At 46.7% G+C, this 56,836-nt stretch carries 64 protein-coding genes, 3 pseudogenes and 2 riboswitches (2 of these 69 cut by a window edge); of the genes and pseudogenes, 49 read left to right on the top strand and 18 right to left on the bottom strand.

The genetic code is table 11. The features are described from left to right. The 4 genes from F384_RS27085 to F384_RS27070 all read left to right on the top strand — a co-directional run. A protein-coding gene (locus F384_RS27085; protein ID WP_046499188.1) for a hypothetical protein crosses the window boundary here: on the top strand, positions 1 to 58 show its end. It extends 242 nt beyond the left edge of the window; the window shows 58 of its 300 coding nt (coding positions 243-300); the start codon falls outside the window, past its left edge; its stop codon occupies positions 56 to 58. A gap of 66 nt (positions 59 to 124) precedes the next feature. Next, complete coding sequence (locus F384_RS27080; RefSeq protein WP_046499184.1) at positions 125 to 361, top strand: hypothetical protein; 237 nt, start codon at positions 125 to 127, stop codon at positions 359 to 361. A gap of 33 nt (positions 362 to 394) precedes the next feature. Continuing rightward, positions 395 to 952, top strand: coding sequence for a hypothetical protein (locus F384_RS27075; protein WP_046499181.1), 558 nt, complete (start codon positions 395 to 397; stop codon positions 950 to 952). Positions 953 to 1,272: 320 nt separating this feature from the next. Then, on the top strand, positions 1,273 to 1,677 hold the full coding sequence (locus tag F384_RS27070; protein WP_046499177.1) for a hypothetical protein: 405 nt from the start codon (positions 1,273 to 1,275) through the stop codon (positions 1,675 to 1,677). Positions 1,678 to 1,703: 26 nt separating this feature from the next. Here F384_RS27070 and F384_RS27065 read toward each other — a convergent pair whose 3' ends face one another. Further along, entirely contained in the window at positions 1,704 to 2,693 is a 990-nt protein-coding gene (locus tag F384_RS27065) for a hypothetical protein (RefSeq protein ID WP_046499173.1), read from the bottom strand. Positions 2,694 to 2,816: 123 nt separating this feature from the next. Between F384_RS27065 and F384_RS27060 the strand changes: the two genes are divergently transcribed. From F384_RS27060 to F384_RS30100, 15 genes are all read left to right on the top strand, one after another. Continuing rightward, positions 2,817 to 3,140, top strand: a complete 324-nt coding sequence (locus F384_RS27060) for a hypothetical protein (RefSeq protein ID WP_046499167.1) — start codon at positions 2,817 to 2,819, stop codon at positions 3,138 to 3,140. Further along, the gene (locus tag F384_RS27055) at positions 3,133 to 4,203 is read left to right on the top strand and encodes a phosphoadenosine phosphosulfate reductase family protein (RefSeq protein WP_046499163.1); all 1,071 of its coding nucleotides are present in this window, start codon (positions 3,133 to 3,135) and stop codon (positions 4,201 to 4,203) included. Before F384_RS27060 ends, F384_RS27055 begins: the two co-directional genes overlap by 8 nt. A gap of 109 nt (positions 4,204 to 4,312) precedes the next feature. Next, positions 4,313 to 4,630 (top strand): hypothetical protein, encoded by a 318-nt coding sequence (locus F384_RS27050; protein ID WP_226991678.1) that lies wholly within the window; start codon positions 4,313 to 4,315, stop codon positions 4,628 to 4,630. An 8-nt stretch (positions 4,631 to 4,638) separates the two neighbouring features. Beyond that, the gene (locus tag F384_RS27045; RefSeq protein WP_046499160.1) at positions 4,639 to 4,974 is read left to right on the top strand and encodes a PerC family transcriptional regulator; all 336 of its coding nucleotides are present in this window, start codon (positions 4,639 to 4,641) and stop codon (positions 4,972 to 4,974) included. A 425-nt stretch (positions 4,975 to 5,399) separates the two neighbouring features. Then, a complete protein-coding gene (locus F384_RS27040) occupies positions 5,400 to 5,801 on the top strand; it encodes a hypothetical protein (protein WP_046499155.1) in 402 nt (133 codons plus the stop codon). Between the two features lie 199 nt (positions 5,802 to 6,000). Then, positions 6,001 to 6,894, top strand: coding sequence for a hypothetical protein (locus F384_RS27035; protein ID WP_046499150.1), 894 nt, complete (start codon positions 6,001 to 6,003; stop codon positions 6,892 to 6,894). A 92-nt stretch (positions 6,895 to 6,986) separates the two neighbouring features. Then, positions 6,987 to 7,664 (top strand): hypothetical protein, encoded by a 678-nt coding sequence (locus F384_RS27030; RefSeq protein ID WP_155404064.1) that lies wholly within the window; start codon positions 6,987 to 6,989, stop codon positions 7,662 to 7,664. An 11-nt stretch (positions 7,665 to 7,675) separates the two neighbouring features. Then, on the top strand, positions 7,676 to 8,203 hold the full coding sequence (locus F384_RS27025) for a hypothetical protein (protein ID WP_226991677.1): 528 nt from the start codon (positions 7,676 to 7,678) through the stop codon (positions 8,201 to 8,203). 5 nt (positions 8,204 to 8,208) lie between these two features. Next, positions 8,209 to 8,514 carry a hypothetical protein gene (locus F384_RS27020; protein WP_046499138.1) on the top strand — a complete coding sequence of 102 codons (306 nt, stop codon included), beginning with the start codon at positions 8,209 to 8,211 and terminating at the stop codon, positions 8,512 to 8,514. 12 nt (positions 8,515 to 8,526) lie between these two features. Beyond that, positions 8,527 to 8,988 carry a hypothetical protein gene (locus F384_RS27015; protein ID WP_046499136.1) on the top strand — a complete coding sequence of 154 codons (462 nt, stop codon included), beginning with the start codon at positions 8,527 to 8,529 and terminating at the stop codon, positions 8,986 to 8,988. A 153-nt stretch (positions 8,989 to 9,141) separates the two neighbouring features. Further along, a complete protein-coding gene (locus tag F384_RS27010; protein WP_226991676.1) occupies positions 9,142 to 9,594 on the top strand; it encodes a hypothetical protein in 453 nt (150 codons plus the stop codon). Positions 9,595 to 9,914: 320 nt separating this feature from the next. Beyond that, on the top strand, positions 9,915 to 10,472 hold the full coding sequence (gene ssb / locus F384_RS28175; protein ID WP_052747018.1) for a single-stranded DNA-binding protein: 558 nt from the start codon (positions 9,915 to 9,917) through the stop codon (positions 10,470 to 10,472). Positions 10,473 to 10,539: 67 nt separating this feature from the next. Further along, positions 10,540 to 10,893, top strand: a complete 354-nt coding sequence (locus F384_RS30105) for a hypothetical protein (RefSeq protein ID WP_046499132.1) — start codon at positions 10,540 to 10,542, stop codon at positions 10,891 to 10,893. 277 nt (positions 10,894 to 11,170) lie between these two features. Then, positions 11,171 to 11,851 (top strand): hypothetical protein, encoded by a 681-nt coding sequence (locus F384_RS26995; protein WP_008786807.1) that lies wholly within the window; start codon positions 11,171 to 11,173, stop codon positions 11,849 to 11,851. A 27-nt stretch (positions 11,852 to 11,878) separates the two neighbouring features. Continuing rightward, positions 11,879 to 12,193 carry a hypothetical protein gene (locus tag F384_RS30100; protein ID WP_128697086.1) on the top strand — a complete coding sequence of 105 codons (315 nt, stop codon included), beginning with the start codon at positions 11,879 to 11,881 and terminating at the stop codon, positions 12,191 to 12,193. Positions 12,194 to 12,209: 16 nt separating this feature from the next. Here F384_RS30100 and F384_RS26990 read toward each other — a convergent pair whose 3' ends face one another. Then, complete coding sequence (locus tag F384_RS26990; protein ID WP_020996137.1) at positions 12,210 to 12,557, bottom strand: hypothetical protein; 348 nt, start codon at positions 12,555 to 12,557, stop codon at positions 12,210 to 12,212. 133 nt (positions 12,558 to 12,690) lie between these two features. On the opposite strand from F384_RS26990, the gene F384_RS26985 reads away from it, so the two are divergent. From F384_RS26985 to F384_RS26900, 18 genes are all read left to right on the top strand, one after another. Further along, positions 12,691 to 13,104, top strand: a complete 414-nt coding sequence (locus F384_RS26985) for a hypothetical protein (RefSeq protein ID WP_008786808.1) — start codon at positions 12,691 to 12,693, stop codon at positions 13,102 to 13,104. Between the two features lie 103 nt (positions 13,105 to 13,207). Beyond that, on the top strand, positions 13,208 to 13,492 hold the full coding sequence (locus F384_RS26980; protein ID WP_020996138.1) for a hypothetical protein: 285 nt from the start codon (positions 13,208 to 13,210) through the stop codon (positions 13,490 to 13,492). Continuing rightward, positions 13,482 to 13,826: a hypothetical protein gene (locus F384_RS26975; RefSeq protein ID WP_020996139.1), complete on the top strand. Its 345-nt coding sequence runs from the start codon at positions 13,482 to 13,484 to the stop codon at positions 13,824 to 13,826. Before F384_RS26980 ends, F384_RS26975 begins: the two co-directional genes overlap by 11 nt. Positions 13,827 to 13,839: 13 nt before the next feature. Beyond that, positions 13,840 to 14,139 (top strand): hypothetical protein, encoded by a 300-nt coding sequence (locus F384_RS26970; RefSeq protein WP_032941605.1) that lies wholly within the window; start codon positions 13,840 to 13,842, stop codon positions 14,137 to 14,139. A gap of 72 nt (positions 14,140 to 14,211) precedes the next feature. Next, positions 14,212 to 15,495 (top strand): DNA polymerase III subunit beta, encoded by a 1,284-nt coding sequence (gene dnaN / locus F384_RS26965; RefSeq protein ID WP_226991675.1) that lies wholly within the window; start codon positions 14,212 to 14,214, stop codon positions 15,493 to 15,495. Between the two features lie 150 nt (positions 15,496 to 15,645). Beyond that, positions 15,646 to 16,467 (top strand): DNA adenine methylase, encoded by an 822-nt coding sequence (locus F384_RS26960; protein WP_008786812.1) that lies wholly within the window; start codon positions 15,646 to 15,648, stop codon positions 16,465 to 16,467. Then, complete coding sequence (locus F384_RS26955; RefSeq protein WP_008786813.1) at positions 16,464 to 16,694, top strand: hypothetical protein; 231 nt, start codon at positions 16,464 to 16,466, stop codon at positions 16,692 to 16,694. The genes F384_RS26960 and F384_RS26955 overlap by 4 nt, the downstream gene beginning before the upstream one ends. After that, complete coding sequence (gene rdgC, locus F384_RS26950; RefSeq protein WP_008786814.1) at positions 16,681 to 17,664, top strand: recombination-associated protein RdgC; 984 nt, start codon at positions 16,681 to 16,683, stop codon at positions 17,662 to 17,664. Before F384_RS26955 ends, rdgC begins: the two co-directional genes overlap by 14 nt. Before the next feature lie 11 nt (positions 17,665 to 17,675). After that, a complete protein-coding gene (locus F384_RS26945; protein ID WP_008786815.1) occupies positions 17,676 to 18,554 on the top strand; it encodes a hypothetical protein in 879 nt (292 codons plus the stop codon). Continuing rightward, positions 18,551 to 19,153, top strand: coding sequence for a DUF2726 domain-containing protein (locus F384_RS26940; RefSeq protein WP_008786816.1), 603 nt, complete (start codon positions 18,551 to 18,553; stop codon positions 19,151 to 19,153). The genes F384_RS26945 and F384_RS26940 overlap by 4 nt, the downstream gene beginning before the upstream one ends. Positions 19,154 to 19,171: 18 nt before the next feature. Beyond that, positions 19,172 to 19,600, top strand: a complete 429-nt coding sequence (locus F384_RS26935; protein ID WP_008786817.1) for an HNH endonuclease — start codon at positions 19,172 to 19,174, stop codon at positions 19,598 to 19,600. A gap of 97 nt (positions 19,601 to 19,697) precedes the next feature. Continuing rightward, positions 19,698 to 20,180: a hypothetical protein gene (locus F384_RS26930; protein WP_008786818.1), complete on the top strand. Its 483-nt coding sequence runs from the start codon at positions 19,698 to 19,700 to the stop codon at positions 20,178 to 20,180. Continuing rightward, complete coding sequence (locus tag F384_RS30575) at positions 20,170 to 20,610, top strand: hypothetical protein (RefSeq protein ID WP_020996142.1); 441 nt, start codon at positions 20,170 to 20,172, stop codon at positions 20,608 to 20,610. The genes F384_RS26930 and F384_RS30575 overlap by 11 nt, the downstream gene beginning before the upstream one ends. Before the next feature lie 50 nt (positions 20,611 to 20,660). Then, the gene (locus F384_RS26920; RefSeq protein WP_020996143.1) at positions 20,661 to 21,245 is read left to right on the top strand and encodes a hypothetical protein; all 585 of its coding nucleotides are present in this window, start codon (positions 20,661 to 20,663) and stop codon (positions 21,243 to 21,245) included. A 191-nt stretch (positions 21,246 to 21,436) separates the two neighbouring features. Next, a complete protein-coding gene (locus F384_RS26915) occupies positions 21,437 to 23,146 on the top strand; it encodes a DUF4942 domain-containing protein (RefSeq protein ID WP_020996144.1) in 1,710 nt (569 codons plus the stop codon). 153 nt (positions 23,147 to 23,299) lie between these two features. Further along, positions 23,300 to 24,055 carry a hypothetical protein gene (locus F384_RS26910; RefSeq protein ID WP_008786822.1) on the top strand — a complete coding sequence of 252 codons (756 nt, stop codon included), beginning with the start codon at positions 23,300 to 23,302 and terminating at the stop codon, positions 24,053 to 24,055. A gap of 14 nt (positions 24,056 to 24,069) precedes the next feature. After that, positions 24,070 to 24,492: a hypothetical protein gene (locus F384_RS26905; protein WP_020996145.1), complete on the top strand. Its 423-nt coding sequence runs from the start codon at positions 24,070 to 24,072 to the stop codon at positions 24,490 to 24,492. Between the two features lie 10 nt (positions 24,493 to 24,502). Continuing rightward, on the top strand, positions 24,503 to 25,108 hold the full coding sequence (locus F384_RS26900) for a hypothetical protein (protein ID WP_046499117.1): 606 nt from the start codon (positions 24,503 to 24,505) through the stop codon (positions 25,106 to 25,108). A 394-nt stretch (positions 25,109 to 25,502) separates the two neighbouring features. Here F384_RS26900 and F384_RS30705 read toward each other — a convergent pair whose 3' ends face one another. Then, positions 25,503 to 25,682 carry a hypothetical protein gene (locus F384_RS30705; RefSeq protein WP_313859659.1) on the bottom strand — a complete coding sequence of 60 codons (180 nt, stop codon included), beginning with the start codon at positions 25,680 to 25,682 and terminating at the stop codon, positions 25,503 to 25,505. After that, positions 25,664 to 26,644: an IS5-like element ISKpn26 family transposase gene (locus F384_RS26895; protein WP_046499114.1), complete on the bottom strand. Its 981-nt coding sequence runs from the start codon at positions 26,642 to 26,644 to the stop codon at positions 25,664 to 25,666. The genes F384_RS30705 and F384_RS26895 overlap by 19 nt, the downstream gene beginning before the upstream one ends. A 25-nt stretch (positions 26,645 to 26,669) precedes the next feature. Here F384_RS26895 and F384_RS29665 point away from each other — a divergent pair, with 25 nt between their 5' ends. Next, on the top strand, positions 26,670 to 27,350 hold the full coding sequence (locus tag F384_RS29665) for a GntR family transcriptional regulator (protein WP_162200271.1): 681 nt from the start codon (positions 26,670 to 26,672) through the stop codon (positions 27,348 to 27,350). 26 nt (positions 27,351 to 27,376) lie between these two features. On the opposite strand, the gene F384_RS26885 is transcribed toward F384_RS29665, so the two are convergent. Then, the gene (locus F384_RS26885; RefSeq protein WP_046499110.1) at positions 27,377 to 27,763 is read right to left on the bottom strand and encodes a plasmid partitioning/stability family protein; all 387 of its coding nucleotides are present in this window, start codon (positions 27,761 to 27,763) and stop codon (positions 27,377 to 27,379) included. A 13-nt stretch (positions 27,764 to 27,776) separates the two neighbouring features. Further along, positions 27,777 to 28,739, bottom strand: a complete 963-nt coding sequence (gene parM, locus F384_RS26880; RefSeq protein ID WP_046499539.1) for a plasmid segregation protein ParM domain-containing protein — start codon at positions 28,737 to 28,739, stop codon at positions 27,777 to 27,779. Positions 28,740 to 29,479: 740 nt separating this feature from the next. Between parM and F384_RS30260 the strand changes: the two genes are divergently transcribed. The 3 genes and pseudogenes from F384_RS30260 to F384_RS26865 form a co-directional block, all read left to right on the top strand. Next, positions 29,480 to 30,880, top strand: a complete 1,401-nt coding sequence (locus F384_RS30260; protein WP_023223900.1) for a site-specific integrase — start codon at positions 29,480 to 29,482, stop codon at positions 30,878 to 30,880. Then, positions 30,864 to 32,414: a site-specific integrase gene (locus F384_RS26870; RefSeq protein WP_046499103.1), complete on the top strand. Its 1,551-nt coding sequence runs from the start codon at positions 30,864 to 30,866 to the stop codon at positions 32,412 to 32,414. The genes F384_RS30260 and F384_RS26870 overlap by 17 nt, the downstream gene beginning before the upstream one ends. Further along, positions 32,411 to 33,352: pseudogene (locus F384_RS26865) on the top strand (hypothetical protein); the annotation flags it as partial. The gene F384_RS26870 and the pseudogene F384_RS26865, both read left to right, overlap by 4 nt. Positions 33,353 to 33,501: 149 nt before the next feature. On the opposite strand, the gene F384_RS26860 reads toward F384_RS26865, so the two are convergent. Genes F384_RS26860 through F384_RS26845 form a run of 4 tightly spaced genes read right to left on the bottom strand, consistent with a single transcriptional unit; the run spans position 33,502 to position 41,349 of the window. Beyond that, entirely contained in the window at positions 33,502 to 34,770 is a 1,269-nt protein-coding gene (locus F384_RS26860) for an ISL3-like element ISKpn25 family transposase (protein WP_040217779.1), read from the bottom strand. 4 nt (positions 34,771 to 34,774) lie between these two features. Continuing rightward, a complete protein-coding gene (locus F384_RS26855; RefSeq protein ID WP_046499093.1) occupies positions 34,775 to 38,032 on the bottom strand; it encodes a type I restriction endonuclease subunit R in 3,258 nt (1,085 codons plus the stop codon). Between the two features lie 3 nt (positions 38,033 to 38,035). Beyond that, positions 38,036 to 39,325, bottom strand: a complete 1,290-nt coding sequence (locus F384_RS26850) for a restriction endonuclease subunit S (protein WP_046499086.1) — start codon at positions 39,323 to 39,325, stop codon at positions 38,036 to 38,038. Beyond that, entirely contained in the window at positions 39,322 to 41,349 is a 2,028-nt protein-coding gene (locus tag F384_RS26845; protein WP_045358028.1) for a type I restriction-modification system subunit M, read from the bottom strand. The genes F384_RS26850 and F384_RS26845 overlap by 4 nt, the downstream gene beginning before the upstream one ends. A 51-nt stretch (positions 41,350 to 41,400) precedes the next feature. On the opposite strand from F384_RS26845, the gene F384_RS26840 reads away from it, so the two are divergent. The 4 genes from F384_RS26840 to F384_RS26825 all read left to right on the top strand — a co-directional run bounded on the left by F384_RS26840 (position 41,401) and on the right by F384_RS26825 (position 46,727). Beyond that, positions 41,401 to 42,912 (top strand): hypothetical protein, encoded by a 1,512-nt coding sequence (locus tag F384_RS26840; RefSeq protein WP_226991695.1) that lies wholly within the window; start codon positions 41,401 to 41,403, stop codon positions 42,910 to 42,912. Continuing rightward, entirely contained in the window at positions 42,912 to 43,346 is a 435-nt protein-coding gene (locus tag F384_RS26835) for a hypothetical protein (RefSeq protein ID WP_077259080.1), read from the top strand. Before F384_RS26840 ends, F384_RS26835 begins: the two co-directional genes overlap by 1 nt. A gap of 241 nt (positions 43,347 to 43,587) precedes the next feature. Continuing rightward, positions 43,588 to 45,315: an ATP-dependent nuclease gene (locus F384_RS26830; protein ID WP_046499074.1), complete on the top strand. Its 1,728-nt coding sequence runs from the start codon at positions 43,588 to 43,590 to the stop codon at positions 45,313 to 45,315. Then, entirely contained in the window at positions 45,312 to 46,727 is a 1,416-nt protein-coding gene (locus F384_RS26825; RefSeq protein WP_046499071.1) for a UvrD-helicase domain-containing protein, read from the top strand. Before F384_RS26830 ends, F384_RS26825 begins: the two co-directional genes overlap by 4 nt. A gap of 130 nt (positions 46,728 to 46,857) precedes the next feature. Here F384_RS26825 and F384_RS26820 read toward each other — a convergent pair whose 3' ends face one another. The 7 genes and pseudogenes from F384_RS26820 to F384_RS26790 all read right to left on the bottom strand — a co-directional run bounded on the left by F384_RS26820 (position 46,858) and on the right by F384_RS26790 (position 53,472). Next, positions 46,858 to 47,619: a hypothetical protein gene (locus F384_RS26820; RefSeq protein ID WP_080950113.1), complete on the bottom strand. Its 762-nt coding sequence runs from the start codon at positions 47,617 to 47,619 to the stop codon at positions 46,858 to 46,860. Between the two features lie 592 nt (positions 47,620 to 48,211). After that, positions 48,212 to 48,331 (bottom strand): annotated as a pseudogene (locus tag F384_RS30570) (IS3 family transposase); the annotation flags it as partial. 702 nt (positions 48,332 to 49,033) lie between these two features. After that, positions 49,034 to 49,471 carry a hypothetical protein gene (locus tag F384_RS30565; RefSeq protein WP_226991694.1) on the bottom strand — a complete coding sequence of 146 codons (438 nt, stop codon included), beginning with the start codon at positions 49,469 to 49,471 and terminating at the stop codon, positions 49,034 to 49,036. A 186-nt stretch (positions 49,472 to 49,657) separates the two neighbouring features. After that, positions 49,658 to 50,437, bottom strand: coding sequence for an HAD-IIB family hydrolase (locus tag F384_RS26805; RefSeq protein ID WP_046499061.1), 780 nt, complete (start codon positions 50,435 to 50,437; stop codon positions 49,658 to 49,660). A 338-nt stretch (positions 50,438 to 50,775) separates the two neighbouring features. Further along, positions 50,776 to 51,165, bottom strand: a complete 390-nt coding sequence (locus tag F384_RS26800) for a DUF190 domain-containing protein (RefSeq protein WP_023223701.1) — start codon at positions 51,163 to 51,165, stop codon at positions 50,776 to 50,778. Beyond that, on the bottom strand, positions 51,162 to 52,535 hold the full coding sequence (locus F384_RS26795; RefSeq protein ID WP_046499056.1) for a voltage-gated chloride channel family protein: 1,374 nt from the start codon (positions 52,533 to 52,535) through the stop codon (positions 51,162 to 51,164). The genes F384_RS26800 and F384_RS26795 overlap by 4 nt, the downstream gene beginning before the upstream one ends. A gap of 76 nt (positions 52,536 to 52,611) precedes the next feature. Further along, positions 52,612 to 52,681, bottom strand: a riboswitch (Fluoride riboswitch). Positions 52,682 to 52,893: 212 nt separating this feature from the next. Then, a complete protein-coding gene (locus tag F384_RS26790; RefSeq protein WP_046499050.1) occupies positions 52,894 to 53,472 on the bottom strand; it encodes a phosphatase PAP2 family protein in 579 nt (192 codons plus the stop codon). 215 nt (positions 53,473 to 53,687) lie between these two features. Next, positions 53,688 to 53,764: riboswitch (Fluoride riboswitch) on the top strand. Positions 53,765 to 53,806: 42 nt separating this feature from the next. Here F384_RS26790 and F384_RS26785 point away from each other — a divergent pair. The 3 genes and pseudogenes from F384_RS26785 (at position 53,807) to eno (ending at position 56,502) form a co-directional block, all read left to right on the top strand. Then, positions 53,807 to 54,768, top strand: a pseudogene (locus tag F384_RS26785) (DHHA2 domain-containing protein). Between the two features lie 3 nt (positions 54,769 to 54,771). Further along, entirely contained in the window at positions 54,772 to 55,200 is a 429-nt protein-coding gene (locus F384_RS26780; RefSeq protein WP_023223697.1) for a universal stress protein, read from the top strand. A 15-nt stretch (positions 55,201 to 55,215) separates the two neighbouring features. Next, positions 55,216 to 56,502 (top strand): phosphopyruvate hydratase, encoded by a 1,287-nt coding sequence (gene eno / locus F384_RS26775; protein ID WP_046499043.1) that lies wholly within the window; start codon positions 55,216 to 55,218, stop codon positions 56,500 to 56,502. 75 nt (positions 56,503 to 56,577) lie between these two features. Here the strand turns inward: eno and F384_RS30095 are convergent, their stop codons facing one another. Beyond that, positions 56,578 to 56,715: a hypothetical protein gene (locus F384_RS30095; RefSeq protein WP_155404063.1), complete on the bottom strand. Its 138-nt coding sequence runs from the start codon at positions 56,713 to 56,715 to the stop codon at positions 56,578 to 56,580. A 67-nt stretch (positions 56,716 to 56,782) separates the two neighbouring features. Here F384_RS30095 and F384_RS26770 point away from each other — a divergent pair, with 67 nt between their 5' ends. Further along, positions 56,783 to 56,836: the start of a 2,3-bisphosphoglycerate-dependent phosphoglycerate mutase gene (locus F384_RS26770; protein WP_046499040.1), read on the top strand. 633 nt of this gene lie beyond the right edge of the window; only the first 54 of its 687 coding nucleotides appear in the window; its start codon is at positions 56,783 to 56,785; its stop codon lies off the right edge, out of view.

The raw sequence follows: 56,836 nt of genomic DNA, 5'->3' as shown, positions 1-56,836 counted from the left end.
AAGGGAACGCGTTCTGGCTCGCTGCCTGGCAAGAAAAAGGCCGCATAACTGTGGATAAAACAATTCAGCTATAGCTGAAGACGAACTAATTGGCTATGTTAACAAAACGAACAAGGTGGCGATTATGTACAGTGAATCTATCGATCGTGCTATCAGTATCCTCAAGGACGCGGGCGAGAAAATCGGTATGGAACTGGGAAGTAATGTGACATCTCGGGAATCAGAGCTGCTTGAGGATGCACTGGTGGGCCTGACTAAAGTAAAAGGCCAGCTCTGCGGTGCGCCTTCCTTGACGGACGTGCAAGCGGACGTTGTGCCTTTTAGCCTTTGCTCGACGAACAACGACGATACTCCGCATTAATCAATGAACCACAACCAGCTGGACGGAATGGATATGACTGAAGACAAAGATGACAATGCTTCTGGAGACGTGCAGAACCCGCCAAAAGCTAACGCTCACCTGGAGAGGCTCTTTGCTTTCATTGTGACAGAAATCAAAGAGCAGGGTGCTGCACCGTCTTACGAGCAAATATGTAATTCGCTGGGGTATTCAAAAGGCCTTGTTTCCCGGCGTATCCGCCAGCTGCATGACCAGGGACGGATCATTATTGATGGAGATAGAAAGTCTATGACGCTGCGCATAGCGAAAGGGCAAGGTCATGATGACATTGCCGAACTCCCGGACATGACCAGCGACAGGAAAGCAATCCTCACCTACGTCCAAAAATACATGAACAGAAACGGTGGCCGTGGCCCGTCAGTTCACGCAATAGGGAAAGCACTCGGTTTCTCGAATAACAAGGCTCGCAGACATGTGGACTATCTCGACGAAGCCGAGAAGGTACGTTACAGCCCCCATCTTAATGAAGTGATCGTTATCAATCAGGGTGATTATGTCAAAATTTCCCAGCTTAACGATGAACTACCGCACCCGGCAGAAGATAAGCCATGATTCGCATGTGGAGAGAAGTTGTAAACGTAAAGGTTCAGGATGGGAGCCGTAACGGGCGCATCTGGTTTCTCGAACTCTCGTGTGGCCACCACGCCGTCAGGCGGATACCTCGATTAAGACTGCATAATCTCACTCAGTTCGAGCGACTTGAGCCACCAGCTAAATGCCACTGTACATTATGTGAAATGGATGCCATTGCAGGACACAAATAGCGATAAATACTCCATAAAAGCCCTCGATTTGTCCCCATTGTTTTTAGCCTGCCAGCATTGGTACTGATAGCCTAATCATATTTCAACGCATAACCCTATGGTGGACATATGAAAAAAGCTATTTTTGGCCTTTTAGTACTTTTGCCCTTCATAACCAGCGCGGAGTCGCTCGATCCCAACGATTTCTATGCTCAACAGCCTGCACAAAACCACCAACAGCCAGCTGCCAGCGAGCAACCGGTCGATACTGACAACTCCGGTGACCAGACAGCAGCGATTGTCCTGAACCTGGAAAGCTATAAGCCGCTGGGGAATTTTGTAGTCCCCCAGGGCGTGGAGCGCCCATTTATTGGTCTGATTAACAGCAAAATTTTCATACTGTCCGAACAACCAGATAAACGGCTGGCTGGCCTATGGATAGGTCGTAGTCAGGATGGTCGCGAAGCACTTTGCGGATACCTGAACAACAGTATGCAGGTCAGAAAATGCTATTACATCTTATATCGTGAGTAAAATAACGGGGCAGCAGCCCCGTTATTTTAATGCTTGAATGAGGGAATAAAGGGTATCACTGGATTTGTTCCAAGCGAAGCTAATTCGTTAGGTGCAAGATAACGTCGCAGTTCAGTTATCAATATATCTACGGATTTATCCCAACCATCTCTCACAATATTTAGAATTTGCCGGGCTGGATTATGTGTTAGAAAAGGATGATTGGGGCCAAATTTATTAATGTGCTCAATAGTACCTATTGCATCGAGATAATCTGAAACAAGATGGTGTTCTGACTCAAAAATAGCGACATACTTATACCCATCAGCAGCGTTAACCCACCGGCAAGTACAGTCATTAAACTGAAATTGATTAGAACGTTTTTCTCCCTTGGGTTTAGGATTTACTCCAATACCAAAAGACAAATACAAACCTTTCCTGCCCCAGAAGGCCGGTCTCATCAAGTCCTGACCATTGTTTCCCTCGACTTCTCCAAGAATGCCAAATAAAGTAGCTGATTCTTGGTTAGGATTCGTTCTCATACGGAAAAGAATGCATAGATCTGCAAACTTTACGCTATTATAAACTGAATTATAGAAGACATTTTCATGGCCAAGTAGATAAGGATTATGCTCTACCGAAAAGTTAGTGCCACTTCTAAAGTCACGGCAGCTAATAAATACACCAAACTGGCTCATATTAGCGAGGATATCGACATTGCGGTAATCAGATAAATTAATAAGTATATTGTTTAAAACCTCCCTACCTTCATAACTCATCAGATAGTGGCAGAGCAAATTTTGAAGACCGAAGTTTCTGAACTGGTCTTTAATTAAAGAAAAATACCCTTCACCAGCTAATGAAACTAGGTTTCTCATTGTTGGTGTATGTTTCCCCATGAGAGGAGAATTAAAACGAACCTTCATCCGGTTATTATCATAAAGGGTTTCAATAATTGAGCAAAAGTGCATCGCCCAATACGCGTTGTTGTCACCAATTAAACCGGGTTTTACTACAGTGATTTTAGAAAAATCCATTCTGTCTCCAAAGCAGTAATTAGTCACTTGTAACACGATATTTGCAGTGAAAGTTATATCTGTAAGCAAATTTCGTCAGCTGTTAGCGTCGTATTAGGCTTAGACAAAAAGCCGGAGATAGATATGCCTAAAGACGATGTTGCAACAATCATAATCCAGAACGGGTTATCGCATAAAGTAGTTGTGCTTTGCCAATTCAGTGCTCAAATCAACAATCAGATGTTCTCATTCATCATCCATCGCACATTAAGCGTATGTCGATATGCGCTTGTCTGTAAGGCAACCGGTCAAAGAATCGCTGTTCTTGATACCAGTCGAGTGAAGGCGCTAGGTATGGAAGAAGCCGGTAAACTTGCACTGGCAGACCTGGCTTCATCATTGGGCGAGATTAGGCTTGCTGCAATTCTGACAAATTCACTTCAGAGCAGGAGCGCGGCAAGTGAGTGATTTTATCGATGATACATTTATTGTCCCTGTACTGGGTAGCATGGCAGGTATTACCACTCCACTAGCAGGCAAATCGTACAGGAGTGCTCCTGATATCGATCTGTCTTGCTATGACGCGATAATCATTTGTCTTAGCGGGGGAAAAGACTCCATTGCCTGCCTTCTTCACCTGATTGACATCGGTGTCGATCTGTCCCGGGTGGAACTCTGGCATCACGATGTAGATGGCCGTGAAGGAAGTTCTTTAATGGACTGGCCATTTATGGCCGACTATAACCGCAAAATTGCTTCAGCATTTCAGATACCGTTGATGTTCTCCTGGCTTCAGGGAGGGATGGAAGGTGAAATGCTGAAAGAAAATGGTTACAGTCGCCCTCACTGTATCGAAACCCCAGATGGATTAATAATCGCGGAACGAGATATCCAGCGAAGCACTCCCGCCACCCGACTACGGTTCCCTCAGCAATCTCCAAGCCTTAAAACACGTTGGTGTTCATCAGCACTAAAAATTGATGTTGGTCGGCGAGCACTCACAAATCAGAAACGCTTTGACGGGAAAAAGGTACTTTTTATTACGGGCGAACGAAGATCTGAAAGTTATAATAGATACAATTACTTACAACTTGAACCACATATCAGTAGCTGTAAAAAAAGACAAGTTGATGCCTGGCGGCCAGTGCTTGAATGGTCTGAAGAACAGGTCTGGGAGATTTTAGAAAAACATCGCGTGACAGCCCCTGTTCCGTACAGGCTTGGGTGGGGGCGCAGCTCATGCTTAACGTGCATTTATAACAGTGCCCGCATATGGGCAACTATCAAACATTATTTCCCCGAGCGTATTCACGCAATGGCCAGCTATGAAGACCGCTTTGGGGTCACTATCAGTCGTAAACGAATAAACGTGCTGGATCTAAGCCAGAATATTTCCCCAATTAATATCACGGATGAGGAAGCGCTTCTGCAAGCGGTAAACCCGGTCTATACATTGCCCGTCATTAGCATGACAAAAGAATGGTTGCTTCCAGGTGGGGCGTACAACCGAGAGAAATGTGGGGCGGATTAAATAGCCACCAGCAATTTATAGCTGAAATTTCGTCACCTGAAGATTACGTGGAAAATAGTTAACAGCTAACCACATTGATACAGCATCCACCGGTACTGAAGGAAATACTATGACGATGGTAACGGCCAGAAATTGTAGTGAAACACGGTTCAACCAGTTATGGGACGTTCTGCATGAGAAAAGCCGGGCGGAAAACGAATCCTTGTTTCAGCAGGCATTAAAGCGCTGTCGCAGCAAACGCCAGCGAGACAAACTGGCCGGGCGTTTCGCCGGTGCATGGCAAACCCTATTCGATGCGTTCTGTGAGGGCCGGGTATTCTGCTCGCTTCTGGACTCGGTTATCCAGCAGGAGAGTATCAGCGAATGGCAGGCTGAAGAGTTAATCTCATTCACTTCTGCCCAGATGTTGTCTCTATACAAAGGGTAGAGGTAGATATGGGACAAAGAAAATGTACCGCAGCGTTCCTGCTCGCTGAAGAGATGTATCAGATACCAGCGACCAAATCGGTGCTACTTGCCAGGAGCCTGGAAGAAAAAGGATTGTATCTCCGCGCTGCCAGGCAATGGGGTGAGGTCATGTTTGAACATACTCAGTGTGCTGAGTACATCGTTGAACAACGGGAACGCTGCATTCGGTTATCCAATTCTCACCATGAAGATCGGATCAGACGGCATGAGCAGGCCAGTGATCTTCAATATATTCACAAGCACATTAATGATGTATACACACGGATGGGGCTAAAAGACGATGGCGTCTTTAATACCGCCTGATTTGTCGACCTTTTCCGTTCATTAAAAGATGAAACGGAGGAAAATGAACACACTTTTGACTGCCCTGAACTGGCTCAATATTGATCGAGGATTACGGAAGTGGCTAACCAAAGCTTGTTTGACCTTATAGGAACGACCTCGGGCCCAGAGCGAGACCTGCTGGTCGTAAGTCTTCAGTCTCTACATCGTGAACGAGTAAGCTCATACAATGCATTGTGTACAGCCTGCTCACTCTCAGGAGATAAAGCTCCGCCGATGTCTTTATTCGGCATAGATGAGGTTACTGATGCACTACGCCGGTTAGGTGCATTACCGATCAGATAGTTCTTCCCGCAAGACCGCAGGGAGCCGGTACATGATGCAGAATCCGCAGTCGTTGGGTTCAGTAGATAAACTGATACAGCTTTTACCGTGAGGTGGGATTTATGTCGAACGTCTTGCAGAAAGAAAACATCATCATGTCTCTGCCTCATCGTGACTGGAGTTGTGAAGTCATCGAGTGCCGATTAAAGGTATGCCCCGTACCTGACGAGATGGACAGGGGCAATAATATCTTTTTCATCGTGGAAGACCTTTACCAGCTGCGCGAGAACAGTGAGTCACTTAACGTACTAGGACAAATTCTGGCGAAACGCTTCCCACACATACCGCCAAAAAGAATGCACCTTGTACTGCACCGACGTGATGTGCAGAAAGATCATGGAGTAGCCATCCACCTCTACCGCTTCATGCGTAGCGAGAAAGAAAATAACCGTAGTATTTTTATCAGTCGTAACCCTACTGAAGTTTCCCAGAAGGCGGCATACGCCTCGATGTGTATTTTCTGACCACCAGCAGTTGAATCGCCACGATAGCCGACATAGTCGGCTATTTTTTTACACCAAGCCAAACCATTTATGCCCACAAATTGTGGTTGAAAAAACTATTTATTTTTGGGTGCAAAACGTCCTCATTCTCACTGTAACAATAAATTTCAACATGTGATTATGATGAGAGTCGAAGCTGAAACATGAATGGTGGCCACATATGCATGATCTCCAGAATTCGTTAACTAGCAAAAATACCAACATTATCCGTGCTGAATTTGAAAATATGCTTTCTGCGCGTGGAACATCCATCGGGCGTTATGATACCAACGCAGGGATGAACAGCGGCGAGTATATTGGAAAAGGAATCCAACGTGAATGGGTTGGGTATTTGCTTAACCATACGAGTTCTGGCCATACGGTCACGGCATTTGAACCAGTGTATTCTACACCTTTAAAAATAAGGCCAGACCCTCAATTCAGAAAAATTGCAGGCCACCAGGCCAAAGCGAAAAATGTCTTTGAAAGTTACGATGAAGCGTATCTTACAGCCGCTATAGACTCAGAAGAGTATTGCAAACCATTCTGGGTTTATCAGAATGCAGATGACGGTCATTACTCGATCAGTACTCGCGGTTTTACAAACGCTAATGCACCTGCAAGCATTCCGAGTGATAACCGTATTGATATCGCTCAGATGAAAATGGGATATCCCATGCTCGATTATTGCCATAACATTATGCCTTCCTCAGTCGTGAGATTAGGTTTCAATGGGCGAGTGTTTACGCAGGGTAAGTATTATTACACCAATGAAGAGGTTTTCAGTTGGTTATCCCGGAACCCAGATAGCGCAGTTTTTATTACGTTCCCAAAAGTTAATCAGACTGATAGATCTGAATTGATGTCAACTATGAAACGAGAATTCCTGAATTCATGGGGTTTATTCTCATATTACCGCTGGCTGGGACGCAGCACCGCATTACTGGCATTAAGCCCGGTCAGTTCTAATGCTTCTGTTAAGTTAAGAAGTAGCAATGCACACTTTTTCAAAAATGCGATGCTGGCTGTTAACACGATCATTCCAAAAGTAAACAAAATTTCGTCACCGGAATAATTCCCGTTAAAGTCGTATTAAACACCGAAAAGAATGAGAGAAAAATGTTCATCTCAAATAACCTTAGCTTTAGGCAAATACATGAGTGCCTTGTGTCAGCGGCAAAGTATCCTTTTTTGTCAGTGAGAACACTCGTCGTGTCATTGGTGGTTATCCTTTTCGAATGCATGATCGCGCTAAATATTGCAGTACGGGAAGGGGCTGTATCAGACCTCCACGTTGCACTGATAGCCTCATACATTATGTTTACTACCGGTATTATGCTGTGGTCGCTGAAAACCGCTGAGATGCATAACAAAGCGACCTGGGTATTGATCATCGCAGGGTTAATGTGTGGTTTCCTGTTATCGGGCAACTACAAAATTGCCGCAGATTTTAACAGCACAATAAACGCCGAATTTTGGATCTCATTTCGACAGGCACTGACCACAATAGCATATGCAAGTCTCGCCCTTACCTTGCTGCCATATCCCATCTGGGTAGCGTTTGGATTGCTAATGATAGAGAAGGTGCGTACTGACAAAATTACCCGGAACGTCTACCTGGGCAAAATGATCATTAACACGAGGCTAATATTAATCCTGGCGTTTGTGTCAATTTGCTCCCACGTTCTTCTGGTCATAACCAGCTATATCTCGCCAGTAATACTGGTTTTCACGCCACTCCTGACAATCTGGCTCACTGTATTCATTGTCTTAATTATCTTCCAGGTCACATCAGGAAGAACACCAGGAGCCCTAATCCAGGAAATTGCCCGCATAAAACTTTAATGGGAGTATCTATGACTGCACTACGCCGTATCTCAACAGAACCAAGCTGGACTCCAGTTGGAACTCACGGTGAAGGGTTACCGACTAAGGCTGGAGTGTACCGTTTCAGTGTTCCACGGGAAGCTGATAGCTCAGAACATATTGAGTTTCTGGCGTTAGTGCGCTGGCGCAAACACGGTGTGCATCAACTGCTTTTCCCCACCTTCGAATACATCGTATGCGACGAGAATATTGTGCTTCCCGAAGGCACATGCTGGCGTGAACGCGAACCGTGGGATCCAGATACGCTTGGTGAAACTGAGTTCATCATCGTACCCGAAATGAGCGCGGGTGCTCAATGCTGTCCGTTCTGCAAAGAAATTCCTCGTGTCGTCGGTGATAAATACAACTTTGAGTTTCAGGAAAACTACATCACAAAAATGCCTCACCGGTTTAACCGCCTGTGGTTCAGCTGCTGTAAATGGGTTGCTCCTGTACCGTCTTCCGGCATTCAGTCACTCATCACGGCCTGGAACAAAATGCTCGGGTCATCACGGTAGGAATAATGATGAAATCTGCATATCTGCATAAGTTTCTGATCATTACTTTCATCATCGGCATTAGTGGATGCCATAGTCTCGGATTGGGGTTAAGCCTGGATGAGCGCTACCAGGAGGCTTATCAGAAAGTACTGGCCGACCCTAATGACGATAACATTAAGACCTTCATGAAACTCAGCCAGGAAAAAGGTGAAAGGGACATGCAAGAGGCAAATTCGAAAGCTGTGGCCGACACACGTGAAAGCGATAAGGGGTTTACTGAGTATTTTAAATCATATGGCAACGATGGGTTTAAGCGGGCCAGACAATAAGAAAGAGGTCATATGTCATTACAGCAATCGCATGTAAATCTGGAGTTCCTGAAAGGTGCGGTCTGGTGTGCCGCAAAACTCATCCAGGAAATTGGCGACTCAAAAGGTGCAGCAGTTCTTATCACAAACTTGCCGGTTGAAATTTTCCCTCAATGTAGCGAAAGGGATTTATTTGTTCTGAGGCAATATGTCAGGAAAGACCTCCCACTTGGTATTGATGCTGAATATAGCGATATCAGGCCGGTCTTAATTGATTATCTGGGAGAGCCGGTAGACCTTCCTGAGTGTGAGCTGGATACTTATGAACCAGCTCCAGGCGAAATGCTCCGTTGGGGAGTAACTGGAGCTCTCAGTTCCGGGACTCGATGTGTGCTGGTGGATAATCTTGCTTATCTCGCTGAGGCAGTTGGTATCAGCAACGCACTAAGGCAACAGGTCGCAGAGTCAATCCTGCCCCCCCCTGTGACTGGCTGAGTCGCCCCTAATTTCGTAAGCAGTATCATTGCCCTTAATCTATATCCTACATATTTCAGGTGTTGGGGTTTTACTATGTACAAAGACCATTTTCCACAAGCGTGTCCCTCATCGATAAAAGAGGGCCAGTCATGTTGGCGGGTATTGATTGATATGGACGTAGACAACCCGTCGAAAATAAAAACCAGCGTCGAATTAATAGAAGTCGGCGTGAAAACCATTCGAATGAAAAAGAATGCGGCAGAAGGCAGCGAGAAAACTGCTTTTCTAGTGGATAAAATCCCCGGAACCACATTTATCAAAATTCGGCCTAGCGACAAAAAACCGAGCGTCTGGAATACAAGCATCAGCAGCGTCTATAAGCATGACGTGGAAATCGGGAAAACATTCCCCCTTGGTATCAGAACGACAAAAAGCGCTGCATTTCGAACAGCAACAAAAAAAGTCGAACAGAGTATGCAAGAATACACTGATACTATAGCTAAACTTGAAAACAGCTATGTTAAGAATGAAAAGGAGATTGCTGAGTATAAAAATGAGCTCGCTGCTTACCAGACAATACTCCAAACCCTGAAACGTATGGCCAATAGACATCTCCCGCAGTAATACATTTGCGTTTCTTTTCAGGTAAACAAAAGGAAACACTATGTATTTTAATTACCGGTTTCAAAAAATGTTTCACTCTGGGCCATACATGTTTAGTATAGGGACATAACAAAGAGAACGCTGGCGAGTACGCTGGTATAAAGATCACCTTTCCCGGCCTGGCCGGGATTTTTTTTCCTGTTGTGCCGTCCTTCTCACCACAAACATAATATCCTGACTATTTTATGAATGTGTAGTGCAATTATTTAACGAATTACCATTCGTCACCAGACCAGACGGGCTGATAATAATTTCATCCGATACAGAGCTGGGGAGGGTGTATGACTAATCGTGGCTATAGCAAAGTAATTATTGAAGGTACTGTAGGCCGTGAGCCTGAAATCCGACAACATCCTTCCCACGGCATCTACGCAAAGGTTTATGTCACAACATCTGAATCGTTGGTGGAAGATAAATCAGGCCTTGAGAAAATCACGGAAGAACACTATCAGATAATCTTGCTTGGGCAATTTGCTGATGTGGCCCGCGCTCATCTGCATATCGGGACAGAAGTGTACCTGGAGGCCCAATTGCGCACCCGACTAATCGAGGAAGATGGTAAAGAACGCTTCTTTATGGACGTACTTGTCAACCCCGTGAAGGGGCATGTTCTTCGCAAAGTCAATGTAGGCGATAAGAAACAGGCGAGTAGTCAGCTCCAGCAGAACCGAGGACGGGATCAGCGGCAGAATACAAGTTATAGCCGCAGGCCGCAAAACACGAGCGCGAGACCAGCAACACCGCGCAACTCCCCACCAACAATGGAAAATTATTATTTAGGAAATCGGGATGAAGTTCCAGGAAGCACTGGTGCTTATGGTACAGACATACCTTACTAGCACCAAACATTAATGATTAGCAGCATATCTGTTTTGTTTTCATCATAACTAATGGGGAATTATTGCCGTGAATGAAATCAATAACGCACTCCAGACGATACTGGACAATGGGTCTATGTCATATGGCCAGGCTGCTATTTATGCCGGTGGTGCAATTTGCGTTGCGGCCCTTTTTTCGGTGATACTCAGAAGCGGACTACTGGTAATTTTGGGAATTGTCTCAGGCTTTTATCTGTTCAGTCTCAACACTCCAGACAGTACACTGGCGTACACTGCTGCTGCCTCAGAGCGTCTCATCGAGCAGGTAAAATCTGTCGGTGGATGTGCCACTAGCCACATTGAGGATGCACAAACTCTGGGTATCATCATAAAAAATGGCGATGTTATCGAGATAGCAAAGCAGTGCGGTATTATAAAATAATAACCGTAGCATATTATGATAGATGAATGCCTGAATGGTAATCTGCTCGCGGATTACCATTATTTTTTGAGATGTCTTATAGAACTTATCTAAAATTACATATGACTGTCGTGACAGTATAAGGTCTTTATGAAAAACGTCGTCAAAACTTTACTACCCTCAGTAAACACCGGTGATCAAGACAAAAGCGTAAAATCGGATACGCTGACTGACACAACTAAACCCTGCAACCACGGACTGGTTCATAATCATCTTTTAGGGCTGGAGGCCTGCTACTATGCCAAACACTAACGACTCGCTGACTGGACTCAACGTCGAGCTCGTTGGTGCATCGAAACAAGAGTTTACTCTTCTCACTGAGAACCACCTGATGCGCCGCATCATAGTGGCTTTATCTGAGCTAATGCGTAACGCGGAAGGCGTGATGATTGATTCTCACGTGTACCCGTGGGATCAAGTTCTTCCTGCTGCAATGGACATTCCATCATCCAACGCATCTGATGAAGAGATACAGAACTGGATGATCAGTGCCTGTAAGGAGTGGCAGTGTGAATATAATCGGCTGGTTCAGTCGTTTACCGCATCAGAAGTGAACAGCAAAAGCGACATCGAGAACGATAACCTATTCCTGCTAAATATAACCAACCTGGCCCATATGCTGATTGACCGGTTACTGCCGTTTGTCAGTATCGAGGAGATTAATCATGAGGATCCAGATTTACTCCCCCAGGTTATTGATATCGTGAATTACATGGTTGGTGTCATAAATGGTACAACCAGTACACAACAAGTCCGACAAGAATTGTTTACTGCCGGTGCTGATGACGCGATATTTGCACTCAAACTAAAACACAAAGAGCTAACCAGCCTGGGGGAAGATGCCGGATGGCTTGAAGAGGCAATGAGGATAATCGAAGAAAATAAACGCCAATCCATCAACTTTATGCAGCGCAGCTAATCGTTCCCATAATAAAAGGGTAATGCTATGAGTAAACATCTGTACTGTATTAAGGGTGTTTTAAAGCCCAGGAAATTTTCTGCCCGTCTGATAAGAAATAAACTTAGCTCATTTGGATTAAGGGGTGGTGCTCTTCGTAGTGAAACCGCTCGCATTCTTGCCGGGCCCGTAGATGGTATTAAGGGAACGTATCCCTTCGGCTGGTCAGATCAACATTTTGACCGCAGGATGAAACGCATATTCATTCGCGCCAGTAATGCTTCCAGACTTTCTGATAATCGTCCAATTGCGTTGCGACGACGCAGTGCTTTAACTATCAGTAAAAAGTACCTTTCTGTGTAACCACCAGCAGACGGGTTTACTCGTCTGCCTGGCCCCATGCCTCTAATCTTCGCACCCGAAATGAAGATGCCTGGATTTCTCCAGGTGAAGTTAACTCAAATGAAACTGTAAGATCGTGTTTGTTCCGGTACTTCCATACATAGCCATTTTGCTGCAATGTTTTGAGTGATTTACGAAGGTTAGACTCAGCGACATCCTTGCAGTCAGGAACTGAGTTAATAAACCCCAGCAATCTGGTGAACGGCACTATCGCAGTGCCTTTTTCTTTGCACAAAAGAAGAAGTACCAACGCATCCTTCTGAATACGGGAAAAGCGCTCTAAGCTATGTTCAGTACCATGTGACTGCATATTGGCATTAATCATAATCAACCTAATCATATGGGGTATGATTAAGGTTAAAAAACACCCCCCGTTTTGTCACCCTTTTTTTTTCTTACTCTCCACTTAAAGCAGTAAGCTCAGTTCGATAAATCTGAATTAGATAAGGCGAGGTTATATGAAAAAGAAATTATTGCTGGCGCTTATTGCGGGTTCATCTTTCTGCATCAATATTGCTGAAGCTAATATTCCTCTGAGAGCCGATGGAAGTCCAGCGGCGGGGCAGACACCAACTCAGTTCATTCAGCTTAAAAATGAATGCCCTGAATGTGTCATGGTCGCAACTGATGTTGTTAAGATGCGTAGCGACAGCTGCAAACAGCAGGCATCCATCGATTCTACAATCCTACAGGATCCTGTATACGCATATCTCAACAGCATCCGGCTGGTAGTTGCCGGGGATGGTGGTTATGTAAGCCCAATCTATACATCCGCCCGCCAGGTCGTAGCAGCAAACATCAATTGCAGTGATGCAAATGACTGGGTCGCGAGAAGTAAAACGGTAATGGATAACACCTTCAAAACGCCGTAGACAATCCCTGAATATTTCGTTGCAGTAATGCTATCCCGTAGTATGACATTAAAAGTTGGTACGTAAATCGGGAAAAATAACTACTGCACTTAGAGGTATTTATATGGGTCGTCACTTTACTGGTCTGATTGATAGTTCGCAGCAGAATTTCACAATGCCAATCCGTCCGTATGGACGGAGTCGCATGGCTGCAAAATTAAAAGGAATCTCCCGATTGAAAAAATCTGAAAAGCAGGCCGATGAATATCCTGATGAACTCTGGAAATTTATGAGCCCTTCAGAGAAGGCTAAATTTCTGGTCGCGGATGTTTTTTCACGCAGTAGTAAAGAATCTTCCGCCGTTCAACCGGGAGAACACAAGCAAAAGGATCATGATAATGAGCACTGATAATTTACTAGCAGAACTCACTTCAAAAACAGGCCTGACCGAAACAGAACTTAATCGGCAGGCATTGATTATCGGCTTAATGGCATTGTGCCACCCGGATGCAATTGCCGGGGATCTGGTGAGTGCTGCACTGACGGGGTCATATTCAGACAGTACTGATAAACTACTTACCCGTGGTGATAACGCATCAGACAGTGTATTGATGTCTATGCGTATATTGCTTCACCGGTTAAGCAGATATGAAGGGGCAGATGGCAAAGTAGGTCAGATCAATAAAATGATGCATCGACTCGGCTACTTTAAGGTATCCGATGTGTTGCGCGAGACTCCGTAAAGAAGCTCAATTTATGTACACCATGACGAATTTTGCGCCCAATATTCTTGATATGGTTTTTCTGTCCGAGATGGAAGGGGAACTTATTTATATAAAGGCGCTCAGCTGTGTTACCGGTTACGTTCCCCAGATCCATCTTTTCCGCCTCCAGCTAATCGCATTTGATATAGGTTGGTATTACGAGCGCAGATTGAATTCAGGCAACCACATTATAAATGAAATCGTTGAGGCCATCACATCCCTTGGATATGCGCTAAATGAATATCAATGGCAGTTCGCGTTTGAATTAGGTTATCGCCACCACCACAAATAAACTGCATTTTTACAGAATTTGCTATTCGTCACTTGATTGACCGGGGGTACGATTTATTTATCACGGATAATTATGGGAGACATTAAAATGACCGACGCATCTACAGTTGACGCAGTTGAACCAAAGACCAGACGCTTATCATTTAAAGAGCTTCCAGGGTTTGATATTTCCGCTGACGCACTTCTCAAAATAATCGAAATGCCGTGTATGGTTATTCGCCGTTCTCCCGCAATGAAGGTACTGGAGATGATCACGCTGCGGTTACGTGGGGATTGTCTTTCTGCTCTTGGCATTGACTTAAACTCTGCACAAATCACCAGTAAAGGTACGGTATCGGCGGTCAATGGTGATATGGACGTATCAGTACCATCTACACAACTCTTTTCTTTAATCCGCAACATGCGTGGTGAAGATGAGATTAACGTCCGTTTCCATGCGGCAAAAAACCATCTGGTCATCCGCACCGACAAAAACTCCTATAACATCCCGGTTTGCTTAGACCATATACCCGAAATCCAGGTAGAGACGCTCGAACATAATTACAGTGTTTACTTTCCGACGCAGATGCTGAGTCAGATTATCAAGCGTGTCAGCCACGCAGCGGCGCAGAACGATGTCCGACATTATATGAACGGGGTCTATCTCGGCATCGATAATGGCCAATTTATTGCTGTGGCCACTGATGGACATCGTATGGCAGTCAGTTCTCATGATATCGACTTCAGCGATGACGTGAGCGATGAGATTCAATATCCGACCGCACCAACCTCAATCAGTAACACGAATGCAGGTGTGATTTTACCCAACGGGGTATTACCGGTGCTCCATAAAATCCTGAGCGGTAGCCAGGGTCAATTCAAAATTGACTACAGCAACCGAAACCTGGCATTTACGCTCGGAAGCCATACAGTCATTTCAAATCTTGTCGATGGCCGTTACCCGGACTGGAAGCGAGTAGCCAGCACGGTAGCCAAAAATACAGAACTGTTTAAGGTTAATCCTTCTGAACTCACCACCGCTCTAAAACGCGCAACCCCATTGCTTAAGGAGGGTTCACCAAACAACACCAGTGTTTGCGTGATGTCATTCAAAGACAACGCCCTACAACTTAAATCACCCGGCACAAATGCAATCAGTTGCAAAGAGGTGATGGACATTGCGAAAGAGGCAGGCAAACCCGAAGCAATGGTTGATATCGGTATGAATGCTGATTACCTGCTGGAATCGCTGGCAAGCCTGGGGGCGTGTTCGGAAGAAGGAGAAGCCGTGCAGATTGCTTTGCGCGATACAACGACGGGCATCTTGATCTCAGTAAACAAAAACATTTACGACATCATCATGCCAGTCCGAGTCTGATAAAACGCTCCCGTTTTGTCGGCCTTTTCGAAATAGCCAATTTCATGGCCGTGATAACTTTAAAACAAGCTTCCTGACGGGATGGCAGTATGCCATCTCGCTCCCATTGATCGCGAACACTGCGTCCTAATATTCTGGAGCCAGAATGAAATGAAAAGCGTTCTGAAGTGGGTAGGAGCCAAACACAACATTATGGCGAGTCTTAAGCATGTACTGCCGAAAGGTGGTCGGCTTATTGAGCCCTTTGGCGGTTCAGGCGCTGTAATGATGAATACGAATTATCCAGAATACATTCTGGCCGATATTAATAGCGACCTGATCGATACATATCAGAGTATTTTTAAGTCACCTGAAAAGGTACTTTCTGAACTTAAACGCCTTTACTGTCTCGGGCGTTCAGAGGACGTCTATTATGAGCTGCGAAGCCAGTTCAATAATCATGATAGTGCAAGCGATACTCAGGCCGCTCTGTTTATTTATCTGAATAGGTTTGGCCATCGCGGACTATGCCGATACAACCGGAAAGGTATCTTTAACGTCCCCTGGGGTTATTACGCCAACCCCTATCTCCCAGAGACAGAGTTATACGCAATGGCTGAGAAAATGTCCTCAGCAACTTTATTGTGCGCCGGTTTCCAGACAACGCTGTCAATGGCCCGCCAGGGTGATGTGGTGTACTGCGATCCACCCTATGTTAATCCCGGAAAATTCACGGCTTACCATGCCAGCGGTTTTACACCAGCCATGCAGATTGAGCTTACCAGACTGCTCCAGGCGCTGCCTGAGCGCGGGATTCATGTCATCGCATCATGCCACGACGCGCCAGATATTCGTGAGCTTTATCAAGACTTCGCTATACATGGTGTGACGGCCCGAAGAAGCATATTTAAAGGCAGCGGGGATGGGAAAACAGCATCAGAAATCTTCGCGGTCAAATTAGCGGATATGTCGAAAAAGGGAGCTGCGGCATGAAACGGTTCCATTGTTCTGAAAAGCTGCATAACCCGCAGACTGAGAAATTTTGTCAGGATATCGCCGAACAATATCGGATTACACCAGATATAGCCGTTGCGCAGTTTAAAGAAGCGCTGAGCTCAAAGCCTCTGACTTACTGGGAGTGCGTCGTGATCCGCGAGCGTGTCTCTGACCTTATTAAAATTAATCAAGCAACAGCTGAGGGCCACGATGAGCCAATTTAAACCCAAAAGCCTTGTAGTTTACCGCATCCAAAAAGCACTGGAATTAGACAAGCTGGATGAGCAGTTAAACGAGTTGAAATACACTCCCTGCGGGCCTAATGATATGGCACGGTCGGGATGGATCCCGCCATTGGGTGAAGATGTCGAGCTGTTAAAGCATGAGTCAAATAATCTCATTCTTCTGACTGTTAAGCACGAATCGAAAATACTTCCTCCCGCGTCAATCAAAGAAATCGTGCGAACCCGGGTTCAGAAACTGGAGAAAGAGCAAAACCGCAGGCTAAAGAAAATGGAGATCCAGGCCGTCAACGATGCAGTCCTCGCTGAGCTCATACCAAAGGCTTTCAGCAAATACAGCACAACAAACATTTGGGTGGATACTAAATCACGTCTGCTGCTTGTTGAAACCACCAGCCATAAGAAAGCAGATGATGTAACAGCATTGCTGCGTAAAACTATTGGCTCACTGCCTATTATCCCATTCACGCTGGAAACACCGGTAGAACTGACGTTAACAGAGTGGGTCAAAACAGGAAGCCTACCGCCTGGCCTGGCTTTATGCGACGAAGCAACTCTCAAAGATGTGCTCGAAAACGGGGGAGTCGTTACAACAAAACGACAGGATTTGATATGCGATGAAATTGCTCATCATATCGAGGCCGGAAAGCTTGTCACAAAAGTTGCACTGGGCTGGATGAACCAGATGTTTTTTATCCTGAATGACAATTTCATCTTTTCGCGACTGACCTTTACGGAAGAACTTATTGAACAGAACGATGATATTTCACCAGAAGATCACGCCCAAAGATTTGATGCTGATTTCGTTTTGTTTACCTCTGTTGTGATGGAGGTTCTGGACGCAATGATAAAAGCCCTCGGTGGTGAAAGCCCGGGACTCATTACAACGCCGTCAGACGAACAACCAGCTGTCGGGGGCGAGGCCAAACAACCAGAAAATACCTTCCATTAAAGGGGTGAGCGATGATTACTACTACAGAACTCGAAGAATTATCAAGCCAGGTTGAAAATGCTAACAGTGCCCGTGCTCTGGCAGTTAAAGGTCTGGTTAAAGAAACAAGAGAGCGACAGTCTTCATTGTGGGCACTATTTATTGGCCTCTTCATTAAGACACCGGCGCAAAAAAAATTGAACGAATGTGAATTGCATCTTAACCAGCTACTAGCTAAATGCAGGGATATCTCTCTTCAATACGTAGTCATGTCTTCGCTTCAAGAAATTATGAACTCACCAGATGGCGAACTCTACCAGCATCAAGTCACTTGCTGGAAAGAGGCTCAGATAAAATATAAAGAATCAGGCAGATTACTCAAACTTGCGGAAAATGCCCGCGAAAAATTGAAAACAGCAAGAAACGATTGTAATAGCGCTTCCTCGCTTGAATTACTGGATATGTTTACTACCAATAAAGTCGTATCTGTATTTTCTGCAATGGACACATCTTCCGCCAGCAGCTCGTTAAAGAAAGCTATGAGTGCGCTTAAGCAATTAGCCGATGAAATGCCTGACCTGAAATCATCCATTGATGTTTGCTTACCTGATGACACGCTTGATCTGATAGTTGATCTTACTTTAAATCCTGCTATCGATATTCTCTCCTGGTTCAATGTTTCAAAACTGGATAATGCCGAAGAGCAGTGCAGTAAAGCCTTAAAGAAACTACAGAAGTTATTAGGCCAACTGGGTGAAGTGCATGATTTGAGAACTAAGGAATATCAATCTCAATTAGAAACACTGAAGACAACTGAAAAACCATACATCAGAAAAGTGATGAGGCGCATTCCAGAAAATATGAAATTCAAAGAGCCAGAGTATCTCCAGACTATAGGACTTCGCACATGACTCTAAAATATATAGTCGCTCTCGCAATAGTTCTGATATTTCTTTGTTTTGCTGCATTCATTCTTATCTATGCGGGTCGAACAAAACGAGAACAAAAACAAACTCAGCAACCATTGGACGAGCATGATCAGCAGGCAGATATAAATGCCGATGCCGACGAGAACGCCGCACTTGATGGGTTGAGTGAATACTTCATCAAAAAAAACACGATATTGCCAAAAGTCCTTATGGATCTTTATGTTCGCTTGAGTGCGGTGTTCAGTGGCCAGTACATTATCGCGCCCCAGGTGCTTGCCCGGGACTTAGTTGAACTGGAGCTCGAAGATGAGCCGGTTGCCCCGGTTGACGTACTTCAGGCCCAACAGTACGCAGATGAATTCGTGTTCGATTTTGTTCTCTCCGATGCGCATACCGGGGAACTAGTGCTAGCAATGATCAATGAAGATGCTATCAGCGCTCAGCCTGAAGGAGAGTTCATTATTGCCCTTTTTAAAAGAACTCACATTCCTGTCTTTCGCTATGAAACGTTGTCAGGCCTGGACGATAATGCCCTGGCAGTTAACATCGCGGAATCAATAGACGATGGCCGATTCTCTTAGTTCCAGAAGGAATTTATTATGTCTCTGTCAAAAAAACAAAGAATAGTACTGAGGGCTAAATTTGGTGGTCGATGTGCATATTGTGGCGAGGTTCTGAAAGATAAAGGTTGGCACGCTGATCACGTAGAACCTGTGCTAAGGAAATCCGTCCAGGATATGCAAGCTGCGGCCAGAGGGAAATTTAAGCTTAAGGCTACCGGTGAAGTGTTTAATGAAAGTGCTAACTGCATAGAAAATCTCTTCCCAGCCTGTGCGCCCTGCAACCTGCTCAAAACAACATATTCACTGGAAATGTTCCGCAAACAAATAAGTCTACAGGTTGAAAGGGCGCGGAAGAGTAGTATGAATTTCAGAACGGCAGAAAGATTCGGCCAGATAAGCGTCGTAGAGAAACCCATTGTTTTCTGGTTTGAACAGTATTCAGAGAAAACTCGTGCTATCGAATAAACGATTAATTTAACATTATCATGGCGCGTATCGCCAACTGCTTCGACAAATTGTCAGCCGTGATAATATTGTTTAGTAGGCCCATTACGGAGCGCATATGACTAATCATACTAACTGGACTGGAGACCTGACCGAAGGCGCAACCATATTTATTGCCACGCAAAATGGACAGTTCAGCAAATGTAGAGTCGAGTCCGTTCGAGACAGATATTTCTCGGTCGAGGGTATTGAGCGTGAATTCGATAAGCTGAATGCCTGCTCGGTTGATGGGCTATTACACTCTTACCCCGACGATTTCGAGTCGAGGGAGAACTTTGGTCTGTGTCAACAGAAAAACAGGCTCATGTCTCTGCAAATTGATTCATTATCCTTACAGCAAGTCCAACACATGCTGGCTGGCCTGGAACTTGCCAGGAAGAGATACGGATTCCAGTACCGAGGCAGCAAAGCCGATGATACCAATCAGAAGGGTAGACTGGCCATGAGCATAGATGATTCGCTTCACCCAATACAGATCGCTTATATACTGGCTGGTTTAAAATTATCTCTCCTTCAAACTGAGGTGAACCATGACTGCTAACCAACGTAAACGACCTTCGCGTAACAATCGAGCTGTCCAGTTAACGTCTGAGCAGCTGGAAGAAGCGAGGACACTTGACCTGAAATCCCACCACTCGTTTAAAAACCTTATGGGCCTTGCTGCAATCAGTGTCGTGGTGTTTGTCTGCCTTGGCTCCTTGATCCATAAACAACGCTCAGTAATGAACGAATGGGATCTGGGCGAAGTGATCAGTGGGGTGGATTTAAAAGCCGGAACCCTCGCAAAAAACAACTTTTTCACCACCAGCAAAGGCCAGTTTGAAGCGAGTGGCGTTACAGTGTCACTTCCTGGTACAAACCTGAAATTACAGCAGCATCAGGACGGAAAATATTACGTTTGTAATTCTGCAACAGGTGATTGTGTTCTGGTATCCGATGTACAAGCTGAAAAAATTCGTGACCAGCTGTAGCGGGGGGAAAATATCGGTTACTGTCACCGGTAACCGAAGGAACCTCGTATATGTCACGTCAAGAAGCCGCAACGCAGTTATTTATATCTGCACCACCAGCAAGTATTGATGTCGTTATTGAGCAACTGGAAAGGGACGCTCAAGCAGCCGGTATCGATATTCATACCATCTCTGTAATGGCCAGCCTGTTACGTGATCGAATAGAAGCATACAGTGACGTGCTTGAAATCGAACCTGAGCGGGTGATACACGCACTTGAAGTGCTGCGAGGTACGGAAGTACCGTGGGCTTTTTACACTCCTTCCAGGCTACCTGAGCTTGAAAACGTTCATTGCTGGGAAACCCCTCACGATTTTGACATGGATTTAGGTGAACATCGGCTGCGGCGCTATATTTGCCCTAAATGCGAGCATGAATCAACCGATCCAATTCGCTGCACGGCTGGCCATGTTTCTGGCGTTAACCAGTATCACGAAAGGTGTGATGCCACTATCTGGAATTCGCCCGATTCTTGGGATAGTATTAACCCTATAATAAAATTAATTATCAAATCTACGTTCCTGGCTGACCTGACTGTTCATACAATCTTCTATCCGAAAGGGTTGAAGCTTCCTGAAATTCAGGACGTTGAGTAGTCTGTTACGGGCTCTGTGATCTGATAGTTATATATACCTCATTTAAGACCCCTTACTGGGGTCTCTTTTTTTTGGGCTTACGGTCAATTCTGTGCCTCACGGTATCCCCAATGTCCCGGCTTATGTAGTTCGTCGATTTGCTTCGTCACCTGCCATACCTGTCTCATAATTTCTCTATTTGGAGAAATCTGATGAGCCTACCGACAGCAGTATTAGCGAATAACTATGAAAATGAATCAGACGTCCTCAGCCTTTATGCCAATCCCGTAGACGGCCAAAGTGGCCTCATTGGACATGACGGCTTTCAAAAACTAAATGCCATGCGCGATCTGCTGGTGGAATACAACACAACACTAAAGCACATGCAGGCCATGTATGATGCAGTTATGCGGAACCGGCATGATGAATCATGGCGAATGTTCTGTGATTCTTGTGACAATTCGATCAAGTATACGCTGGCTGTAGAGCATTTGTTCTGTATGGAACGGGCCCGCTGTGCCCTCGATGAAAAGTACTGGCAAAAGCTGCTCAATCTGACCGGCGTAAAACCATTTATGCCCACCGCAAGATACGATGAATGGAACAAAAGTTTAAGGGCATGGCGAAAATCATCAGAATCAAATTTTGAAAAGCTTAAGCCTGTTACCTTCAACGAAGAAAGTATATTTTCTACCGCGTTCGCATTGAATGAAGAGAAAAAAGACTACTTCGCCCAGATGGTTCATGGTGTTTTTCAAAAGCTCTCCGCTATGCATAAGACTAACCGGGCCCAGGGCTTCAGCAACAAACTCATCATAGCCAACTGCTTACCAAGCAGAGATAACCGCAGATCCTATAACTATCTCAACTATTTTAATGACCTGCGTAAGGTTATTGGACTGATGTATGGGCGTAGTGGTGCTGAGGATGTGAATTCTACTGCGGTCAAAGAGTACATGATGAGTAACCCTGGCGAATGGGTCAGTATTGATAACGATAGTCTTAAAGTGAAGGGGTTTATTAACGGCAACGTGCATATCCTGATTGAGGAGGAAACATGTGACAATCTCAATCTGGTACTATCTCATTTAATGCCAGACTGCATTCCTCTCGATCGCCGACACACCACCGGCCATAGCTCCGCAAGAACTGTAAAAATCAATGAATATCGGTCGCAGTTGATATCATTCTCTGCTGTTAACTCCTTAGTATCATATGCCAATGACCATTTTAACGCGGGCAAACACCAGTCACCGGGGCCGCACACTTTTATCCTGCGGGACAATCAGTCTGTAAGTGAGAAAAAAGAGCTGGTGAGCATATGGGAGTCTTTGGGTGCTGTCAGAAGATATAGAGAAGTATATGACTTTGACTTTAGCCCGGTTGAAGCATTCAAGCTACTAGCCTTACATGGTTCTATCCCTGACCGCTATACGCACCAGTTCTATGCAACGATCGGAGAACTCCAGAAACGAGCGATTGATGAATGTATGGTGGCTTCAGGTATGCGCTTGCTGGAACCGAGTATCGGACTTGGTGCGCTACTGAAAGGGTTACCAGAGGGGGTGGATGTTACCGGTTTTGATATACACCCCGCAGCTGTAGCAATTACAGGCCTGCGCTGGAACGTCACCCTTAATGATTTTCTATTGGTTAAGCCTGAGAATACCGGATTGTTTGAAAGAATTCTGATGAATCCTCCATTTAGCGAAACACGCTGGATTGCACATTTCCAACATGCGATGAGATTCCTGAAACCGGGAGGACGCTTGATAGCAATACTGCCAGGAAGCGCAAAGGAGCATATTTTAAGCCGGGAAGCCGGGCCTGGTTACGACATCAATATACTGGGTTGCTATGACAACGCCTTTGAAGGAACCGGCGAATCCATAAAACTTTTCTCAGTAGATGCCCATGAATAGTGGGGAAGGGAAGAGCAGACAGAGTTTAATTCGTCACCCGTAACTGTTCTGAGAAAATGGGATGAAGAAAACGCCATCAGTTTGTCGATGTTAATTGCTATTCAAATTTTTCAACATGCGACAATTGAGCCAACTACATGAAGAGGAAAAACAATGTCAGCATTTCTTTTCAATAAATTAACTTTCGACGATACCAAACAAATAATGTTGTCCTCTCTGAAGGCGCTGGCATCTCTTCCAGGCCTTTTGGCAATATTTTTGCCGATAATTGCTGGTGGTGGGCTCCTCACACTCATCATGAAAAATGTGACAATGGAGGGGCTTGCCTTTTTTATCTTACAGCCTGTTGTACTAACCCTCTACCTTACGGCTATCTTATGCCGATATCAAAGCTCAGAACTAAGATTAAATATCTGGCAAGAACTACGTAACTTTATCGTTGTGTTAGTTTATGCGTTATTCCTGACGGTACTAATGATCGTTATCTTGTGGTTGGTTAAGTTTATGATTGCCTCAGCGGTTGCTGGAGAATCCAACCATGTCGTAAATCAACAACCCATATTCACGAACATTAGCCTGGCTTACTCCAATCTCATTTTGTATTTTAATATGTACGCCCTTGCAACTTTGAGCGTATTTATCGCTACGCCAATGCTCGTTTTCTTCATACCAACAGTGACGCGGTGTAAGGGCTCTCTATTGAAAAGTATACCCGTCATTTGTAAAAGTACCTTTTTGAATATTGGGCCATTGTTCGCATTTTCGGCTATCTCTGGTGTTGTATTACTTTCATGGTCATACTTATCGCTCAGGTATGAATGGTTAATACCAGCAGCAACTATACCTCTGGCCTACTTATCAATATTGAATTACAAACTGTCTGAAGCAGCATTGCCTCGTAACCAATAAAAAGGAAACCTGCCATGAGAAAAATGATTTTAAATACGATTGTTTGTTTATTTGCAATTAACGCATCAAGTTTCGCAATATCAGCTGATAACTCTCCATCTCGTGACGAACTGAATGACGTGATGAAAGTTCATGCTTCCGAGGTTGCTGCGGTTATCGCATGTAAGGACTATCTCGAAAATGGCGAGGAACGCCTGGCTGAAGCAAAATCCAAAGCTGGCCGTGTACTGGGCAAGATGGTAGGAAATCAAGCCAAGGGTAGCGAGTATGCTAGCCGGATTCTGGAAACTGTAAACGAAGCTAAGCCTGATGAGCAGCTGAAGGCTGAATTCGACAGGGTCAACCTTGGCAACTCTGTCCGCGTTGCAAAATGCGCTCAGTTAGTAGCTGGTAATGCCGCTCGTGCGGACGACGCTGATACCAAGTATCTGAATTAAGAGGCTAGCAATGGCGAAGATCAGGATCACTCATCGTTATGACATCAATAAAGACATGTTCTATGGCGTGGAAACTGACCAGCCATATGAAAAGGTTGTTCAGAGGTTAGCTTACCTCCAATTGATTCATTCCACGTTGCCTGATTTTCCCTACATGGCTAATTGCCTGGAACAGGCCGATGCAGTAGAACTCTACTGCCGAATCTTTGGCGGTGTTCCTTTACACACAAATCAACAGTATACCGCAGAGATTGATTTATACACGAACTGGGAAATAGATACACGCAAACTCGTTAATGACGTTAATTTGCAAAAATCAATTGCCATTTCCGGCTGTGCAGAAAAAATATTTAAATACATTATTGAAAACTCTGTTCAGATCTATCAACTCACAAAAGAAGCCTATAAATCTGGGCAGGGCATGACTATTAATGAAAAAGAAGAAATGGCTCTCTTACTGATTTATATGGATTGGCAACTCCCAAGAATGGATCGTGTTTTAATGGGTGAGAATATTCAAAAAGAGTGGGATTGGCGGGATTTTGAGGGAAGGTTAATTTCAGATATTTCGTATTCACCGACCGAGCAACCTGACCTATACATCCACAAAGATTAATGTTATTGACGCACAAGTAGAAAATATTAAGACCTGGCACAAATAGGAGGCAAACACATTAGAAAAAATTAACCATGTATTTATGATGGGTTCTGTTAAGCCTAAAATCGGGGTAGTAATAGATCTGTTATTGAAAATGCCAGACATGCTGATAGAGTTGAACGAATGATAAACGTTTCACCTTCTCTGCTCTGGCGGATGCCAGTTTATGGATGTGCATACTGGAACTATTTGAAATATTTGGGTAGAGGGATCTACTTAATATGTAATGTGATTAAAAACATTCTGTTTTCTATGTGGTCAAAAAGTTCAGTATGAGTGATATATGATTGATGATTACAAAAGCTTCCTCAAAAACCCCGGAAATTTACCGGAACTAATTAGTTACTCTCCGTCAGGCAGACCTAGGGAAGGTGCGAATAAGCAGGTCATTTCTTCCCAAGCTGACTCGCTGATTAAAATTTCGCGGATCTGGGCCGATTTTTTTCCCGCAAACACATCGAATCAGCCTATTTAGGCTATTTTTTCCACCATTTCTGGCGTTATTTCCGGTTTTTACTGAGATCTCTCCCACTGACGTATCATTTGGTCCACCCGAAACAGGTTGGCCAGGGTGAATAACATCGCCAGTTGGTTATCGTTTTTCAGCAGCCCTTTGTATCTGGCTTTCACGAAGCCGAACTGCCGCTTGATGATGCGAAACGGGTGCTCCACCCTGGCACGGATGCTGGCTTTCATGTATTCGATGTTGATGGCCGTTTTGTTCTTGCGCGGATGCTGCTTCAAGGTTTTTACCTTGCCGGGACGCTCGGCGATCAGCCAGTCCACATCCACCTCGGCCAGCTCCTCGCGCTGTGGCGCTCCTTGGTAGCCGGCATCGGCTGAGACAAATTGCTCCTCTCCATGAAGCAGATTACCCAGCTGATTGAGGTCATGCTCGTTGGCCTCGGTGGTGACCAGGCTGTGGGTCAGGCCACTCTTGGCATCGACACCAATGTGGGCCTTCATGCCAAAGTGCCACTGATTGCCTTTCTTGGTCTGATGCATCTCCGGATCGCGTTGCTGCTCTTTGTTCTTGGTAGAGCTGGGGGCCTCAATGATGGTGGCATCCACCAAAGTGCCTTGGGTCATCATGACGCCTGCTTCGGCCAGCCAGCGATTGATGGTCTTGAACAATTGACGTGCCAGTTGATGCTGCTCGAGCAGGTGGCGGAAATTCATGATGGTGGTGCGATCCGGCAGGGCGCTATCCAGGGATAATCGGGCAAACAGGCGCATGGAGGCGATTTCGTACAGGGCATCTTCCATGGCACCGTCGCTCAGGTTGTACCAATGCTGCATGCAGTGAATACGCAGCATGGTCTCCAGCGGATAGGGCCGTCGGCCATTGCCCGCCTTGGGATAAAACGGCTCGATGACAGCGGTCATATTCTGCCATGGCAGAATCTGCTCCATGCGGGAGAGGAAAATCTCTTTTCGGGTCTGACGGCGCTTAGTGCTGAATTCACTATCGGCGAAGGTGAGTTGATGGCTCATGATGTCCCTCTGGGATGCGCTCCGGATGAATATGATGATCTCATATCAGGAACTTGTTCGCACCTTCCCTAGCTTAACGAGACGAGTTGAAGATCGCCTTAAATGCGCACTTATCCTCGGCTACCTCAAGCCCGGTGATAAGGTGGTAACAAAAAACATCGCCGATGCTATGAAAATGAGCGTCACGCCCGTCCGTGAAAGCCTGATACGTTTGTCTGCCAGTAGTGCTCTTGCTTTGACCCCATCACATGCCTTTTTCGTGCCCGTCATCACCAGTGAGCAGTTCAACGAATACATGAGAATGAGGCGATTGATTGAGCCAGAACTGGCAGAAAAGGCCGTACTGAATATGGATGACAAGAGCTTTGAAGAATGCCTATCTATGTGCCAAAAGCTGCGTTCAGCATATGATCGAAGGGATGTTTATCTGGCACACCAGCTCAACCTCACTCTACGGCTGAAGCTTTACATACACGCCGATCTGCCTGAATTTTTCAAAATCGTCACCCAACTTTGGATTAACCTGGGGCCAACTCTGAGTTACACGTTCGAATCTGACTCGGAGGAGAAATGGCCAATATTTTTCTCGTCGCTTGAACTCGCACTTTCAAACAGGGATGCAGGGGCAGCAGCAGATGCCATTAGAGAGTCACTGGATAAGGGGTTGCGGATCTACCTGAGCCTGTTAACCGAGCAAGGTGAGTAAACCGGCTACTAGTAGCCGGTTCTGATTCAACGTTTGAGGTTTTGCATCATCAGGGAGGGTTTAGGAATTTGTTCTTTCTGCTCAGCAGGCTTATCCGAATCAATGGTGGTTGCTGCTCGGATACCTGTGGCCTGGGTTTCCACTGATGAAGAATTCCGTTCAACGGCTATGCCCAGCGTTTGCGACAGGATGTTGCTCAGCGTTTCGGCATTAAACGATGTCGTAGTTTGCGCTGCCAGCAAATTAATTAACCGAGGGTCGAGCTCATGCAAGGCAGAGGCTATTACCAGTGCCTTACGGTAAAATTCCCCCCGGGAGCGTCGGGGTAAGCGCTCCATAATATCAAGAGCTTTACCGTCTTCTGGATTATTGCCGGGCCGGAGCCAGACGAGTAAACGTTTATCTTCTTCCATCACATGACCTCGTTTAGACGCTTGCCATAGCTTTGACGAGCGCGAGCTGCGCGTCAGGCGCTTTGATGACATCCAGCTTAGGGAATAGCTCGACAATATGAGAATGGATGAGCTCAGCACCGCCACCGGCCAGGATGATTTTGTGGACGCTATTCTGACGACGGATATCAGCTGCAACAGCTTCGGCCAGATTTTTCGACTCAGAATCGATAACAGCAATGATGGCATCGATTTTAGAGTGATCATTGACCGCAGAAGCAATCAGATCTCTATCATGACGGTTTTTAATGATGATATCTGCAATGGCATAACTGCTTGGAGACTGGGCATCCTGGAGCGCTGCCATAACAGCTTTCGTCACTCGTGAAACGCCAACATCGCTGTTGCCAAAGATATCGGATATGCCCTCCATTGCCCCCTGAATGATGGCCAGGTCTAGGGTTGTCCCCCCCAGATCGACAACCAGGGTTCGTGTAAGCTGCGTGGTTGTTTTAGGGTCAATCAGATATTCAGCCGCAGGTACTGATTCAGGCATTACGTTAACTTTTACAACATGAAAAGTTTCGCCGTTATTCAGGCTTATTGGGCCCATGACGTTGGCCTTTTTCTTTTCAATGTTAGCTTCGTTCAACTGTGCATCGCTCGTGAAGAACATGGCCACCGGTAGAGTCACTGTAAGTTCAACGTCCTGTGGCTCAAGCCCGGACGTCAAAAGAGCATGATGAATTGCTACACGACTAACAGCGTCGAACTGGAAAGAGGTATGGGTTGTTGTAATTGCAGATGTTGAGCCAATGTCGTGGGTAAATTTCCGCCCATCAATAAGATAGTTGTGGATAGTTTTACCACCAAATGCAAGGGGAGTTGCCCAGCCTTCGCGGAAGGCATTCTGCGAAACATGGGTTTTGATTTCACCATTCTCAACCCAAGCAAGTTTTACGTTCGTTGAGCCGTCATCACAAGCGATGTTCATCATGGTATATACCTCATTAAAATGTTCAAAAGTATCGAAAATCCCAGTCATTTTAGATAGTAAGCTATCATGAAGCAAGGAATGCGCACCTGTAGCGCACATTTAATGTCCGCGAAATGACTATAAAAAGTGAATTACGAGTGTGTTAAACAGGAACGATTCTAGCGGATTGAAATCTGGAGGGTAAACGAGCAAGAGAGATGTAAACGTAATATGCAGAGGTCGGTAGCCCTGGAACATCAACGGTAAAAGTAACAAACCACCCGAAAAATGAACCAGAGCCACCAGATTAAATTGTGACGGTGGATGGCCAATACTGCAAGGGCTTACAAGATAAAGGCACATACAATGTAAGTCCACATGATAGCGTGTATTGGAAAGAAGAGTCACCAAACTGATAGATTTGACCCGGGCCAAAACTGTAGTCAGCAAACTTCGTAACTTATTGAACGGATTGTAGTAGACAAGACAGCTTCTGTGTCGCAATTATCTGAGGCCAATTGGAGCTCATACCAAGCCAAAACCCAGTGCGCACAATGAATGATTAAAACACAAATGCCTTTAAATTCAAGTACATATAATAAAGATTATGTTAAATTTAGTCCGTCGTCCATTTAGTTCATAACCACCCGCAGACCACGATCAATCATACACTTACCTGTCCCTCCATCTTCTTCTTGCAGGACGTTATGTGTGTTGGTTACTTTGTTCATACACATACTGTTTATGAGGATAAGTGCCGCGTGTTCACACTCACACAACTCAATCTCAACCAACGGCAGCGTTTGTGGGCACTGATGGATACTCACACGCGCCAGCCGCTGTTATATCCATTAGTGTATCTTATAGACCATCTTGCTTTTCGTTCATCAGCCACGCAATCCGCTTCACTTCAAGCGCTCAAGTTTTTCTATGATTTCTGGCACCAGAAACATGGCGTGACGTTTTGCTTCAGTTTCTACTCCTCGAACCACAATCCAATGATCGCCATTGATGAACTGACAGCCTTTTTTCATTTTCTGGAAAATGGACATTCAGTTGTAACAGTGTTAACCATCAGGTCTACTACGCAGGCCACGCCCCAACGTCGTACAAACATCAGGCATGTACATGCGGTTATTCGATTTATCAGATATTTGATTAACACGTATATCTCGCCGAGATATATAGATGGCTCTCCTAAAGAGCTCACACGACTTGCCACGCAGTTAACAGGACGGTTATCGATACATAAAGCAGAATTCCGCACTCTTACCCATTCTCGTCAGATGAACAATGGCATGACCCATAAACGCTTTCGAAGTCTGACTGCCGAGATGATCATGGCTTTTTACCAAATCATTACACCCGGTTCAATTTCAAAGAAAAACCCATTTAATCCCTTCCCCGCTGGTGAAATCCAGCTACGTAATTTTCTGATTTGTCGATTGCTTTTAAATTATGGATTGCGTGTCAGTGAATTACTGCTTTTGGAGTGTCATTCGATTAAACCCAATCTCCGAGGGGATCGGTTCAGCCTGATTGTGACCACAGTAGATGACGACGTACCAGATCAGCGAAAAAGATTGCCTTCATTAAAGAATGTCTATGCAAACCGGGTGCTGGCATTAGATAAACTGGACTATCATTTTCTGAATCTATATATCCATAAAATCCGCCATCGCGCCTCACATAGTTTTCTGTTCACTTCCACCCAGAAACAACATCCTCCACTGTCATACCATGCAGTTTATGACATCTTTACCCGGATTGATGGCATTATGAGTGTGCAGTACCCTGAATATAAATCAGATGGATATTTTGATGCCATTGAAAGCATTTCGCCTCATATAACGCGGCATACCTGGGCTTATTTGACACTTCAACGCATTTATCGTGAAAAACTTAAAAAAATTAAGGCCGACTCACACCTTACGGCCATGGATTTTTCTATCGTTGGATTGATGGATGAAGCCAAGGATGAATTACGACTGCTTGGCGGCTGGAGTCACAATAGCCATATGCCTGATGTTTATGCCAAAAGATTTCTATCACAGCAGGCTAATACGGCCAATCTTCACCGAATCGCGATGGATAACGAGGCTCTGAGAGCAACCTTTTCTCATGTATGCGACGAATGGAGTGCATATGAGTCGAATCAATAAACAGTTAAATGAGTCGAACAGTACCATTTACACATCTGTATTTGTTGAAAGTATTTCAAAAGTTAATATACCAGCTGGTATTTATCTCAAGTCAGCAGATTATTTCGATGATAAGTATATTAATTCAACAAATGACAGTTGGGTATTCGATTATTCAGGCAGTCGATGCTATGCCCACTTTCGTCAGGATAAAATCAGCAACCAATTAATCAAATATATTTGCTTCCGTTATGCATCTGCCAAGTGTCCAGCCCAGGTTCCTGGTGTACTCCATGCCTGGTCTTTGGCAACTGATCATTGCATAACCCAATCTGCTTTCTCGTTTACGGTGTTGAAAGATTACCTTGAAACTCAGGAAATTGAACCTCGATATTTCTACTACATCATTTTCGGCCTAAAAATCCTCTGTGCCGAAGCATTCCCCGGTTTCACCCTAGACGATTACGAAGACCTCGAATTTATCCCTCGCCCGCATTCCCACGACTGGGACATCTATCAGGAAATCGACCATGTTCTGGATCCGCTCGAAAAAAACATGATCAGTAAAGGCTTGTTTGAAATGGCTACGTCGATTCGGCATGGCAAAAACTACAGTCTGGACACCATGAGAGATGCAGCAATTCTGGGACTGACTTATGTCACCGGGGCCCGCCCGGCACAACTGGCCAAGCTGGCGGCAAAAGATTTGCGCATTGATACCCGAAACTCCGAAACCGGGTTAATACGCTATAGCTTACTTCTACCCTACGCCAAACAGCGGCGCGTAACGACTGAACGTCTTTTTTTGGCGATTCCAGCGGAAATTGGTGCGTTAATTAGGCACTATATCGAGCAAGCGCAACTAAAACCTGATGGCAAGCTATTTGAATTTAGTCACTCTGCACCGTTTTATGTATCCAGGGCGATTAACAAGGCCATTCTCAGTTTCAGTCCGCCAGATTATCAGGCTGCCGTAGCGCGTGGCGAAGCGGCTCTTCCAACCATTACGCCAACCGACTTGCGCCACAACGTGGGCCATTCATTGGCTATGCAAGGGTGCAGCGCCGAGGAAATTGCGCATATTCTGGGGCATACTTCACTTACTGTTGCCAAGCATTACATTCTTGCGACGCCTGCGCTGGCATTGATTCGAGCCAAAGCATTGGGTACCAATCCGGTATGGCAAAACATGGTCGCTATGATGTTGACTGGAGAGCTGGTACCTTCAAAAGAATGGCAAGGTCGACGCGTGGTTGGCATGGTTGGTGATCGACTTCACTACGAGATTGGTGGTTGTGCAAGAGCCGATGAAGAATGCCCTTTCTGTGAAGTCCGTTGCTGTTATGGTTGTTTATATTACCGCCCTTTCCTCGATGGCCACCACCAGGACGTATTAGATAGCATCTCTAAAGAAGTCGATGAGCTGATAGCTGTTTCTGATAGCATCGGTAATGCTCACAATCCACTGATTTCTATCCACGAAACAACGCAGATCGAAGTCAAGTCAGTTATAGCCCGTTGTCATTTGCATCACGTCAGAGGTTGCGAGCAATGATAAAAAATATCGAGAACTTTGACACTTTTATTACGGAACAAAAAGCCTGGTTTGAAGATAATCTCGCAGCAGATTTTGCTGAGTCATGGGATAGTCGTGTCTGGGTATGCGGGAGAAAAGGTTCCGGCTGGTTACGTGGCAATGGTGCTAGTGTATTGCGTTTTGATGAAATTAATCGCCTCAAAGGGATCGACGAGCACCATACTTTATCCGAGCCTTATCAGCTGTTCATGAAAGCCATGCTGATACTCATCTATCAAGGCCGAAATCGTAGCATTTCCCCTGCGGTTGCTGTTGCAACGCTGGTTATTTTGAAACGCTGGTACTGCGCCCTCTTCAAGTTAACCGGGCAAACGCATCCCATCTATCTGACTACAGATGTCGTACGTAGCGCAATGGATACTCTGAGTGCTGCATCCCGGCCAGGTGATCCCAACGTTGCCAACTACAAGGGGCGTTGCGTTAAGATTCAAAAATTAGTAAACCATCACGCCTTCACATTAGTGACACTGCAATATGTATCCGATGATCGTTATACCAATCAGACTAATTTGACCCGGAAAGCCCGGGAAACAATCACTCTAAAACAAAAAGATAAGCTGGATGATACGGCCACTGATGGTGAGGATGCTCTGATTACAATTAGAGGGTTCCTCAATATCGTGTCATTAATCCAGCGAGTCGAAAGCAGTACTGAAAAAATTGCTCTCAATTGCCTTCTGTTACTGATCGTCACTGGATTTCGTTCTGTTGAAGCGTTCAATCTCAGGCAGGATTCGTTGGTCAAACGGCGAATAGATAATTCTGGCATCAGCAAACGTCTGCGGGATAATGGATTGCCGGATTATTTTCTTGGCATACGCTATGTTGGTGTAAAGGGAGCTGGCGAACGAACTCATTGGGTCGAGCCTTTAGCCGTACCTCTGGTTGAAAATATAGGCTATTTGCATTCTAGGGTTGGAATTCATCCATTCTAACCCTTGATTCTTAGTCGGACAAAAAGCTGCTTCTGGTTGGATTTTTCTGTTTTTCACCACCCTGCGAAAATCTAACATTGGTTGGATTCTCAGACGCGCCCTCTCTCGCGTTAATCCAACTCTCCACCTTCTGCCTGCTTCAACAATGTCGGAATGTGCGGTCCATACTCGACCTTGCCTCGTCCTGCTCGAATACCACTGCCAACCTTGCGGGCTTCTTTGGAGTACAACGTCTTTGCACGGATGATCTCATAGCTATAACCCCGACCTAACCGGTTGGACATCTTGATCAAACCGTTGAGCCCTTCGGTATAGCCATTGGTGAGTGAGAACGGCGCATCCCAGTAGGCAAAGATGTCGTCGTAATGGTTGTGTACCGTTTTTACCAGTTTTTTGAAAGGCTCCATGCCATAAGGCGGCAGGCTGTTCTTCCAAGCCTCAAAGGCGTTCTGAGCACTCTGCTTGTCGGGTTCGTCGTAGATGCAGAAGAAGGCTTCCTTGAAGTCATAGGCCATGGCAAGTGCTGGGATCGCCTGCTTTACAACCTCCAGCGCCTTTTGCTCTGCGGGCGTCAGGTTGCCGGGTCGCTTCAGGGTAAGCCAGCGAATGGACTTTTTGACGTAAATGCGATCTTCTTTGCTTAACTGTGCCTGATAGTTCTTGCGCTCCGCTTCCAAGGCTTCAGAGGCAATCTTGACGACATGGAACTTATCGATCACCAGTTTGGCGTTGGGCAGATACTGAGCAAAGGAACGCTTGAAGGGTCGCCACATATCCGTACAGACCCATTCCACCTTGTCAGCATCCGGCAAATCCTTGAAGAAGGGCTTCAAATGCTCTTGAGTACGATGCTCCAACATATCAAAGACGTTGTTGGTTGCCAGATTGGTGATTACACAGCGATACCCTCCGGCCAGGTTCACTTCGTCAATACCCATGATGACAGGGGTTTCGTAACGAACGGTTTGGGAGAGTTCCTCAATGAGATCGTGAGCGATGTTCTTGACGGTGTTCACCGCCACACCAGTTTGCTCGGCTAAAGCATGGAAGGTGGTTCCCAGGCACTGTTGCCGAATAACATCGACCAGCCGTTTGGTGGCTCGGCGTTTGTCATCCAGAAAACTCAACTCCGGCATGGACATTTTTCCGCACGACTCACAGCGAAAGCGCGGGCGCTGAACTTCAAGGCGGACGGGCTCCATGTACAACGGCGTGTCCATGAACTTGTTTTTGCGCGTACCGTGTCTGTGCATAGGGATGTTGCAGTCCCCACATAACGGCACCTGGACCGTTACCGGCTCAGCAACTATCACAAGGCACTTGCCTTCGTGGCGCATATCGACCGGCTTGATGCCTGGCAGATTCAGCAGGTCGAGCATCGGCTTAATCCATACCCAGATCGATGTCTTTGCCTTCACGCAGCAGGTCATACACCATATCAACCAATGCGGTCATGCCCTGACGGTCAGACTTGAGCACCTGGGTTGCCAGCTTCTGATGACTGGACAAAGCACGAACAACCGCTTGCTGCACAGCACCGGGGAGGTTGCCTTTCATAGCCTGCTCACGGGTGTTGCTTTCCACCTGAGCCATGACGACATCGCTTTCACCGGTAATCGCTGAAATCTGATTAACGAAAGCAACCTGATCCTGGATCGGCGTCGCCTCACCAAACAGGCTGTTGAGCTTCTCGATAATCTCTTTGACGAATTTCGGCTTGTCGCCTGCCGCGCCACCACCGCCTGCACCTGCTGGTTGCAATACCGGGGTTTTGCCTTCGTCTTCTACGTCATCGGGTCGAGCATTGATGTCAAAGCCAGTAAGCACCAGGCCTGTCAAGTCCACGGTTTCCGGTGCTTCGTGCTGAAGGCGCTTTTGCAGCAGCTTGGCGAAAGCGGCAAAGTTCTCCAACTCCGGGTCGCCAAAATCAATCAGTTGGGCGATATAGGAATAGGTACGGCAGAAGCGCCCCAGGTCCGACTTGAAACCCATCAGCGCCTTGATTTGCTCGGCATACTCATCCTGGTGGTGATCGGCAGACTTCATGCCCGCCTCATCACCCTTGGCGCGGGCCTTCTCAAACGCTGCTTCCCAGGTTGCCATGCCACCGCGCAACATTTTCATCTTGTCGTTATACAAGGCCGTCGCTCCAGCTGTAGCGGCATACAGCGCCTTGTGCTGTGGCGATTTAGTATGGGTGATGTCACGTATGGTTTTGAAGCGGGCTTCTTTGAACGCGGCCAAGTCCTTCTCGTCGTACAGGCCGTGCTCGTCCAGTCGCTCCTTGATCTCGTAGACCACATTGAGGTCTTGCACTTCGCCGATGTGAGCGCCCTTGTCATAGGTGGCAAAGGCCTTGCGCACGTTCTCTGGATCGTTCACGAAGTCGATGATAAAGACTTCATCCTTCCCGGGTGCCGTCCGGTTCAGGCGGGCGAAGGTCTGCACAATCTCCACATGGTTGGCGATTTTCTTGTCCACGTACATGGCGACCAGTTTGGGCTGGTCAAAGCCAGTCTGGAACTTGTCGGCCACCAACATCACCCGGTATTCCGGGCGGTCAAAGGCAAAGCGCAAATCCTGCCCGTGGACATCCGGGTTCATGCTCTGCTCGGTGAATTCCTCGTTCTCATCGACGATAAACACATCATCCTTGAACTCGCTGTCATCCTGGTGCATCACCTGCTTACCGGTCATCTTGCCGGAGAAGGCCACCAGTGAATGAATAAAGCCGTACTCGCTGTGCTGCTCGATATAGCGGTCAAACGCCTTTTTGTAGCGAATGGCAGCGGCACGGGAGCTGGTCACGACCATCGCCTTGGCCTTGCCATCCAGCCGGTGGGCGACGTTTTTGGTGAAGTGCTCAACGATAAACTGTACCTTCTGGGTCACATTGGTGGGATGCAATGACATCCACTGTGCTAGGGCGCGTTTGGCGGCCTTGCCGCTTACCCGCTTGCTGTCTTCAAGCTGCTTGGAAAGGTTGAAGGCCGTTTTGTAGGGCACATAGCCGTTCAACACATCGAGAATGAATTTCTCCTCAATGGCCTGGCGCATGGTGTACAGATGGAAGGCTTGCGGCGGGTTATCGTCCGAGATCGGTTGGCTTGGATCTGTCGGGCGACCAAACAGCATCAAAGTGGAGTGCTTGGGCGTTCCGGTAAAGGCGAAGTAGCTGATATTGTCCGGGCGGGCGCGGGACTTTTGCAGTTGCTCCAGTAGTTCATCCACCGTCATGGTGGACATCTTGCCTTGTCCGCTCATCCCCAGCGCGGCTTGCAGCTTAGCGGCGGTAGAGCCAGTCTGCGAGTTATGCGCCTCATCAATGATCACAGCAAAGTTTTTCCCTTTCAGGGCCTTGTCAGTGATGATGGCTTCCATCGCGTAGGGGAAGGTCTGGATCGTGACTACCACAATCGGCGTGCCAGACAACAAGGCATCCGAGAGCTGTTTGCTCTTGGACTTGGATGACTTCTGCCGGTCAATGGCGGCGATCACACCAAACTGATGGTCAATCTGCTTCACCGCGTCCTGAAGCTGGCCGTCCAGCACATTACGGTCGGTGACAATGATCACGCTGTTAAACACCGCGTCGCCGTTATCTTCGCGCAGTTTCACCAAGTCATGGGCCGTCCAGGAAATGGTGCTGGTCTTGCCGGAACCTGCGCTGTGGTCACACAGGTAGGTCATGCCTGCGCCATTTTCGCGAGCATCGGCCAGCATCTGGTTCACTGCCGTCCATTGGTGAAAGCGCGGGAAAATCAGGGTTTCTTTCTTCGACCAGTTGCCCTGAATATCCACCACGTCCTTTTTCTCGACGTAGACAAAGCTATGGAAAATCCGCAGCCAGGCATTCGGCTGGCAGACCTCCTCCCAGAAGTAGGCTACAGGGTATTCCTGAGTACCATCGGCCTTAATCTCACCTGGCGGGTTACCCGCATGTACCGTGCCACTTTCGTCCTTGCGCCCCTTATTGAACGGCAGGAAAAAGGTGTTTTCTCCATCCAGCTTGGTCGCCATCATGATTTCAGAGTCGGACATGGCGAAATGTACCACCGCCCCACGCTTGAAGGTCAGCAATGGCTCTCGGCGTTTGGTCTGGGCGTCATACGGCAGGCGATCATTGCGGTACTGATCCATGGCCGCTTCGCAGGACTGGGTGAAGTCGGTCTTCAGTTCGACGGTTGCCACAGGCAGACCGTTGATAAACAGCACCAGATCAATGGCAAATTCACGGGCCGGGTGATACTTCAGCTCCGGCACCACGCGCAGGATATTGGCCTGGTAGCGCTCAATGACTGCTGCATTGCGCTTGTCTTCCGGTGCGGCCTCGGTCATCTCGATCAGGCCGCAACCGGCAATGGAAAAGCCCTGGCGCAACACCTGCATGGTGCCTTGTTTCTCCAGTGCTTTATCCAAGCGATCCATCAGCACTTCAAGGGTTTTGGCCCCGTTGAGCCGTTCCAGCTTGTCCCATTTTTCCTGCTGGCCGCTGGTTTTGACCCAGCTTTTCAGGTCTTCGGGGTACACCGCCCGCTCGGTGTCGTAGAACCTGGAATCACCCAGCTTCCAGCCCTGTTCTACCAACCGGTCGATGATATATTGCTGGAGGTGTTTTTCATGATGTGCTGCTGATTGCATTTATTATTTCCCTCGCAAATCAATCTGGCCGGTGACAGCGGCGGTGATAAAAGCGGCGCGGCGTTCTTTGAGCAGGGTGATGCTTTGCTTTGCCTTGTCCATCAGCGCATCAATACGGGCGGTTTCGCGGTCGAGGGTGGCGGCGATGCTGGCTTGTTCTTCTGGTGGGGGAATGACGCTTTTGAGCTTCACTAATGCAGAAGCATTAATCGCTGGATAACTCAATCCTTCTGAATGAGCTTCAATAGCTTGAATCAGAAGCTCATTCAGAACCATCCACTTTAAAAAGGAACGATCAAGATGGCGTGCTCGCAATACAGCAAACCCAGTAGAAAATACACAATCAGCATATTCATCTGTAACAGCTGCAACGGCCTTCAGATATGTCCGAACGGTGGAGATGATCACATCACCTGAAGATGCTTTCCGTCTGGCTCTTGATGGTGCATCTGCAAAGCACATATCCGAAGCCTGCTTAATACCCTCCATGTATCCTACTGAGGAAATATCGACATAACGAATGGGAGTGTCGTCAGTCGTGGAGTCAGGAAGCACATCATCATTGACCGATGTCACGCGACAAATAGGCTTCACCTCCCAGTGCTCCGGCACCTGCCCAATCCATTCAACGCCGGAATCCTTCATCTTCACGTTGGGGGCTAGCCCCTTGGTGACCGCATGGGTAATCAGCGCCTGGCGCTTTTCCTTCAGTAGCTCGATAAAGCGGGTTTTCTTCTCGACAAGCGCATCAATACGGGCGGTTTCGCGGTCGAGGGTGGTTAGTATTTGCGCTTGCTCAGGCTGATCTGGGTATACAACTTCAATTGAACCGATATGCCCCCAATCTGCACGAGGCATTTTCGCTCCCTCGCATCCTGACACTATTTGATGCGTTACATCAGGAGTTAAAAGCCATTCTTGCAGCCATCTGGGTTCTGTTTTTTCAGCCCTCAGAACCAAAAATTCTGTTGAGCAGCACCCTGCCATCTCTGAAATAATGGCTTTTCGCAAATATGGACGCAGCTTACCGTACAGGACATCCCCTTCATAAAAGATGCCTACAGTTGAATCTTCTGATTGACGGGAGCTTCCATTCGTTGGCTTGTACTGCCCTGATCCTGCTTCTACATCCTCAAGTCCGATATAAATGGTATCAGTAGATACATCATTTCGTCGTTCATTGCGCAATGACGCCAGTCGCTTGACTCTCGCTACCTTCCAATGCTCCGGCACCTGCCCAATCCACTCAATACCGGAATCCTTATATGCGGGATATGCTCTGTACTGGCTCATTCGCTGGCCACCTCCGCCAGTAGCGCGGCAATCTCGGCTTCTACTTGCTTCAGGTCTTCATCAATATCTTGCAGCTTGCGCGGCGGCTGGTACTGGTAGAAGAAGCGGTTGAAGTTGATCTCATAGCCAACGCGGCCCAATTGACCATCCCTGGCATCGGTAAAACTCTCATCCAGCCAGGCATCCGGCACATGAGGAAGCACTTCGCGAGCAAAGTAGTCGTCGATGTCATCCAGATAGGGGACGTTCTCGTAATCAGTTAAATCTGTGTCTGGCACCAGCTCGCCGTTGGAATCCGTGACTGGCTCGGCTTTCGGGTCTTTGTGACCAAAGGCGTTGATCAGCGCGGTGATCAATGTTTTGCTGGATTTGACCTTGAGCTGCTTGGCTTCGTCGGACTTGATCGAGTTCTTAACAAAGGTTTCTGCCCAGCTATAGGGCTGCGTTTGCCCGATCAGCGGCTTGAGGGCTTCACGCCAGAATGTCTGATGCGCATCAGAGAGCTTTTCCCAGGCAGCTTCGGCTTCCAGCCGATCCATGCCCACCTTATCCAGCTCCAGGGTCATGCGCAGCGGGCGCAGAACCCTGATACGGCGGTAGCCAAAGGTACGGTAGTCAAGCATCCGGGAAAGCGCTCCGCTTTCGCCTGTGGCGTAGATGTCCAGAATCTGGCGGCGCTGCTCATCGCTGACAATACGGCGTTTGTTGCCCTCGTTGCGGATTGAAGTCCAAAGGTCGGTGGCGTTAATCAACTGCACCTTGCCTTTGCGCTCCTGCGGCTTCTTGTTGGACAGAATCCACAGGTAGGTGGCGATATTGGTTCGGAAGAACAGCTCCGTTGGCAGAGCTACAATGGCTTCAATCAGGTCGTCTTCCAGCAACCAACGGCGTATTTCCGATTCGCCAGACGCGGCACCGCCGTTAAACAGTGGCGAACCCGACAGCACGATAGCGGCGCGGCCACCGCCGTTGATCGGCAGTTCTAGCTTGCTCGCCAGGTGCATCAAAAACAGCATGGAGCCATCGCTAATTTTCGGCAGGCCCGGCCCAAACCGGCCCAGCTCGCCTTTTTTGTGTTCCGCTTCGACGGCGGTTTTGTCCTTCTCCCATTTCTTGCCAAAAGGCGGATTGGACAGGCAGTAGTGGAAACGCTCACCGGCAAACTGGTCGTTGGACAGCGTGCTGCCCTGACGAATGTTCTTCGACAGATCTCGGCCAGGGTCGGACTCCAAACGGCGGATCAGCATACCGGCCACACAAACCGCATGGGTTTCCGGCTCCAACTCCTGCCCGTGCGGCACCAGCACTGGCGGGATCTTGTCGCGGTTACCGTAGTCGCCCACATGGTTCATGGCATCGGTGAGGAAGCCACCCGTGCCACAGGTCGGGTCATACAGAGTACGAATCAAACCGGGGCTGGCCTCAAACAGGGCATCATCCGGGTCAAGCAGCAATGCGGTCGCCAGGTGAACGATGTCACGCGGCGTCATGAAGTCCTCGGCCCCTTCATTGACCTCGGCACCAAAGCGGCGAATCAGGTGTTCGTAGATGTTACTCATCACCCGATCCGGCACCACGTCCGGGTGCAGGTCGATCTTGGCAAAGTTCTGGCAAATCTTGTACAGCAAGCCCGCTTTCTCCAGCCGGATCACCGTATTGCCAAACTCAAACTCCTCGAAGATAGCGCGGGCGTTATCCGAAAACAGGGCGATGTAGTCTTCCAGATTGCGGCGCGTCTTGGTGCTACCCAGGGTGCCAAGGGAGTATTCAGAGGTGTTGTAGAAGGGGTATTCAGCGGTTGAGCGCAGAATGGTATCCAGCTCAACATCTGCATCCTTGAAAGCGTCATGCGCTTCTCTCACCGCCTCGCGGGTCGGCTCCAGCGCACACTCCAGGCGGCGCAGCAAGGTAAACGGCAAAATGATCTTGCCAAAGTCCGTATGCTTGAAGTCCCCCCAAAGGTCTTCCGCATTCTTCCAAATAAAGTCAGCCTGTGAAGCTGCCGATCCCGTAAATTCGTTCATTTTGGACTCCAACCACCTTTTGCACGGAACGGTACTGTAGTCAATCTGCGAATGTCAACCAGATTTTGCACAAAAGGGGATAGATTTCAATTCCTAGCTAAATTTGCGATCCTACCTCAGAATGCAAATAGCCAAAATATATTCAAGTCGGTTAAGTTGCTAACAACTGACTTTCGCAAACATCTCGCATTTTTACGGTCTAAAGAATTTTCTGATTATTTACCAAAGGCAATCAGTGATATTGCCGGCGAACTCGTTGAACTTGATTCTATTGTAGAACACATAGCCCAGTCCTCATCAGAGCTTCGGGGGCGTGCAGGATTACGAGATAAAGCATCGAAAGCGTTAGAAAAACGTGGCTGTATACCGGTAAAAGTCATTCTTAGATCAGGTAATGGAAAAGAAAAATATTATTCAAAGTCGGACCTTAGTAATTATCTTAGAAATGAATTCGGTGATAACAGTGCAAACACCCCCTGTACTCATGCATGGGTAGAAAATGGCAGGAGATACGAGATTAAGTATGAAGATCTATTGTTTCTTTTTCCCAAGGGATCACTGACTTTAAAGAGAACGTTGGAACTAAAAGCCACGCCATTACCCCTGAATAATAATGGACTAAACAAGTTCCTTGGTAATTATGAGGGTTACACGTCCGTTTTCAGCAAATACAGGCTGCTTGAAGATGACGGCCGCCCTACTCAGCTACGCACACATATCCCTCGACACAACATTAATACTTTTCTCGCTATTGCTGAGATTTCAGACCACTTACAAGCGATGCTGATGGGGCGTGTTGATATCACTCAAAATCAGCATTATCAGCACCTGGCTCTCAAGGAACGGCGAAAAGCAGCTTCTCTAACCCCTTTAGTTCCAACCGTACCGGAGCAGTCAGCATCTAGTGCTGTTGACGTTGATTCACCTCTCGATGCGGTAAAGCAAAGTGGTTTAATGACGTTTAATCGCGTCCAGAGCCTGGAAACAAATATAAAGGCAAACCTACATACCTTCGATGACCGTAACGATGTTGCAGGCTTCATTGAAGCGTCGTTAGGCGATGGACTATTCGAAGACATTGCCGCTGCGTTTGAAGAAATCAGTAAAAACGAAGGGCCATCGCAAGCATCTGAAATGGTGCAAAGGCACGCTGTACTGCATCCATTGAAATTGGGTTCTTGCATGAGAGACGTTAACTTGTGGGGATGCCCTTATCGAATGAAGTGTCAGGCATTGAAGCCCTGTGAGCATTTCACGTTGACCGGGCGTGTTGATGAATACTCCGCTGTTGTAGTCAAAGGTAGGGCATTAAACGAGGCCAAACTTGCTTTTGAACAGTATACCGCAACCCTTTCTGACAACCAGCTAGTGCAAGGCAATATTGACGATAGTCTTGCACAGCTAGATGCACTAAGTGAGCAATTACGCAGACGCTCAAACTCGTTGGAAGCAATTACCTCTCAGGCACTTCTGTCAGGAGAAATAAAGGTGGAAGGTGAAATTCGTACTCTGGCTCAATTATTTGCTATCGAGTACCAAAAAATCAAACAAGGAGAAGACTGATGCGTGGTAAAGAACTGGATACTCAGATCGAGCATGAGCTCCAACTGATGCTGATTGAAGGGTTTGATAAATCGCCTATTTCGGCTAAAAGCTTGCATGCCAGACTTAAATCAAAAGGCATCATCAATGGCGGCTTAAGTACATTAAGTAACATTGAACGAAAACGTCTTATTGCAGCCTATGTCGATCAACAATTATCCCCTCTAAATCTTCGTCCCAAAGAAAAACAGCAGTATGTGAATCGTAAGACGCGCCAGGCTTTACTTGGTCGTAATCAGCAGTTGCAGGAGGAAAATAAAGAGCTACGTGAACAACTTGCACAAAACACCCTGTCATTGATTGAAATTGTCAAAGCAGTAAAAATCAATACTGTGATACCAGTCGAAAGTCTGCTGGCGCCTCACGTTCTTAGGGAGTTGATAAAAAAAAATTGATTTCACGTGGTCAGTGCCACGTATGGCTATGGTGTGTCTTATTGCTTAAAAATTTTCGTATACGAAAACATGAAGCCGAGAATTATAGTGGGCACTAACCCTCGACTCCCCCGATCTTTCATGATCTTTCTTCAGCCAAATCAGGAGCAGCTTTGCATCACAGCTAAATCAGAAAATGTGTGTAATAATTCCTTCCAATTCAATGCAGATACAACATTTTTGGTTTATGAGGGAACGATAAATGGCTGTTATCCGCCACATCAGCATCCAAAACTTTCGGGCAGTGCGACAAGCAGAATGGTGCCCTGGCCCAAGCCTCAATTGTCTGATAGGCCCAGGGGATTCAGGAAAATCGACCATCATTGACGCGATTGACCTGGTGCTTGGCGCAAGAAGATCGTTTACGTTCAGTGATGCAGATTTTCATTTGATGAACACAGCCACGCCAATCTGCATCAGCATAACGCTTGGGCAGCTCGATGACGGATTGCTGAATCTCGAAGCTTACGGACGCTATTTTCGTGGGTTCAACATTGAAACAAAAGAAATCCATGATGAACCGCAGGCGGGTGATGAGACTGTACTCACGCTGAGAATGGTCGTCGAAGATGATCTTGAACCAGACTGGCTCTTATTTTCTGAACGAACAACTGCGGAAGGTCTGGAGAAAAGACTGCAATGGAAGCACCGTGAGCAATTAAGCCCGACGCGCCTTGGGGCTGCATCCCACCACCACCTGGCATGGGGAAATCGCTCAGTATTAAACAAACTTTCAGATGAGGATTTCAATGTCAGCGCAACGCTGGCCGAGCTTTCCCGTCAAACCCGGCAAAGCTTTGCTGCCCGGGAACTTCCGCAGCTTGATGCCATTCTGACCGAAGTCAGAACTATCGCGAATTCACTTGGGGTACCGGTCGGTGAACTGAAAGCGCTTCTGGATGTTAATGGCGTTTCACTCTCTAACAGCGCAATCAGTCTGCATAACAATGATAATACGCCGCTGAGGATGCTTGGCACGGGATCGACCCGTTTACTGGTAAGCGGGTTACAGAAAGCTGTCGGGCGTCCAGGGACCATACTTATTGATGAAGCGGAATATGGGCTGGAGCCCTACAGAATAAGCCAGCTGTTGCATCAACTGGGCTCCCGCGATCCTGAGCCCACTTCGCAGGTATTCATCACCACTCATTCCCCATATGTTCTCCGGGAACTCCAAGCAACCCAACTATGTGTGCTGCGAAAAGTAAATCAACCGGCCCCAGAGCCTTCACACCTTTTCCTGACACTTAGCGGAGAAGATCAGGAACAGGCAACCTTACGGGCCTGCGCTGAAGCCTTCTTTAGCAAAGCCGTGATTGTGGGTGAAGGTGGGACTGAGGTTGGTTTTATCAGAGGACTGGATTTATACAGGCAAAGCAGAGGAAGAACGGGTTTTCAGGATCAAGGTGCCTTTGCTACCGATGGCGCCGGTGGGGAAAAATATTTCAAACGCGCCGAGGTTTTTGCACGACTGGGGTATCGTACTGCATTACTAAAAGACTCAGATATTATCTCGCAAGCACACAGACTAAAGACAGAACATTGCCGGGCCAGTGGCGTGACCATTTTTGAATGGGGTAATGGTTTTTCAACAGAGGGAGCCCTGCTAGCCTGGTGCCCTGTTGAGACTATCCGTGACATTGTTCTCCTCGCTGCGGCTCTGAACAGCCAACAACAGGTGGATCAGCATATTCAGAACTGCTCCCAGGGAGCTTATAACTTTGAAGCATGCACTGAGGAACCAACGATAGAAATGAGAGAGCCCGTGGCGCGTGCGGCAGGTGAATATGGTTGGTTTAAAACGATCGGCAAGGCTGAAGACCTGGCGGAAAATATTGTGGGCCCGGCTATCAATGATTTTTCACGGCCGTTCAAGGCGATAATCAGAGATTTGCTGGGGTGGGCTGCAGATGACGGTGATCAACAATGAGTGTGGATGCCGTTTTAAATGCCACTAAAGGCCTGATTGTAGCGCCTGCCGGATGCGGCAAAACCCACCTGATTACTGACGCTCTGAGTGTTGCACAAAGTAAGCCGTATCTCGTGCTGACGCATACAACTGCAGGTGTAACGGCACTCAAAAAGCGATTGAGTCGTTTTGCAATTCCTCCGCGAAACTATATTGTGACAACAATCGATGGATGGGCGCTGAAGATAGCAGGCTGTTTCCCGGGATTGTGCCCGCTTGACGTTGGTCCTGAAAATCCAACCCTTTTCTACCCTTCTCTTCGCCGTGCCGTACTGAACCTGATTGTTAACGGTAATATTAGCGAAATCATCACAGCTACTTACTCGCGTTTGCTGGTCGATGAATACCAGGACTGCAATAGTGAACAGCATGAACTGACTTGTGCGCTTTCACGTTTGCTACCAACGGTCGTCTTTGGTGACCCGATGCAATGTATCTTCAGCTTCAGCGGCCCTATGCCTGACTGGACCCGAACCGTTGAGACTTTTTTCCCTACTCTGGCAACCTTGCAGACGCCCTGGCGCTGGAACAATGCCCAAACCCCAGATTTGGGCCAATGGATCCTTGAGCAAAGACATCGTTTACTTCGCCGGGAGCGCATTGACTTAAAGTCTTGTCCTGAATATGTCCGTTTTCATCCTCTTTCACGAAATCACAATGATAATATCCAGCGCCAGCAGCGCGAATATTACTCGCTGCTGCGACATTTCCCCAACGACTCGATTTTGGTTATGGGTGATTCACGAAGAGCTTCATCCCGGCATCAATTTGCACAACGTATTAATGGTATTGATGTTGTTGAACCCGTTGATCTGACTGATGTGATGAGAATGGCCACTTCCCTTGACGAGGCTAATACCGCTAACGTGATGCCAAATATATTACAGGCAGCAGCTGAGCTGATGACAAATGTGGGCGTTAGCGCAACCCTACGCAGAATTGGTTCTATTCAAGCCGGTCGAAACATAACGCCCCCTTCTTCACTTGAAATTGCATTAGTAGAGCTTGCACTGGCACCCACCCGACAAAACATGCGAACAACGCTTCTCTTGCTTGAAGATAAGTATGAAACTCGCGTATTCAGGGCCGGAGCGCTGCAAGTGCTAAAAGATGCAATAAATCTGTCCATCAGTTCACCCGAAAAAAGCATTCATGAATCAGCATCTGTCATTCGTGAACAACGCAGATACCAGGGAGAAGGACGTGTATCGCATCGCTCAATAGGCTCAACACTTCTTCTGAAAGGACTGGAATGCGATCACGCATTAATACTGGATGCAGGAAATATGGGAGCAAGTGATTTGTATGTTGCACTCTCCAGGGGGGCTAAATCTGTTACGGTCTTCTCAGTCCGTGATGAATTCACACCCTGATAGTCCACCAATGGGGCTGGATTTTTTACCTGAGCGGAATCAGTCCGCAATGGCTCAGAAGCATCCAAAGCATCCGTGGCGATTCAAAGTGTTATTTCACTCATAGACCATTCCTTCAATTTCTTTCAATCTATAACTGTGAGGGAGTCGAAATAGCTACATTTGATTGCCATTCGGATTCACCACGACGGCGAAAATCTCTGATAGCAGCCTCTATGACATCCACGTTCAAAGCTGGCGCATCAACAATCATTTTAAGGCCGATTCCGTAGGAATAGCCAGGTAAGTAACGGTACTCACTGTAAATTTGTATGGGAGTATTAAGCGCTATTTCTTGTTCTCGCTTCGAAAGATACTCAGAAAAAGTTAATCCATTGAATATTGCATAGCGAGTAAGATGCCTTGGACTATCGCGTTGCATGGTATCTAGCCTAAATTCTTCTTCACGCTGATGTGTATTCAACAAACTGTAGGCTTCTTCAAAGGCTAATGAACCAACTACATCATTAAAAGCGGTCTGCGCGGTAATGATTTCAGCATTCCATAATACGTCAGGCCGGAGACCTAAAAAATAGATATCGCTCCAGTTCCAGATATAATCTTTGCTGTTATCATATTGATCTATATCGCATTCATCGTAGAAGATGCCACCATAGATATGACGAGTATTCCGGAGACGATTTTTCAGCTGAATCACTTTTTGCCGACGTTTTCGACGCGAAAGAGAGATAAAAGAGCGATGCTTTCTTATGCTCGGCATTGAGACCTCTATACTATCAGAGTTATGCTTACCTGAAAAATGGCAGCCGATCAGGGTAATGGAAAAAAAGTATACTTTCAAGCGTTGGCTTAAAGTCTGTTCAGCGATAACATCGTTCTTCGTCGCTGACAACTTCCTTGCGCTCCACTATCAGTTCCGAGGCCCGGATTTGCTTTTCCAGTGACCCTGACCTGAAATCCTGCCCCATTCAGAAACATAATTCCGGCATGATCTACGCTGCCTGAACGGAGGTGGTGCCGATACCCCCCTTCTCTTCGTCATGCAACACTATCGCTATGCTTACCGGCTTCGTTATACTGATACAAATTTCATGCATCTTTTATTCAGTCAACATTAACAGTATCTCAGTGTGTTTCCCTGTTATTTCTGCGCGGATTAAACTGAACCATCGTTTTTTGCTCTGTAGAATCGGAAGCATCTGTCCCGGAAGGACAAATGAAAAAATCAGAAAAGCACAAAGATGCATTGCTGTGCAAATAGGTGACACCTATCCAGAAATATTTGAAGCATTGCGGGAAAAATTCGAAATGATTATAAATATCGACAACACCGCCCCACATACCGGGGCAACTAAGATAGTGAATGCTGTTCATTCATGCGACTTGTGAGATGATGGAAGGAAGGTTCTGTCGTGGTCAACTAAAACTGGCTACCGCTTTATCCGGTAACGCCACAGTAACTGCCGGAACTGCCTGCTTGTTTAGTGGCTACCATGGTTACTGTGGAAAATCACTCCTGCTGGTTGACCTCAGGTTTCCCACGCCATTTCCAGCGCTTTGATGGTTAGCTTGCTGTCCGGTGAGAAAGACATTGCCCAGCCTATCCAAGTAGTGTATGTTTTTTATCGCTTGGCTACCGACTTCGCAAATCGAACCTGCTGAAGATTCAGGTTTTCCTGCGGTACCGCATTTGATATGTACATAGATAAGTTTGTCTCTGGAGGAAAGGACAAAGTCAGCTGGTTCTGTATCCATATCCGTACAAAGAATCAAATCAACATTAGGGATATATTGATAAAATGGTCCCAATTGAGATAGTTGAACAGATTTAGTTCTCACATTTGACAGTTGATCTATCAAATAAAATATCGATGAGGGGCTAAAACTAGCTCCGCTCAACCCATCCTCATCTTTTTCTGATAATCCACCTGACAACAAATCTTGTAATTCTACAAATCGCGAGAAAAACTCATCTGCAACTCTTGCATTATCTGTGGGGAGGGTGAATTTATAAAATAAACCATTTAAGTAAGTGATTCCATTGTCAAATATTAATTTTACGGTGTTATTGTTGAAAATGTCAATTTCATCAACAACTTCATTATCAAGCATAAAGGTTAGAGTTTGATTACGTGTTTTTAATTCACCTTTATCAACATAAAAATCTAGTTCCCTTGGTAAAAATGTCGCTGACCTTATGGCCCCCTCATCTTTGAAAGATTACTGCCATTAGTATTTATAACAAACGGGAGTAGTGTTTTATCAAAAAATGAAATTCCAAAATTATATTTTTTAAATAAATAATTTTATATTATTTTTTTGTGCTTGCCTTTACAACACACAGTCAACAAACCGTTATATTTGCTTAGATCAATAATACAAGCAACTGGTTTTTCAGAAGGTATACCATCAACAGTTTGAGCAAATGATTTAAGAAATGAACTAGATACTTTGTTAGCGCCTTCTAAATTGGTTTTTACATCATCAATCCATTCACAAAACCTTTCAAAATTAAATTGTCTTTCTTTTTGATCACTAACACGTCCGGATCCTACGCCTAAATAATATGAGGACATAATCGAAAGGTCATCATGAAGATTAGAACCTATTGTAGTTGATACTGCATAGCTTCCATTAGCTTGAGTTGAAGTCGTTGACTCTAACCTATCAGACACATAATGAATACTTTCTGCTTGCTGTGAATTAATCTGTATAGCCTTTGTACTAGTTTGGAAAAGGTCCATGAACTGAAGCAGAGTAAGCTGTCAGAATATATTTAAAAGAGGCGCATTTCCTGTTAGTTCATGAAGTTCTCTTAAAGTGATTTCAACTTTCTGTTAAAAAAATCTTTTATAGCAGAGAAGCACACGCATTAAAAACCCGGCCACTGTCACTGTGACTGGATAAGCCGACGGGACCTGCGTTTCTCATTATCTGGCGGCAATTACCGCATCTGCAATTTCCACAAAACCAGCACCTCCCGGGCCACGGGTGATCCACTGTGGAGGTTTCGGGATTTGATCAAGGAAATCTGATACCGTGCTCACTCCCACCGTATGTTCAAAGAATGAAAACATCGGCGCATCATTCGTCGAGTCGCCGCTATACAATACGGCAGAACGTTCGGCATCAATGTCGAGATCGTAATAATCCCTGAGCACTCGTCGGGCCATAGATAACTTGTCATACTCTCCGGACCAACCAAGAATCCAGAGATTGTTTACGGTGGTTGTCGCACCTGCTTGCGTCAATGCGTTAAGTATTAATGAACACTGATGGGCTTCTGGCGGTTTAGCAAAGGCAATGGACGTCATCCTGAAAGGTTGATCGTCGGCAAAATGAGCGGCAGGAATTTCCCTTTTTATCTGCTCTCCAATTTGCATCAGGCGCTCAGCGACGTCAGGATATTTTTCTGTGCCGTGCCAGAAGAAACGCTCAATGCCATGGCCGTCATTTTGCCTTCTGAAAAACACCCCCCCATTTTCACCAATGACACCATCAACTGGCCACATCCATGCCATCTGGTCGCACCAGCCGGCTGGCGCGGCTGTGACCGGTATCACTTTGACTCCCGCGTTCTGCAACCGTTCCAACGCCATATAGGTTTCAGCCGCAAGGCGCCCCTTGTAAGTCAGCGTTTCATCCATGTCTGTGAGAACAAAACGCACATGTTTAAATGTTGACGAATCTGCGGAACAGATCTCTTTCATAAGCACGCTCGAAGACTTGTAGAGATAATAATGGTTTATAATTAAACGACTTATGGAATTATTAAAGTCAAAATCGTACTAAGTTATAATTTTTATTGCGTTATTTACACCTCAGAGTCGCGTTTGGGCGGTGAAGGTGTGCTGGGGGCGGTTCAGATGCAGCATGTTCATACTCACACAACTTAACATCTCCCAACGGCTCTCGTCGAGTCATGACGTTCTGAATGAAATCGGAGAAATCTTGCGATGACTAGTCGAAAAATTAAACTGTTATTTTATTACAACATGATATCCGGGGTTCTCTCCCCGGATATTTTATCATGACTACTTTCCTGTATTCAGGCAAACTCAGGTGCATGAAGGGAAATATGGTGAGCATGAGGCTCTTCACATTTTAATAGTACGGCATATACCTTTTTTAACTCTTCCATGTTTTCATGAAGAAAAGCTCTCAGATTTTCTTCCGAGTCCAGTAGCTCGAGACACTGGGGATGTGTCATATTGGTTAACTCAGGATGATGGTGAGATAATCGTTTTCCGGGAAGATAACCGGAGGTGACATGATGTAATGTCGCTGCTTTAATGTCTGATTTCTTCGCCACGGAAAGAAGATGCTGCGCCAGTTGGGGAGCAAGTAATTTGTGCCAGAAACGTCTGGCACTGGCTTTAGATGCGACTGGAAAATATAATCTTAAAGCGGCTAAAGTCTGGACTGCATCTGCACTCATTTAGAACTCTCCATTGTGACTTTTTTGTCTTTTTTCGGTTGGATTTTTATTTCATTTTCTTCACGTGATAACGCGAAAGGTTTCTTCCTGCGAACAGCAGAAATTTCAGAAATGCGTAGCTCAGACGGAACAAGTGTACGGTATCGGCGGCTTTTGGCATGACCGACTCGCTGGGCATGATAAATCCCGGTATGTCCTGAAAAAAGATATGCCGTAAAGCAGCCGACGGCAGAAAATACCGCCATTTCGGTACCGAACAGTTCCATCGCCATAAAGGTTGTCGCAAGCGGGGTATTTGCCGCACCGGCAAACACAGCTACAAAACCGATCCCGGCCATAAAAGCAAATGGCATGTGCAGAAGAGGAGCGAGAGCATTCCCCAGAGTGGCACCTATGTAAAACAGAGGTGTGACCTCACCACCTTTAAATCCTGTCGCCAGGGAAACGATGGTAAAGCTCATTTTTCCCATAAAATCCATCGGATATAGCGGTTCTTTAAAGGCTCGGACAATTTCCGGAATACCGAGACCAATATAACGATCAGTACCGACAAACCAGACGGCAGCAGCAATCAGTATCCCTCCGAAAAAAGGACGCAAAGGAGCATACTTAATATAACGTTTAACGATCCCACTGACCTTTCCGGTCGCGACAGAGAATACCATTCCTGCCAGCCCGAATACGGCACCCGCTATCACAACGGACAGGAAACTCCATATTGTAAATGCCGGGATGAAATCGATGCGGTAATGTGTGTGATGTACCCCCCATGCCAGACAGACCTGATCGGCAAGCACTGCGGCAACCAGACAGGGGAACAGCGCATCATAACGAATTCGCCCTATTGCCAGTACTTCCATCCCAAAGATAGCACCGGCCATCGGGGTGCCGAATACGGACGAAAACCCCGCGCTCATCCCAGCCATCAGCAGGATCCGACGAGTGTCTTTCTTCACTTTAAATATATGCGTCAGCTGATCGGCCAAGGCTCCCCCCATCTGAACCGCCGTTCCTTCGCGCCCGACCGAAGCGCCAAACAGATGCGATATGAGAGTACCGCCCAGAACCAGTGGCACCATCCTTATCGGAACCACCTTTCTCGGATCGTGTATCTCATCGATAATCAGGTTATTGCCAGCGTTGACGGGCTCGCCATACCAGTTGTAAACCAGTCCGACCAGGAGACCTGCCAGTGGGAGCAACCATATCATCCAGGAATGGGATTCCCGCCATGCCGTGGCATTATCGAGTGAGAGAAGAAATAACGCGGATGCAGTACCTGCCAGTAATGCGATAAGACTCGCAGTAACTAGCCATGTCCCTATATAGGAAAATAATTCAATTTGATCGTGGTGTTTTAGTCGTTTCATTGGTCCTAGCTCGTGAGTTTCAGGGCTGACCAATGGGGGCGTGCAGAAAATAGCCTACAGTACCGACAAAGGTCAGTGTTCTGTAGGCGTCATTAACTGTCAGTAAAACAGTGGTTATAAGGAGGAACGCCATCTCCGCCGGGCACTATACCTGTTCTGCCCAACTTTGACCATGATTTTTCCATCTTCGCCTGCGGAATCGGCCTCCTATCATCCTCAAAACCATAACAGATCACCGGATAATGGAGTGTTCCGCAGATTGTCTACCAGTGAAATATTATTCAGGATAGACAGATCAGGATACAGGAAATGAAGATGACATTTTTTAAATATTACCACTGCCATCTCCAACCCATCATTAAATTTTGAATAATTTTAAGCTGATTGTTTTAAAAAAAGAGAATACATATTCACCTTTATATTTCCATAACCGGCAGAAAAGAGCATTAGACACCATCCCCGTGATGACACCTCCTATCATATCGAGAGGAAAATGTACGCCAAGATAAATACGTGACCAGGCGACCAGAATACTAATGCCCAACACCACCAGGCCGGTACGTACTGCCTTTGCGCTGATCAGCGCAAGCGCAAAACACACAAAAATGGTCATATGATCACTCGGGAATGAGTAATCTGCAGTATGCGAAAACCAGACATAGCCCAGCGGAACCATAAATGGTCTTGGATGCGGCCAGAGGCTTCCAATAATCAGGCTCAACACTACACCAATGACCATTGTTAACGTTGAGCGAAGCGCCAGTATCTTTCCCTTTTCTTTACCGGCAAACCATAAAAAAATAATAATAAATGGTATGGCATAAATAAGGGTATTCGCAAAAAAATTCGCAATAACCAGAGCTGAATCAGGCGTTCCAGGCTTAGCGTTCATAGCAAGGAAAATTTTTCTGTTCAGAGTTTCAATTTCATTCAGCATAAATGTTAATTACCCAGAAAAAAGAAACATAATACTGCCTGATCCTTAATATTAACTTAAGAAAAATCCATGATGGCTGGCAGATCCCCCCAGATTCTCACCGTTCATTCTCGCAGAAGCCCTGGAGGGATAGGATGACACCGCGCGTAAGGAATAACCTACACAACAGAGAACAATAATTGATATTGATTTATTGCAACGGTCCATATAAGATTGATCTACAAGGTGATGGTGCTCCACCTTTCCCAACCGCCGGTTTCTTTAAAAACCGGATGATGACGCCTGATATACAGTTGAATTAGTCCTTTTATAGGCATGTATGTCAGGTATCGCTATGAAAAATCAAACCACATTACCGCTTACCTCAGAATCTCTCTCTTTTCAAAGAGATAATCCAATTTATGTCTTCGGTCATCGAAATCCTGACAGCGATGCTATCTGCAGCGCGCTGGTTGTGGCTGACTGGCTTAATTATACTGGTCGTCCCGCAACGCCCTGGCGCCTGGGGGATATCACCCCGGAAACCCGTTACATCCTCAATGTCGCGGGTGTTTCACAACCTGATTTACTCACCGCCGACCTGACTGATAAAACCGTATGGCTGGTTGATTTTACGGATGCGGAGCAGGGACCATCCTCGTTGATGGACAGCAACGTCATCGGCATCATTGACCATCATCGTATTGGCACCCTCATTACCCGCAATCCACCGGATGTCTGGGTGCGGGCGGTAGGATGCTGCGGAACTGTAATTCTCTCAATTCTGATGCATGACATTCCGATGCCGATTACGGCATCTCAGGCAGTGTTGCTGATGGGGGCGATCCTCAGTGATACCGTTGCGCTGACCGGCCCCACCACCACCACTCAGGATCAGGAAGCCATGGCAGTTTTGCGTGAAATCGCCGGTATCGATTATGACCAGTTTGTGACAGGGCTACTGCGTGCCAAAACAGATATAACCGGGCAATCCACATCGGTATTACTCAATCGTGACGCCAAAAATTACCGGATCCATGATGTGCCCCTGTTGTTGTCACAAATTGAGGTACGCGACATGACTGATATTACTCCCCTGTTGCCCGCGCTGCTGCAGGAAATGGATAAAACCTGTAAAGACAGTTCGCTGGACATGGTTATTTTGATGGTGACAGACATCACCAACCGGAACTCCGTTTACTTTTTTCAGATAGCAGCCTGACAGGCTCTCTCCAGGTGTCGCTGCCCGGTATGACAAGCCGGAAGAAAGAAATCCTGCCCTGGCTGACCGACCGCTTCGCTTCTTATAAGAGGTGATTTATGCAAATTTACCGGCATGCCTTGTTACTTGTACAAAATGAAACCGATGGTCTGCTGTTGCTTGAGCAGGCAGAACGTCTGGCAAAAGAGATGGGCACCCGTATTACTGTCGGCCATCTCAGCGCTGACTACCGGGAACTGGACTATACCAGTGATTCATTAACCAAAGATCGTCAGTCCCGCGAAGTTATTGATGCAAAGGCAATGCTGAGCCGTCTGGTGGAGTCCAGCAGTATTGATATTAAAGTCCGGTCCATTGTCAGCATTCATCGTTTCCGGGACGTCGAAGCCGTTGTTCAACACGAAGATATCGATCTGGTCATGCTGGGGCATAAAAACCGCCTGTTCGGGGTTTATTCTTCCTTTTCTTTCGAATTCATCAATCACCTTTCTGTTGATGTTTTGATTAAACACATTCCAACCCCATAAAAGAAGGTCAAACTTATGAGCTTTGAAATTGAAAATATTATCGCAAGAGAAATTCTGGATTCCCGTGGTAACCCGACCGTAGAGGTTGAAGTAACTTCTGTGGGGGGCTGTATGGCCCGGGCCTCCGTTCCTTCCGGCGCCAGTACCGGCTCCCGTGAAGCCATCGAATATCGCGATGGCGATAAGACCCGATTTGGAGGTAAAGGCGTACAGGATGCGGTCCGAAGCATCAATACCGAAATTAACGATGCCCTGCAGGGCTACGATGTACGCAGCCAGAAGGAAATCGACAACTGCCTGATTACCCTTGATGGCACAGAAAACAAAGGCCGCCTGGGCGCCAATGCGATCCTTGGCGTGTCGCTGGCAGTATCCCGCCTGGCAGCACAACTCTCCTCTACCCCGCTCTACCGCTATCTGGGGGGCGTCGGCGCGAATCTGCTGCCGGTTCCCTGTATGAATATCATCAACGGCGGGGTTCATGCTCGCTGGCAGGGCGCTGATTTTCAGGAGTTTATGATTGCACCATGGGGAGCTTCTTCCGTACGTGAAGCTATTCGCTGGGGTAGCGAAGTCTACCAGGCCCTGCGTCAGGTCCTGCTGGAAAAAGGTTTATCCACCGGCGTGGGTGATGAAGGTGGTTTTGCGCCGGCCGTTTCCTCAAACCGCCAGCCGCTGGAACTGATCGTGGAGGCCATCAATAAGGCGGGATACCGCCCGGGTGAGGATATTGTTATTTGTATGGATCCGGCATCCAGTGAGTTTTATGCAGATGGCAAATATACCCTGCGTACTGAAAACGCTCAGCTCAGTGCTGAAGAAATGACGCGTTATTATGAACAGCTGGTGAATGACTTCCCGATTGTGCTGATTGAAGATGGCCTGGCGGAGGACGACTGGGCCGGTTGGCAAATTCTGCATGCTGCCCTGGGCGGTAAAGTCGAACTGGTCGGTGATGATATTTTTGTGACCAACGTGAAATATATCCAGCGAGGCATCGATGAAAACCTGGCCAATGCCGCATTGATTAAACTGAACCAGATAGGCACCCTGAGTGAAACGATTGAAGCCATCCAGTTGTGTCAGGATAACAACTGGGGAACCTTTATTTCACACCGGAGCGGGGAAACCGTGGACAGCTTCATTGCGGATATGACCGTAGGCCTACGAGCCGGTCATCTGAAAACCGGCGCCCCCAGCCGCGGGGAGCGCATTGAGAAATATAATCAACTGATGCGTATTGAAGATGAATTAGGTGATGCCGCCATCTTTGCCGGCAAAACCGCCTTCAAAAAACGCTGATTCCGTCACCCTTCCCGTATGCTTAGCTACGGGAAGGGGTAAGGTGGTCCTGTGAACGGAAAAATACTCATACTGTCAACAGCAACAGGGATCCTGGCAACCTGTCTGGTATTCCTGATTGCTGATGTCTTTTTTAACGTACTGCCAGATGATACCAGCGCTGTTGTAATCGCGCTGTTCATCGGTAGCTGCGCCCATCTTCTGATGCGTCACCTCCTTGACCGGAGACCAGGTAAATTCAGGTAATCAGTCTCTGTGGGTGACAGACAGGTGGTTGCTTATGGGAAAAATTATTTTACTCCGTCATGGAGAAAGTGAGTGGAATCAGCAAAAT

This window comes from Citrobacter amalonaticus Y19, assembly GCF_000981805.1.
Lineage (GTDB): Bacteria > Pseudomonadota > Gammaproteobacteria > Enterobacterales > Enterobacteriaceae > Citrobacter_A > Citrobacter_A amalonaticus_C.
This window is presented reverse-complemented; position numbering and strand designations above follow the sequence as displayed.

Bases quoted from the DNA above. Each gene is read 5' to 3' on its own strand.
- F384_RS27080 (WP_046499184.1), top strand. From the start codon at position 125: ATGTACAGTGAATCTATCGATCGTGCTATCAGTATCCTCAAGGACGCG.
- F384_RS27075 (WP_046499181.1), top strand. From the start codon at position 395: ATGACTGAAGACAAAGATGACAATGCTTCTGGAGACGTGCAGAACCCG.
- F384_RS27070 (WP_046499177.1), top strand. From the start codon at position 1,273: ATGAAAAAAGCTATTTTTGGCCTTTTAGTACTTTTGCCCTTCATAACC.
- F384_RS27065 (WP_046499173.1), bottom strand. From the start codon at position 2,693: ATGGATTTTTCTAAAATCACTGTAGTAAAACCCGGTTTAATTGGTGAC.
- F384_RS27060 (WP_046499167.1), top strand. From the start codon at position 2,817: ATGCCTAAAGACGATGTTGCAACAATCATAATCCAGAACGGGTTATCG.
- F384_RS27050 (WP_226991678.1), top strand. From the start codon at position 4,313: ATGACGATGGTAACGGCCAGAAATTGTAGTGAAACACGGTTCAACCAG.
- F384_RS27045 (WP_046499160.1), top strand. From the start codon at position 4,639: ATGGGACAAAGAAAATGTACCGCAGCGTTCCTGCTCGCTGAAGAGATG.
- F384_RS27040 (WP_046499155.1), top strand. From the start codon at position 5,400: ATGTCGAACGTCTTGCAGAAAGAAAACATCATCATGTCTCTGCCTCAT.
- F384_RS27035 (WP_046499150.1), top strand. From the start codon at position 6,001: ATGCATGATCTCCAGAATTCGTTAACTAGCAAAAATACCAACATTATC.
- F384_RS27025 (WP_226991677.1), top strand. From the start codon at position 7,676: ATGACTGCACTACGCCGTATCTCAACAGAACCAAGCTGGACTCCAGTT.
- F384_RS27020 (WP_046499138.1), top strand. From the start codon at position 8,209: ATGATGAAATCTGCATATCTGCATAAGTTTCTGATCATTACTTTCATC.
- F384_RS27015 (WP_046499136.1), top strand. From the start codon at position 8,527: ATGTCATTACAGCAATCGCATGTAAATCTGGAGTTCCTGAAAGGTGCG.
- F384_RS27010 (WP_226991676.1), top strand. From the start codon at position 9,142: ATGGACGTAGACAACCCGTCGAAAATAAAAACCAGCGTCGAATTAATA.
- ssb (WP_052747018.1), top strand. From the start codon at position 9,915: ATGACTAATCGTGGCTATAGCAAAGTAATTATTGAAGGTACTGTAGGC.
- F384_RS26995 (WP_008786807.1), top strand. From the start codon at position 11,171: ATGCCAAACACTAACGACTCGCTGACTGGACTCAACGTCGAGCTCGTT.
- F384_RS30100 (WP_128697086.1), top strand. From the start codon at position 11,879: ATGAGTAAACATCTGTACTGTATTAAGGGTGTTTTAAAGCCCAGGAAA.
- F384_RS26990 (WP_020996137.1), bottom strand. From the start codon at position 12,557: ATGATTAATGCCAATATGCAGTCACATGGTACTGAACATAGCTTAGAG.
- F384_RS26985 (WP_008786808.1), top strand. From the start codon at position 12,691: ATGAAAAAGAAATTATTGCTGGCGCTTATTGCGGGTTCATCTTTCTGC.
- F384_RS26980 (WP_020996138.1), top strand. From the start codon at position 13,208: ATGGGTCGTCACTTTACTGGTCTGATTGATAGTTCGCAGCAGAATTTC.
- F384_RS26975 (WP_020996139.1), top strand. From the start codon at position 13,482: ATGAGCACTGATAATTTACTAGCAGAACTCACTTCAAAAACAGGCCTG.
- F384_RS26970 (WP_032941605.1), top strand. From the start codon at position 13,840: ATGTACACCATGACGAATTTTGCGCCCAATATTCTTGATATGGTTTTT.
- dnaN (WP_226991675.1), top strand. From the start codon at position 14,212: ATGGGAGACATTAAAATGACCGACGCATCTACAGTTGACGCAGTTGAA.
- F384_RS26960 (WP_008786812.1), top strand. From the start codon at position 15,646: ATGAAAAGCGTTCTGAAGTGGGTAGGAGCCAAACACAACATTATGGCG.
- F384_RS26955 (WP_008786813.1), top strand. From the start codon at position 16,464: ATGAAACGGTTCCATTGTTCTGAAAAGCTGCATAACCCGCAGACTGAG.
- rdgC (WP_008786814.1), top strand. From the start codon at position 16,681: ATGAGCCAATTTAAACCCAAAAGCCTTGTAGTTTACCGCATCCAAAAA.
- F384_RS26945 (WP_008786815.1), top strand. From the start codon at position 17,676: ATGATTACTACTACAGAACTCGAAGAATTATCAAGCCAGGTTGAAAAT.
- F384_RS26940 (WP_008786816.1), top strand. From the start codon at position 18,551: ATGACTCTAAAATATATAGTCGCTCTCGCAATAGTTCTGATATTTCTT.
- F384_RS26935 (WP_008786817.1), top strand. From the start codon at position 19,172: ATGTCTCTGTCAAAAAAACAAAGAATAGTACTGAGGGCTAAATTTGGT.
- F384_RS26930 (WP_008786818.1), top strand. From the start codon at position 19,698: ATGACTAATCATACTAACTGGACTGGAGACCTGACCGAAGGCGCAACC.
- F384_RS30575 (WP_020996142.1), top strand. From the start codon at position 20,170: ATGACTGCTAACCAACGTAAACGACCTTCGCGTAACAATCGAGCTGTC.
- F384_RS26920 (WP_020996143.1), top strand. From the start codon at position 20,661: ATGTCACGTCAAGAAGCCGCAACGCAGTTATTTATATCTGCACCACCA.
- F384_RS26915 (WP_020996144.1), top strand. From the start codon at position 21,437: ATGAGCCTACCGACAGCAGTATTAGCGAATAACTATGAAAATGAATCA.
- F384_RS26910 (WP_008786822.1), top strand. From the start codon at position 23,300: ATGTCAGCATTTCTTTTCAATAAATTAACTTTCGACGATACCAAACAA.
- F384_RS26905 (WP_020996145.1), top strand. From the start codon at position 24,070: ATGAGAAAAATGATTTTAAATACGATTGTTTGTTTATTTGCAATTAAC.
- F384_RS26900 (WP_046499117.1), top strand. From the start codon at position 24,503: ATGGCGAAGATCAGGATCACTCATCGTTATGACATCAATAAAGACATG.
- F384_RS26895 (WP_046499114.1), bottom strand. From the start codon at position 26,644: ATGAGCCATCAACTCACCTTCGCCGATAGTGAATTCAGCACTAAGCGC.
- F384_RS29665 (WP_162200271.1), top strand. From the start codon at position 26,670: ATGAATATGATGATCTCATATCAGGAACTTGTTCGCACCTTCCCTAGC.
- F384_RS26885 (WP_046499110.1), bottom strand. From the start codon at position 27,763: ATGGAAGAAGATAAACGTTTACTCGTCTGGCTCCGGCCCGGCAATAAT.
- parM (WP_046499539.1), bottom strand. From the start codon at position 28,739: ATGATGAACATCGCTTGTGATGACGGCTCAACGAACGTAAAACTTGCT.
- F384_RS26870 (WP_046499103.1), top strand. From the start codon at position 30,864: ATGAGTCGAATCAATAAACAGTTAAATGAGTCGAACAGTACCATTTAC.
- F384_RS26860 (WP_040217779.1), bottom strand. From the start codon at position 34,770: ATGCTCGACCTGCTGAATCTGCCAGGCATCAAGCCGGTCGATATGCGC.
- F384_RS26855 (WP_046499093.1), bottom strand. From the start codon at position 38,032: ATGCAATCAGCAGCACATCATGAAAAACACCTCCAGCAATATATCATC.
- F384_RS26850 (WP_046499086.1), bottom strand. From the start codon at position 39,325: ATGAGCCAGTACAGAGCATATCCCGCATATAAGGATTCCGGTATTGAG.
- F384_RS26845 (WP_045358028.1), bottom strand. From the start codon at position 41,349: ATGAACGAATTTACGGGATCGGCAGCTTCACAGGCTGACTTTATTTGG.
- F384_RS26840 (WP_226991695.1), top strand. From the start codon at position 41,401: ATGTCAACCAGATTTTGCACAAAAGGGGATAGATTTCAATTCCTAGCT.
- F384_RS26835 (WP_077259080.1), top strand. From the start codon at position 42,912: ATGCGTGGTAAAGAACTGGATACTCAGATCGAGCATGAGCTCCAACTG.
- F384_RS26830 (WP_046499074.1), top strand. From the start codon at position 43,588: ATGGCTGTTATCCGCCACATCAGCATCCAAAACTTTCGGGCAGTGCGA.
- F384_RS26825 (WP_046499071.1), top strand. From the start codon at position 45,312: ATGAGTGTGGATGCCGTTTTAAATGCCACTAAAGGCCTGATTGTAGCG.
- F384_RS30565 (WP_226991694.1), bottom strand. From the start codon at position 49,471: ATGGACCTTTTCCAAACTAGTACAAAGGCTATACAGATTAATTCACAG.
- F384_RS26805 (WP_046499061.1), bottom strand. From the start codon at position 50,437: ATGAAAGAGATCTGTTCCGCAGATTCGTCAACATTTAAACATGTGCGT.
- F384_RS26800 (WP_023223701.1), bottom strand. From the start codon at position 51,165: ATGAGTGCAGATGCAGTCCAGACTTTAGCCGCTTTAAGATTATATTTT.
- F384_RS26795 (WP_046499056.1), bottom strand. From the start codon at position 52,535: ATGAAACGACTAAAACACCACGATCAAATTGAATTATTTTCCTATATA.
- F384_RS26790 (WP_046499050.1), bottom strand. From the start codon at position 53,472: ATGCTGAATGAAATTGAAACTCTGAACAGAAAAATTTTCCTTGCTATG.
- F384_RS26780 (WP_023223697.1), top strand. From the start codon at position 54,772: ATGCAAATTTACCGGCATGCCTTGTTACTTGTACAAAATGAAACCGAT.
- eno (WP_046499043.1), top strand. From the start codon at position 55,216: ATGAGCTTTGAAATTGAAAATATTATCGCAAGAGAAATTCTGGATTCC.